Genomic DNA, 41,315 nt, shown 5'->3' with positions numbered 1-41,315 from the left:
GTGACTGCCCCCCACCCTGCGCTGCGCGCCTTTACGCCGCCGCGCTAGCCACGCCCTGCGCAAGCCCGTCATAAAGCTGCGTCACCTGCAGCGCTGCGTCCGCCACCTCGCGGCCCTTTTTCACGAAATGGTCGTGGAAAAACCCTTCATGCTCCGCCGAGGGCTGGAAATGATGCGGCGTCAGCGACACGGACAAAACCGGCACGCCGGTTTTCAGCCCTGCCTCCATCAGGCCCGAAACAACGGCCTGCGCCACAAAATCATGGCGGTAAATGCCGCCATCCACCACCAGCGCCGCCGCCACAATGGCGTCATACTGGCCCGTAGCCGCCAGACGCTGCGCCAGAAGCGGCATTTCAAACGCGCCGGGCACATCGAAACACCGGGTTTCAGCCTTCACACCCAGTTCTGACAGCCGCGCGCGGAACCCCACAAGCGCCTGATCCACAATACCAGCATGCCAACGCGCCTTGATAAAAGCAAATTCAGGGGATTTTGTCATAGCTCCAGATCCTTTCAACATGACAGAATCCCAGAGCGTCAGGGCCGGGCGGGCCTGCGCCCGACCGTCCCCCTTCTCTCCCATCCGGACTATGACCGTCGGCCCCGGAATTTCACCGGATCTGCTGACCCTTCCACAAACGAAAGGCGCTCGCGGGCTGTGACCGCCGGTGGGGAATTTCACCCCGCCCTGAGAATGCCCTGTAGCTAGGGTCTGGCGCAGCGCTTGTCAATCACGCCACGCCCGGTGCGCCTCATTGCGCGGGCGCATCGCCCAACCCCAGCGCGGCGCGCAAATCAGCGGCAGGTGATTTCGCCTCGTGCAATTGCAGCGCCGCTTCCAGATGGTGCAAATGATGCTCCATCATATCGGCCGCACGCGCAGTGTCGCGCGCCTCTATGGCATTGACGATGGCTTCATGTTCGTCCGGGCCACAGGTCTGGGTGGATTCGGTCTGATACATGGCGGTGATCAGCGATGTTCTGGTCGTCAGCGTGCGCAAAATCTCGCCCAGAAAGCGCGCCTCTGTCAGCCGCGCAATCAGCAGGTGAAACTCCCCCGACAGGCGGATCACCGCTTCACTGTCCTGCCCGGCATGGGCCGCGCGTTCCCGCGCAATATGGTCGCGCAACGCGGCAATATCAGCTTGCGTGGCCCGCGCGCATAACCGTTCCACCAGCCGTTTTTCAATAAAGCCGCGCGTGTAGAAGGCATCGCGCGCCTCGGCCACACCGGGTTCGGCAATGCAGGCCCCGCGATTGGGCACCAGCGACACCAACCCGTCCTTTTCCAGCAATGCCAGCGCCTGACGCACCCGCGCGCGGCTGACACCAAAGGCTTCGGCCAGATCTTCTTCCTTCAGCCGCGCGCCGGGGCGCAGGCTACGCTGCACCACAGCCAGCCAGACCCGATCACAAATCAAGGTCACTGCGTCATTCTTCGATGCATCCGTCAGCCAAGGCATCCCAACCCCCTATCCTGCGCCCTGCTTACCGCCATACCCGCGAAAAGCAAAGCCGCTTCAACAGGCTGCGGTGACAACTGCGCAATATTGTCGACAATAAAATTGACAAAATCCGCAGAAACCAACACACTTGCAACAGGCCCGCCCCGCGCGGGCATGCGCGCGCCCCAAAGCAGAAAGATGGCCCTTGCAAGTCTTCGTATACAACCCCAATTCCAGCGCCGCCATGACCGCCCTGATTGCCCGACAGGCACGCGCTGCCGCCAGTGCCGGTGTCACCATCATGGCAGGCGGCGCCAGCGCCCCCGTCCCCCCCAGCATCGAAGGGCACCATGACGAAGCCATGGCCGTTCCCGCCATGCTCGACGCACTGCGCCGCGCCGAAGCCGCAGGTGCCCAGGCCCATGTCATCGCCTGTTTCGACGATCCCGGCCTTGGCGCCGCACGCGAAGTGGTGCGCGGCCCGGTCATCGGTATCGCACAGGCCGCAATGCAGGTCGCCAGCGTTCTGGCCAGCCGGTTTTCAATCGTCACCACCCTGCCCCGCTCGGTCCCCATCATCGAGGATATGGCCCAGCGCTATGGCATGGGCCACAACATGCGGCGGGTGCGCGCAGTCGATCTGCCCGTGCTCTCGCTGGAAGCGGACGGACCACATGCACAGGCCCTTCTGGAACGCGAAATCCTGCAGGCGCGTGACCATGACGGCGCGGAAGCCGTCATTCTGGGCTGCGCGGGCATGTCTGACATGTGCGCCACCCTCAGCGCAAAAACCGGCCTCACTGTGATAGACGGGGTCCATGCCGCCGTGCGCCTTGCAGAAGCCCTGGCAGGCGGGGGGTATCAAACCGCCAAAACCGGCGCATATGGCTGGCCGCGCGACAAATCGCACGACCTCACCCCGCTGGCGGCGCTGCGCGAACCCGCACAATAACCCCCCCCCGCCCGCAGCCACCACGGCCCAGAACGGCCCGCCCTGCGGCGTGCCACATCTGTTGCCCCCCTGCCTGACGCCGCGCCCAAACCGCGCGCCGGTCTTTCATCTTGCGAAAAATACTCTCGGGGGGTGCGGGGGGCAGACAGCCCCCCGCTGGCCAGCGGCCTGCGCAAAAACCAGTGCCAGCGGCGCGCAAGTCCCGCCCCGAACACCTGCTGCCCTACCGCGCAACGTGCTATTGCGCCGCTTGCATATCGCGCGTCTGCGCCAGCTTGCGGCAGCGCGCCTGATGGGTTGTGCCAATCTGCTGCATCTCGATCTGCCCCGCATGACAGGCCGTTTCGGCCAGAAAGCAGCGCGGCGCAAAGGGGCAGCCATCGGGCAGGTGCGCCAGATCCGGGGGCGCGCCGGGAATGGCTTCCAGCCGCGCGCCCTTGACCATCGCCCCGTCCGCGCGGCTTTTCAGCAGGCCCAGCGTATAGGGGTGGCGGGGGGTGCGGATCAGTTCACGCGCGCTGCCCTGTTCCACAATCTGGCCTGCATACATCACTGCAATCCGGTCGGCCACTTCCACTGCCGCGCCAATGTCATGGGTGACGAAAATAATCGACAGGCCCAGATCGCGCTGCAATTCGCGCAGCAGCAACAACACCTGAATTTGCACTGTGGCGTCCAGTGCTGTGGTGGGTTCATCGGCCAGCAGCAGTTTGGGCCTGCATGACAGCGCCAGCGCAATCATCGCGCGCTGGCGCATGCCGCCCGACATTTCATGCGGGTAATTGTCCAGCCGCGATCTGGCCGAGGGAATACGCACCCGCTCAAACAACTCCAGCGCGCGGGCGCGCGCGGCGTCGCGGCTTATGGGTTCGTGGCGGCGGATGGTTTCAACAATCTGATCGCCCAGCGAATACACAGGGTCCAGCGCCAGCAGCGGTTCCTGAAAGATCATGGCCGCCTGCGCCCCGCGCAGCGCCTGCAATTCGCGCGGGGTCATTTTCAGAATGTCGCGCCCGTCCAGGTCAATACTGCCTTGCAGTTTCGTGCGCTTTTCGGGGTTCAGCCGCATGATGGCGCGCATGGTCACGGATTTGCCCGACCCCGATTCCCCGATCAGCGCGACCGCTTCGCCCTGCGCAACATCCAGCGACACATCATTGACCGCGCGCACAGGCCGCGTGCCGCCGGTAAACGCAACCCCAAGGTTGCGGATCGAAAGGAACGGGGCGCTCATTGTGCGGCCTCCTGTCGGGATGGGGCGACATAGCCCGATGCGGGGTCATGCGCATGGCACGCCACCAGATGGCGCGCCGCGCGCTGCGTCAGGCTGGGCACTTTGTGCGCGCAGACATCGCCCACCACCGGACAGCGCGTGTGAAACCGGCAGCCCTGTGGCGGGTCAATCGGGTTGGGCGGGTCACCCGTCAGCGCGGGTTCCTGTGTGCGGTTGTCGGGGTCCATGGACGGCATGGACGACAACAGCGCGCGCGAATAGGGGTGCAGCGGCGTGTCATACAGCGCGTCCGCCGTGCCAATTTCGGCCACCTGCCCCAGATACATGACCATCACGCGGTCGGACACAAAGCGCACCACATTCAGATCATGGCTGATGAACACATAGGTCAGGCCGAATTCCGCCTTCAGGTCGGCCAGCAGGTTCAGCACCTGCGCTTCCACCGATTTGTCCAGCGCGGACACCGCTTCGTCCAGAATGATGACTTTGGGCCGCAGCGCCAGCGCGCGTGCAATATTGACGCGCTGGCGCTGGCCGCCCGACAATTCATGCGGATAGCGCCCCGCAAAGCGCGCAGGGTCCAGCCCCACGCGCGCCAACAGGTCATGCGTGCGCGCCAGTGCCTCCTGTGCCCGCGTGCCATGAACACGCGCGCCGAAGGCAATGTTGTCCTCAATGGTCAGGCGCGGGTTCAGCGACGAATAGCTGTCCTGAAACACCATCTGCACCTGACGGCGATACGCCTTCAGCGGCAATTCAGGGCTGCCCACCAGCTTGCCCTCAAAATACAGCGCGCCCTGGTCAGGGGCGATCAGCTGCATCAGCAAGCGCGCCGTGGTGGATTTGCCGCAGCCCGATTCGCCCACCACGCCCAGCGTTTCGCCGGCAAACACTTCCAGATCCACGCCATCCACGGCATGAACATTCTTTACCGTGCGGCCCAGAATACCCCCCTTGATGGGAAAGTATTTCTGCAAGCCGCGCACGGTCAAAATAGCGCCTTGGGTGGTCATTGGCGCACCTCCATCGCAGTGCGCAGCCCGTCCGACAACATGTTGAACGAAATTGACACCATGAAAATCATGGCACCCGGCAGCGCCGCAACCCATGGCTGCACATAAATGGCCGTGCGCAGCGTGTTCAGCATCAGCCCCCATTCAGGGTTGGGCGGGCGCACCCCAAGGCCAAGGAAGGACAGCCCCGAGGCCAGAATCATGCTGACCGCAATCAGCGAGGTCGCATAAACAAAGATCGGCCCCAGCACATTGCCCAGCACATGCACCCGCACAATCGTCAGCGCATCTGCGCCCGATGCGCGCGCCGCTTCAATGAAATCCGAACTGCGCAGCCGCGTGGTGACCGATTCCGCCACCCGCGCAATGGGCGGAATGAACACCACTGTCAGCGACAACAGCGCATTGCCCAACCCCGCCCCCAGCGCACCCGACAGCGCAACTGCCAGCAACACCGACGGGAACGCATAGAACACATCAATCGTGCGCATGATCAGCGTATTGGTCCAGCCGCCCGCATAGCCCGCGATAATGCCCACTGCCGACCCGATGATGAACGCCAGCACCACCGGCGTGACCCCCATCAGCAACGACAACCGCCCGCCCCAGATCAGCCGCGACAGCATATCGCGGCCCAACTCATCTGTGCCCAGCCAATGCCCGTCGGTGCCGATGGGTTTCAGACGGTTGGACAACCGCCCGTCCAGCGGGTCCAGCGGCGCGACAAGTGGCGCGAAAATGGCCGCCAGCAGGAAAATCAGCAGCACCGCCGCCGCGGCCATGGCCGTCTTGTCGCGCACCAGCCGCGCGCCCACATTCTGCCAATAGCCTGCACTGCGCACAGCCACAGCGGGGGGGGCTTGGGTCAAGGTCATGTCTGCCATGTCACGTTACCTTTTGATACGGGGGTCAAGCGCGCTTTGCAGCACATCCACAGCCAGGTTCAGCACCACGAAAAACAGCGCCAGAACCAGAATCGTGCCCTGCAACAGCGGCAAATCGCGCTGGAAAATGGCCGAATTCAGCAACATGCCCGTGCCGGGCCAGCTGAACACTGTTTCAATCAGGATGGACCCGCCCAGCAAATAGCCCAGCTGCACCCCCATGACGGCCAGCGCCGTGGGGGCCGCGTTCTTGACCACATGCAGGAAAACGCCCAGTTCCGACAACCCGCGCGCGCGCAACCCGATGACAAATTCCTGCGCCAGAATCTCGGCCACCAGCGCGCGCACTGTGCGCGCGATAATGCCCATGGGAATGACACTCATGGTCAGGGCGGGCAGCACCATGTAGCTTAAATGCTCCATGTCGAATTTCCACCCGCTGGACCCGCCGGGGCCAGCACCCGCCGCAGGCAACCAGCCCAACTGCGCCGAGAAGATGATCACCAGCACCATGCCCAGCCAGTAATGCGGCACCGAGACCCCGAACACCGCCGCCGCCGATGCGGCCTTGTCCAGTGGCGAATTGCTGAAATAGCCCGCCACGAAGCCGAAAAAACACCCCAGCACAAACCCTATGACTGTGGCGACAGCCGCCAGCATCAGCGTATTGGACACGGCGCGCATCACTTCCGTGGTCACGGGCCGCCCCGACGCGATAGAGGTGCCAAGATCGCCTTGCAGCGCACGCCCCAGCCACAGGATGAACTGTTCGGGATAGCTGCGGTCGAACCCATACAGCACCCGCAGCCGGTCTTGCAATTCAACCGACGCATCCGCCGGCAGGATGGAAATCAGCGGGTCGCCGGGCGAAATATGCACCAGCGCGAAACACACCACCGCAACCCCCAAAAGCACGGGCGCTGTATAGATGATGCGTTGCAGGGTATAGCCAAACATGGGCTGTCCTTTCGGGTGGCAGACAGGAACGGCACAGGCCCCGGCGCGAAACTCCGGGGCCTGTGATATCGCTTAGTTCATATCCATCGGCGCAATGTCGATGAACCAGCTTTTGGGTTGCACAACCCCCGTCACGCGGGCCGACATGGCGCGCGGGCCAGCGTCATGGGCCACCCACACGAAGGGCGCTTCTTCCACCAGCCGTTTGTGCAGCCGCCCCAGGGCCGCATCGCGGGCGTCATCTTCGAATGTGGTGCGGGCATCGGCAATCAGGGCGTCGAATTCATCATTGCCGAAATACCCCCAGTTATTGGACACTGGCGGGAAAGTGCCCGTTGAACTGAAGCGCACCATCGCAAAGAACGGGTCCATCGTGGCGAAGGTCACGTTGATGGCATGCGCGCCATTGGCGCTTTCATCCGTGGCCCCGCGCCGCCAGTTGGTGAACAGGGTGTTCCATTCGATGACATCCAGTTCCACATCGAAATAGCAATCGCGCAGCGCCTGTTGCAGGTATTCGTTCATCGGGATGGGTTGCATCTGCCCCGACCCGGAAGCCGATGTCTGCACCTTTACGCGCAGCGGGTTTTCCGCCGAAAAGCCCGCTTCGCTCATCAGGCGCTGTGCCTCATCCAGGTCATAGCGAATGTCGAATTCCGGGTTGCCCCACCATGGATGCGTCGGGTCAACTGTGCCCTTGGGAATGCCCATATAGCCGCCCAGCAGGATTTGCAGGTCTTCGCGGTCAAAGCACAGATTGGCCGCATGGCGCACGCGAATGTCCAGCCATGGGCTGTCTTCCGCGAAGGACAATTGCCACGGCCATACATGCGGTTGCGGGTTGGCATAGATGGTGAAACCACGCGCTTCAATCTGCGGAATGGCATCGGGCGCGGGCGCTTCGATCCAGTCCACCTGCCCCGACAGCAACGCGGCTGTGCGCGCATTCGCTTCGGGCAGCGGCACCAGCACCACGCCATCCAGTTTGGGCGTGCGGTCGGGGTTCCAGTAGTCGGTATTGGCCGCCAGTTCCAGCCGTTCGCGCGGCACAAACCCGGTCACACGGAACGGGCCGGACCCCGACGGATCAGCAGCAAAGGCCGCCCAAGCCGATTCCGCATCGCCGGTTTCGTCAAATTTCGCCTGCCAATGGCTGGGCGACGCCATGAACAGGTTGGTCAGGTTGATGGGCAAAAAGCTGTCGGGTTCCGACGTGGTCAGTTCCACAGTAAATTCGTCAATTGCCCGCGCCGAACGCAAGGTCGGCATGCGCGATGCGGTCACACCGACCTGACTTGCATCAAAATGCGGCGCGCTTTCGTCCAGAACCTTCTGGACGTTCCAGACCACCGCTTCGGCATTGAACGGGCTGCCATCATGGAAGCTGACATCATCGCGCAGAACGAAGGTCCATTTGGTGGTGTCGTCAGGGTCCACCGACCATTGCGTGGCCAGCGACGGAATGACAACTGACGCTTCGTCTTCCTTGCTCAGGTCCCATGCGGTCAGGCTGTCATAGATTGTCATGCCCGTGAAGCGGTTCCCCTCAAACCCCTGATCGGGTTGGCCAAGGGTGCGCGGAATATCTGCTGCCGTCATGCCGATGCGCAAGATCTTGTCTTGCGCGACCGCCATAACCGGGACGGACAGAACAGTGCTGGCAAGCAGGGCGGCGGTTAGGGTGCGTTTGGCGTGCGCCATGATATGATCTCCTGTTGGGCCGTTTTATGTGTCGACGGCGAAGGCGTCGGTTTGACTACAAAATTGTCGACAATCTGGAGATTGGGACCCTTCTTTTTTTCAGTCAAGTTTTTTCACAAACCTGTCGGCGCACAACGCGGTCCCCGCAAATGCGCCTAAAATTAGAACACGCACACAGACATGCGCCCAATAAACAGGCAATCACGCAACGCCACAGGGCGCAATCGCGCGAAGCGGGAACCCACCGGCGCGCACGGCGTTGGGTATCGTGACTAAAATTCAAACCACACAGGAGGACGTGATGAATTGGGATATTGTCGAAGGGAAATGGAAGCAGTTGACCGGCTCGGCCAAGGAAAACTGGGGCAAGCTGACCGATGATGACCTTGATCAGGCCGCAGGCAAGCGCGACAAGCTGGTGGGCAAGGTTCAGGAAAAATACGGCATCGCCCGCGATGAAGCCGAAAAGCAGGTCGACGCGTGGTCGTCCAAACTGTGACATCTGCCAAATTTTGACACCTGAAAGGGGGGCCGCCGCGCCCGCGCCCCGAACGGATGACCGACACCATGGCGAAGATGCACTGGCGCCGCGCCACACACACACACGAAAAAGGGGGTTTAGAATGTCACGACAACCCGTGTCAAAACTGAAACAGGACGGCAAGGAAACGGCCGCAAACGTCAAGGCCCATGCCGGGGCCGCCGCCGATGAAATTTCCGATCTGGCGGACCTGACCTATGAAGAACTCAAGGAACAACTCGCGCTGGTCAAATCCGATCTGGCCGAGCTGACAGAAGCCACAAAAAAAGCAGGCTACGCAAAAGCCCGCCAAGCCCGGTCCCGCGCCCGCCACAGCGGCAGGCGGGCTGTCAAAATGGCCGAGGACGGCTATGATTACGCCACTGACCAGCTGGACGAGGCGCTGGAAACTGCCGAAACCTTCGCCCGCGAACGCCCGGCCATGGCCATGGGCCTTGCCGCGGGTGCGGGGTTCTTGCTGGCGCTGGCCCTGTCGCGCCGCTGATGCTGCACAGGCTGCACCATATCAAACGTCAGGCCGGCTGGCATGGCGGCAATATCGCGCTGGCGCTTTGCGCCGGCGCAATGCTGGTTGTGGGGCTTGGCTTCATGGTGGCCGCACTGTGGATGTTGCTGGCGGTGCAGTTTTCATCGCTGGTGGCCACCTATGTGATGGGGCTGTTCTTTCTTGGGCTGTCGGGGGTTTTGCTGCTGATCAAACGCCTAAGGCGCCCGCCCCCTGTCCCGTCGCTGGACGCGGATTTGCGCGCCACTGCCGCGCGCGGGCAGGCTTATCAGCCAAAGGGGGAATTTCCCGCCTTGCTGGAAGCGTTCCTGTTCGGGGTGAACACCTATGTTCAGGTCCGCAATCGTAACCGCCGCCGCCCGCCACCGCCGCCCGACCGGGACGCTTGACCGGGACGCTTGACACTGGCCCCCGGGCGGGCATGCCCCCCCCAACCGCTGCGCCACAGGCTGGTGGCGCGGCGCTTTTTCATACCCGCTGACGCGCGGGTGTCATACGCGCGGGTGTCATACGCGCGGGTGTCATACGCGCGGGTGTGTGTCATCCGACAACAGGTTTGCAACCTTGGCCGCCCCCGGTATCTGTTCCAGAATGACCCGCGCCATCACCAGCATGGGGACTGCAATCAGCATTCCCATGAACGACCACATCCACGCCCAGAACGCCACCGACAAGAACACGATCACCCGGTTCATCGCCAGCCGCCGCGCCAGCAGATGCGGGGTGATCAACTGCCCCTCCAATGTGGTCAGCGTGACATAGGCAAGGGTTACCATCAGCACGCTTTGCAAATCATCAAACCACAAAAGCGCAATCATGCCAGTCAGCACAACCCCCGCCAGCGCCCCCAGATAGGGAATGAAATTCAACGTGAAGGCCAGCGCCGCAAACAGCAACGGCACCGGCATTCCCAACGCCCACATGGCCCCACCCACACAGACGCCCAGCCCCGCATTGATCAGCGTCACTGTGCCCAGATACCCGCCCAGATCACGTTCAATCTTGTAAAGCGTGTTGATGGCCACCCGTTTATCGGAAAACGTGCTGACGCTTTGCACGATTTTCAGGTAAATCAACTCGCTCGACGATAGCAGGAAAAACAGCAAGATCAGCATGAACACCACCTGCCCCGCCTTCGCAGGCGCTTCGGCCAGATAGGTCAACGCGCCGCTTGCGGTGCTGAGCATCACATCTGCATTGCTGCTATCCTCTGCCGAGGCAAGCGCGCGGTTCGCACTCTGGCGCAGGTCGGGGACAAAGCCGCGGTCACTGTCGCCCACCCCGTCCAACACGCTCATCACGGCCGCTTGCAACGATTGCAGGCGCGCGCTGATGTCGTGCAGAATATCGGGCAGGTTATCGGCAAGCTGCATGACAGGGCCACTAAGCAGCACAAAAACCGCCGCAATCCCCGCCAGCAGGCCCAGAACCAGCGCTGCGGCAACTGGCGTGGCAGGCAGCCCCACGGCCAGCAACCGCCGCTGCAGGGGCATGAACACGAAAAACAGCAACACAGCCGTGAAAACCGGCAACAGGAAACTGCCCGCATATTGCACTGCCCCCAACAGCAGAATGCAGAAAATACCTGTCACCATAACCGATATGCGCTGCGGGATTGCCGCAGGGCTGGCCGGGGCAGTGGCCCGAACGGGGCCTTGGCCCGGCCGGTTGGGTGACAGGGGCATGGGGGGCGGCCTTTCGGTTGGGGGATTGCACAGACGGGGCACCTTGAAAGGTAACGCAGACCCAAGGATGCGGTTCCCTGGCACATGCCCGGCCAGCGGGGATGCCGCGCTTTCAGGAATGCCCGTCTTTAGGAAATGCCAGCCTTGCGGGAATAATCTTTAGGAAATGCCAGTCTTGCGGGAATAAACGGAACCACCCCCCACGGCCATGCGTTGATGACCAACACCCCCAAGCGGCCGCGCAGGACCACACGCGCCCGCCGCAGCCGGACCCAAGGCACCGCGCCAGCAGGTCCGCAGGCCCAGAAAGGACCATAGAACCATGAGTGCACCTGACACCAATCCGAAGAAACAGGCCCGCCGCCATCGCGGCCCCTTGGTGGGCATGGCGATCGGGGTTATTCTTGCTGTGGCGTTTCTGGGGTGGTTGCTGGTCCGGACGCTGGTTGTCGAACCCGACCCCGCCGACCCCCCCGCGCAGGCCCCCGCAGGACAAACACAGTCCGAAACCGGCCTGCCCGCCGAGGGGGTTATAACAGGCCCCGCAAACCAGCCCGAAGACACCCCCCAGATTATTGACGAACCTGCCCCGCCGGCAGATTAACACCCCCGAACTGGCCCGGTGCCAAGTCCAATCCCAGGCAAGGCCCCTGTTGCGCGACAGGGGCCTTTGCGTCTGCGCCAGCGGCTGCAGTCGCTGCCTTCCAACAGCGCATTCCACGAACCAGCGCGACACACCGCGCCCGCGCCGCGTCCATGTCGCGCAAATCTTGCGCATAGGTCAGGAACCAACGGGCGCGCGGTGCGTTTTATCTATGTCCCTGTTGGGGTGTCAGGCCGTTATCATTGCCTGGTGCCCTCCAGTCCTGACTTGCCCATCTTGCGGCCATTGGCCTGCAGGATGGGTTTTTTTCCTTGGTAAGCCCCCCCCGCCTGAAGCAGATTGCGCAAAAGTGGAAACCGGTTTTGAACGTCTCGAAGCTGCTCTAGCAACTGCTGACCACCAACAGCGGGAAAAGCGTGAAGGCCGTTGCCACCAGCCCGATCCACGCCCCCGCATGTGGAATGAAAACCGCGCGCGCAGGGCCTGCGGGCAAGGCGCGCAACACCGCCACATGCGCAGCCATCCCCCCCGCCCAAACCGCGATCATGGCCGCGCGCGCGCCCATGCCCGGCACCCCATGCCCCGCGCAGGCCACACCATGCAGCCCATAGACCGCCACAAACACCACCGCCCACAATGTCGGGCCAGCAAGGGTCAGGGCCAGCCATTTCATGACGCAGCACCTGCCTGCACCACAAACACCACCGCTGTGACAAGCGCAGTCAGGGCTGTGAAGCCCTGCCAGCTGTTCCATGCCCGCGCAGCCCCCGCCCCCATGCCCGCCGCGGCAGGTGGCGCAATTTCACCGCGCCGGACCTGATCCGCGGTGAATGCAGCCATCGCGCCCGCAACCAGCACATGCAGCGCGACATAGCCCAGCATGGCCGCGCGCAACGCATCGCGGGCATGGGCGCGCGGGTCATCCAGTTGGGTGGCCAGCGCGACCAACGCGCCCAGCGCGACAAGGTTGCACAGCCCCCCCGCCAGCGCCGCCCACCGCGCGCGCCCCCGCCCCGCCGCTGCGGCGCGCGCGCATCCCGCCCCAAGCGCCAGCGCACCCACAGCCCCGCCCAGCACCAGCGCCACAGTCAGGTTTTCCACCCGCGCAGGCAGGGGCGCAGGCCCTTGGGTGACCACCGACAAAAACGCCACCCCGAACAACAAGGATGCAAACAGCGCCCCATCCGCCACCAACAACGCATGAAGCCCGCTTTGCGCCAGTGTCGGGCGGGGGGTGCAATGGTGCACAGGCACAACCACAGCGGGGGCAATTTCCACAGGGCGCATATCGCCAGACGGGGCCATCGCGCGCACCCACACCCAGACCAGAACCGCCACGGCCCACAGCGCCGCCCCCGCCAACGCATACTGGCTGGCCAGCATCAGCAGCACAAACACCGCGATACAGGCCGCCAGCCCCAGCGGCAGGCCCGTATTGCCCGGCAAAACCGCCACATGACAGGGCCGCGCATCGCCCGCTGTGGTGACCAGCACCTCGCGCCGGGCGCGCGGGGCGCCCGCCAGCACCCCCTGCCCGCGCGCCAGCGCAGGCGCCACATCGCGCGCCCACCCCCCCAGATGGCGCCCCACCGGCAGCGAAGCGAAATTGTAGCAGGGCGCAGGCACCAGCATGGCCCAATCCAGCGTCGGCGCGCGCCACGGGTCGCGCCGCGCGCGCGCGCCCAGCGTGGCTTGCAAAATCAGGTCCAGCGCGAAAATCGCAAAACCGATGGTCAGCACAAACCCGAACAGCGATGATGTCAGGTTCAGCCATTCCCATTCCGCGTTGTCGGGATAGGCATCAATCCGGCGCGGCATGCCCAACAAGCCCGTCAGATGCATGATGAAAAACGTGCCGTGAAACCCCGGCAGGATGACCCAGAAGGCGGCCTCTCCCACGCCCCTGACGCGCGCCTTGCCCGTGATCAGCGGCATCCAGTAGGTGACCGCCGCCATCATCGGGAACACGAACCCGCCAATCAGCACATAATGCAGATGCGCCGTCACAAAGGCCGTGTCATGGGCCTGCCAGTTGAAAGGCACAATCGCCAGCATCACCCCCGTCAACCCGCCCATCACGAAAGTCAGGAAAAACCCCAATATATGCAGCATCGGCAAATGCAGTTCCGGCCTGCCCTTCCACATGGTGCCGATCCACGCGAACACCTGCACCGCCGTTGGCACAGCCACCAGCACAGATGCAGCCGAAAAGAACGCCAGCGCCAGATGTGGAATGCCCACAGTGAACATATGATGCACCCACAAGCCAAAGGACAAAAACACCAACCCCAGAATGGCCGCCACAATCGCGCCATAGCCCAGAATGGGCGTGCGGCACATCACCGGAATGATGGTGGATAAGGCCCCCGCCGCTGGCAGGAAAATGATATACACTTCCGGGTGGCCAAACAGCCAGAACAGGTGTTGCCACAGCAGCGGATCACCCCCGCGCGTGGGGTCGAAAAACGGCCAGCCGAAGGCGCGCTCCACCTCCAGCAACACCGACCCCGCAATCAGCGGCGGAAAGCCCACCAGCATCATCGCGCTTGTGCCCAGCATATACCATGCAAATAGCGGCATTTCAGTCAGCTTCATGCCCGGTGCGCGCTGGCGCAGAATGGTGACAGTAATTTCCACCGCCGCCGCTATGGCCGAGATTTCCACAAACGTGACCCCCAGCAACCACACATCGGCATTTATGCCGGGGCTGTAGGTGGCGCCGGACAGGGGCGTATACATGAACCAGCCATCGCGCGGGGCCACACCGAACAAAAGCGCTGTCAGCATGATCAGCCCGCCAAACAAGTAGCACCAATACCCCAGCGCCGTCAGGCGCGGGAAGGCCATGTCCCGTGTGCCCAGCAATTTGGGCAACAGCCATATGGCCACCCCCTCCAACAGGGGAATGGCGAACAGGAACATCATGATACTGCCATGCATGGTGAAAATCTGGTTATACAGGTCCGTATCCAGAAACGCGCCCTGACGGGTGGCCAGTTGCGCGCGGATCAGCATCGACAAAACCCCCCCAATGGCGAAGAATACAAATGCCGTCGCCATGAACCGCAGCCCCAGCGTTGTGTGGCTTACCGCTGTGACCTGCCCCCACACCCCGCGACCATTCGCCCAGACCCGCGCCAGGTCGCGGTGCAGCCGCAAGGCCGATTGCGGCGGGTTGGCGGGCATGTCTGCCGGTGCCTGCCCTTCGGACAGCGCCGACAGGGTTGGGGGGGCAATATCCGTCATGGGCTGTCCTGTGTCGGTTCGGGGGCGGCGGGGGGCCAGTCCTCATGCGCGATCACCTCAAAGCGCATCGCCGCATGCCCCGCCCCGCAAAATTCCGCACACAGCCCGTCAAAGCGGCCCGCACGCGCGGCCTGCACCCGCAAGCGGTTCTCGCGTCCGGGGATTGCATCCAGCTTGCCGCCAAGGCGCGGCACCCAGAAGGAATGAATCACATCCTGTGACGTGATCAGAATATCCACGGGCTGGCCTGCGGGAATGTGCAGCCTGCGCGTGTCCGTCACGGGCTGGCCATCCGCGCCGTCATGGGTGAAGCGCCAGCCCCATTGCACCGCATGCGCGCGCACCCTCACTGCGCCGTCATCGCGCGGCACATTGCGTTCGCCCACCCACAGCCCCGCGCCCAGAACCCCCACCAGCACCGCCATCGAAAACCACAGGCCCAGCCCGTAAATCCAGTGCCGGTGCAATGCCGCGCGTGGCCGCCCGAAGCCCAGCGCCAGCAACACCAGCACAAGTGCTGTGATCAACACTGCCCCCGCCAGCATGCCCCACCACAGCCGCGCAATATCGCGCGCCACATCGCCGCCGGGGTCCAGCGTGGATAACGGCCCCGAACAGGCCGCCAGCACCGCAGGCGCAGCAGCTATGGCCCAACGCCTGGTCATAGCGGGTCAAACCTTGCGGGGATGGCCTGCCCGCGCGGTTCGCGCAGCATGTCAGGCAACAGCGCGAAAACCTCCTCCAATGGGGGTTTGGCCAGCACCAGCCACAACACCGCCCCCATCAGCGGCACCAATGCCCCCAGCGCCAGCCCCGCTGGCGGCAGGCGACGGGGGGTGCGGTGCTGTCCGGCCTGTCCGATGATATGGCCCAGCCATGCATGCACCATCACCATGCCACTGACCGCCACCAGCTTGACCAGCAACCACGCCTCCAGCACCTCCAGCGCGAAAATCAGCACTGTGCCTGCAGTCACCGCGACCACCGCAGCGGGTGTCACAACAAGGCGATAGGCATGATGTGTCACCCAGCGAAATTCCGCAAACGCCGCCTGATTGCGCGCCGCATCGTCACGCCGGTGGCGGTGAATGACAACCGCCAGCACAATCAGCCCCGCACACCAGACCGAAAGCGCCGCGATATGAAGCGCCTTGAGCAGGGCAATCATGCGCGCCGCCCCCCCTGCCCCAACGGCTGTTGTGGTGCCTGCACCAGGGCGGTCCAGGCCATAAGCGCCGCCAGCACCGCCAGCGGCACCATGCCCGGCACCCACATGATCAGGCCCGCCAGTTGCTGGTCTTGCAGCGCATTCAGGCCAAAGCGCGGCGCATGGGCCAGATGTTGCACATAAAAGGCGCGCGGCGCGAAGGTCAGCAGCGCGCCCAGCATCCCCATTTGCCCCACCAGCGCCCCCAGCGCCACAGCGCCCGCGCCCCGGCCAGAAACACCGCCCGAAACACCGCCCGAAACACCGCCCGAAACACCGCCCGCGCCCTGCCCCAGAACGCTGGACCAGAACGCCCAACCCGGCACAATCAACGCCAGTTGCAGCGCCCAGTAAACTGCGGCACTGTCCCATGCGGCGGCATAGACAACCGGCAGGTGCCATGCCCACAACGCCGCCGACACGGCCAGGACGGCCAGAACCTGCGGGCTGCGCCGCAGTGGAAATGCCAGCGCAAGCGCGGGCGCCAGAACCGCAATGACCACCAGATGATGCAACGTGCGCGCCGAAAACAGCGCCACGCTCAGCGCGCAAAGCGGGGACACGAACGCCAGCACCGCCGCAACCATCGCCCCCCCGAAGGCATGACGGCGCGCCGCAGGCTGGCCGCGCAACTGCCACAGGCCGCCCAGCGCCACCACGCCAAGGCAGCCAATCAAGACAGGATCAAGGTTCCATGCCATGATCCATGCCTGCGGGTCGGGGGCGGGTCCACAATAAGGCAAATCAGGGTCCATCACAGGTTGAACATTCCGCGGATATGGGAGTCAACGCGCGCCATGCATGCGGGTTCCAAGCGCTGCGCAAATCCTTGGCCACAGGCTGCACAACAACAAGCCCCGCCAGAAACCGGCGGGGCCAATCGCGTCTTGCGCATAAAAACACGCTGTCACCAAGGGGTCAGGGCGGGGCGCGCGCGCGCAACAAGCAGCACACGCCCCCCTTGAACAGCTCCGCTTCGGTCACATGCCCGACAGGCGGCGGCGTCCCCTTGGTGTCAGCTTACCCCTCATATTCGGGCACGCTTTCCAGCTGCGCCTGTGTCATGGGAACGGAAACACGCACATCGCCGTCCTGATCGTTCCACATGATGTCCACATCGCCAAGCTCAAGCGCGATGGTGTGGCTTGCAACGCCAAGAAACCCGCCCACATCCATGACCAGATGGGTCATCGTGCCATCATCACCCATCACCACATCATCGACCGTGGCAATGTTTTCACCTTGGGTGCCGTAAACATCGGCGCCCAGCAGGGTGTCGGCCGTGCGGTCGTGTTCCGCCATTTCAGTGTATCCGTCCATGGCGGCCTGATCCGCCGCCGGTGTCGCGGGTTCGCTGGGCATAGCGGTGTCACTGCGCGCCATGTCATCATTGCCATCCGACAGGCCCATATCCTGACCATAGCCCCGCGCCTCGAAGCCTGCGGTCAGGTGCTCGTCATCCCATTCTGGCAAGGCTTCCAACTGCTCCTGCCCCATCGAGGCCACGACGAAGAAATCAGACAGGTCCTCGGGGGCGGTTTCATCGGCCACGAAATACAGCTCGCTGATGTCAACCATCACTGTGCGCGCCCCAAGGCCCAGAAAACCGCCGACATCAACCAAAATGCCGCGCAATTCGCCGTCCTGGGTCATCACAATGTCATCGATATTGCCAATATTGTTCCATGCATCGCGCTCAGGTATGAAGCTGTCGCTGCTTTCCCAGCGCATGCTGATGCGATCCCAGACACTGCGGTCTTCGGATGCGCGGTCTTGTTGCAGGCTGCGGGTTTCGTCATTGTCCAGCGTATACAGGCTTTTGCCCGTAAAATCCGAGGACAGGAACGCAGGCACGATCCCACCTTGGGCAGCAGCATCGCCCCCCATGGGTGTGTCAGCGGTTTGCGCAACGGCCCCCATAGTGGTCAGCGAAACAATCGCGGTCGTCAGCATAAGGTTTTTCATGATCTTACTCTCCTGTGGTGTGTCTGGCCTTGTGCAAGGCTCTGCAAACACAACGGCGGGGGGCGCTTCATGGTTCCTGAAAATTACAAAAAAGTATTTTTTTTGAATGACTTAACGTAAGGCACACAAGGCGCACCCGCCTGCTGCCGGACGGGTGCCAAACGCCGCACCCCGGTGCGTGCCCGCGTTCATTCGCAGTCACGCGACCCACTCTAACCTTAAGGTGTCGCATGTCCTTTGGCACAAAACCGGTTCCCAGTTTTGCGCGACATGCTCTATGCGGCATTCCCCAAAAAAACGCAGCAACCGCCACAAGCGTTCCCCGGTTCCCGCCGCCCCTGATGCCCCTGCGCGGCAAACCGCTGATGCGCGGGCCTGCGGGCCAAAAAAAACGCTGGCACCAAGGCCAGCGTGAAGTGTGCCGAAGGGTCATGCCCCTCGACCAGAGGGAAAGCTTCAGCCCTTTTTCGGGCCAGCAAGGAACCAGATGATCAGCCCGACAACCGGGAACACCAGAACCAGCAATATCCAAAAAACCTTTTGTCCCTGACTGGCGCGCGCGCCCAGAATGGACACTGCCGCCCAGACAACAAGCGCCAGATGCAAAACGCCCAAAAACCCCGTGAAATTCGCATTCATGCCGCTGTCGCCCCCGCCATAAGACCATCTGCAACCCAACCCCCTGCCGCGCCAAAGGTTCCCGGAAAACTGCGGGCCAGGCATGTCGCGCAAAAGTGGGAACCGGTTTTGCGCAAAAAGACATGCAACAAATTAAGCGCATGTCGCGCAAAAGTGGGAACCGGTTTTGCGAAAAAAGACATGCAACAAAATAAGCGCATGTCGCGCAAAAGTGGGAACCGGTTTTGCGCAAAAAGACATGCAACAAATTAAGCGCATGTCGCGCAAAAGTGGGAACCGGTTTTGCGCAAAAAGGCATGCAACAAAATAAGCCTATAGTGCGGCCTGTGCCAGCCACGCCGCCAGCGCTATGGCCAGCGCGATCATCATCACAGCAAAGGCAAGGGCAAGTTTCGGGCGCATGTTCCTAAACCAGTTCGAAAATTTCGTAATCCATATGACGATCGCGCACGCCAAGGCGCTGCAGATCAGCGCGCAAGGATGCAATCATCGGGCCGGGACCACACAGCAAATGCGGCCAGTCGCGCGTATCGGCGGCCAGATGGCGTGTCAGAATGTCGAAATCAATCTGTCCGCGTTCACCGTCCCACCCTTCGGGCGGGTCATCGAGCACATGCACCAGCGTCATGTTCAGGCATTTGCGCAAGCGCTCCAGGTCATCGCGGAAGGCCACTTTGTCCCAGGACGGGTTGGCATACAGGACAATGACAGGACGCCTGTCCCTGCGCGCCGCCAGCGCATGCAAATTGGCCATGACAGGCGTAATCCCCACCCCGCCCGCGATCATCACAAACCCCGTGGCGCGTGTCATGCGGTCCACCGAAAACGCCCCATAGGGCCCATCCACATAGGCCCGCGCCCCGATCTGGGTTTGCGCGAAGGCGCGGCTGTGGTCGCCCAGCGCCTTGATGGCAAAGGACAGGTTCGGCCCGTGTTCGGGCGCGGTGGAAATGGTGAAGGGGTGCTGGACCATCCCAAAGGGCGAATGGCCCACTGTCAGCCACGCAAACTGCCCCGGCTTCCAGCGCGTCAGCGCGCGGCCTTCGGGGGCCAGCTCCAGACGGCGCACGCCGCCCCCTTCGTCATGGGTGCCGACAACCCGCCACGGGTTGCGCGTTTGCAGCCAGGGGCGGATGATGCGCGTGAACACCAACAGGCCCAGCCAGCCCAGCGTTACGCCCAGCCACAAAACCCGCTTTTGCGGCGTGCCCGTCAGGGTGCCCACCCCCAGAACATGGGCAATCGCGGCCATAAACCCCGTAATCGCCAACACCAGATGCAGGCCGCGCCACCACTCATAGCGCAGGCCCAGCGCGCGGCGCCATTGCGATGTGACCACAAGCGCCGCAAAGCACAACAGCGCCACCCGCCCCGCTGTCAGTTCCCAGCGGGCCTGAAACGGGTTCAGCACCCCCAATGCAGGTTGATGAAACACATACAGCAGGGCGAAATGCGCGCCCATCAGCAGTAGCGCCCCCCAACTCAGGTAGCGATGCGCCAGATAGACGATATCGGCCCCGAACGGGTGCGTGACCCAGCGCAGGCGGCCTGTCAGCGCGAATTGCAACGTCACCATGGCCAGCGCGCCAAAGCCCAGCCCCATGCTGAAATCCCATATCAGCCCGCCTGACGGGGCGGCAGGGGCCGTGAAAACAACCACCGCAAAGGGCAGCCCCAACGCCAGAACCCCCAGCGCCAGAACCCCCAGCGCATGGCCAATGACAACCGCGCGCCGGTCATGACGGGGCTGGAACTGGCGGGCTTTTCGGGTATGCGCCGCAGCGCTTGCGCAGGAAGGATCAGTCATCCCCCTTCAACGTGGCACGCGCGCACCGGTTCCCCGCATGCCCCCATGACCAGCACTTGCCCGCAACCCCAACACCCGACATCCGACACCCCGCGCGCCTCGCACACATGCGACATGCTGCAATTTCAGCGCCGGGCGCGTGACTTCGGGGCGTGCGGGGGCCGCGCGTCAGGCGCTTTTGTGCCGATGCGGTAATCAAAAACCAGCTTGCCACCATGCCAGCCGGTCACTGCCGTTACCCCGACCGCAACGAAGGACAGCATCATCCCCAGCGGCAGAACCGCCGCCTGTGGTTGGCCAATGCGCAACGCCCAGTTTGCCCCGATCAGCGACAACAGCATGACCGCCAGAATAAAATGCGTCCAACTGGCCGAACGGTTGCGGATGCCACGCACCACCAGCAATTCCACTGTGCCGGTGATGCCCGCAATCACCCCCATCACAAACGCCCCGAACGCGGCCCACCCCGCCACCTGCGCCCAGAAACTGTCTGCGGTCCACCAATACAGCAAATCCGCCCCCAGAACCGACACAGTCAGCGCAATGGGGAATGCAACCAGCATCGCATGCAGGGGATGGCCCGCAATCGCAATGCGCGATTCGGTGTCCAGCAAGGCGCGGTCTTCTGCGACCGGGTCGGTGAAACGGATGTCCTTGCCTGCCATGCGCGTGCTCTCCCCTGTGGCGTGAGATGTGGTGCACTGCCTTCGCGGTCAGCCCGCCCCTGCCGTGCCAGTTCCCGCGCGCGCCAGCCCCGCGGCGGCGGCTGGCTGCGCGGCTTGGGGCGCCTGTTCGGCCATGCGCAAACACACCTGCCACCCGTCGCGCCCGTTGCGCTGATGGGGGCCTATGTCAATTTCGCCATGGATTTGCAGCGCAAAGGCCGTCATCAATTCGCGCCCCAGCCCGTCGCCGGGCACCTTGTCGGGCGTGCCGGACACCGAATTCCACACCCGCAACTGGGCAATACCGTCCTGCCGCGTCAGGCTGATATCCAGCAGGTTTTCCCCACCCTGCGCATCGGGGGCGTATTTCACCGCATTGGTCAGCGCTTCGGCAAATAACAGCGATGCCGGGATGATCTTGTCATGGGCCATATTCACGCCCTCGAATTGCGTTGTGACCTTCAGATCGGGCGCACCGTCGCTGGCCAGCGACAATGTTTCTTGCAAGATGCGCTCAAAGAAGCTGGCGGCATGGCGTTCTGAAATCCGGTCTTGTTCATATAGCGTGCGATGGATTGTCGCCAGCGACCGCACCCGCGCCTGAACCCCTTGCAAGATCAGCCGCGCATCAGGGTCGCGCAACCGGCGCATCTGCAAATTCAGGATCGAGGCGATAAGCTGCAGGTTGTTTTTCACACGGTGATGCACTTCTTTCAGCAAAATGGTTTTCTCTGCCAGCGCGTGCTCGCGCTCGCGCTCATCCCGGCGGATCAGAAGCGCCATTTTCGAAAAGGTGGAATCAATCTCATGCAATTCGGCGGGGGCTTCGGGGGGCAGGCGCTGGAATTCCTCGCGGTTGCCAAGTGCGAAACGGCGCAACTGCGAATTCAACCGCTTCAGGTGGCGCACAACCATGTAATCCACCGCGAACATGACCACCGCAAGGGATGCAAACCACATCAGCACCGGAAACCCAAGCCGCCAGTAACTTTGCGCCGCAGCGAAGGGCAACTGATCACTGGACCAGCTTCCCAGCGCATAAAGCTGGCCGGGGATCACCTCGGCAATGGTGAACATGCGGTCATCGCCGCTTTCGCTTGGCCCGCGGAAAACCCCGTTGCGCGCCTGCAAAAACCGCGCCAATGTGGCCCCCTCGGGCAGCCGGTCGGCGGCATCGGCAGTATCTTCATGGGTCAGCGTGTCGCCTGCGGGGTTGACCAGATAGGTCATGCGCAGACCGCTGCTTTCCTCAGGTTCCGTGGAAATCAGGCTGAAGGTCTGGCGCGATATGGAAATGCTGATATAGCCCATGAAATCGCCATCCGAATAAACCGGCCTGTTGGCCAGCACCACAGGCCGCCCCGTTATGGCGCCTGACGGCTGGAAGCTGAAAAAACTACGCGGGTCGGCCATGGTTTCCTGCAAGCGTTCGGACGCGCCAAAATCCACCGGCGCGCCTTGGGACTGGCAGCGCATCACCCCGTCGCGCGCAATGAAGCCCGCAAAGGAAAACAGCCCCGTCGCCTCAATGAAGTCACGCAAAAACGCCGAACAGGCGGCGGTATCGTCCAGCCGTTCCAGCACCAGCGGCGTCAGCCGGTGCGCGGACAACATGGCGCTTTCCAACAACCCCCGCTGCCCCGCCACCGCATCCAGCGTGCGCGATACCAGCATGGCATCATTGGCGCGCGCCTGTTCGCGCAGCGCCTGATATTCCGAATAGATGGAAATCGCCCCCAAAGGGGCAAGCGCCAGCGTCATCAAAATCGCCAGTCGTGTTGCCAATCGATCGCTGATCTCGAACACTGCCACTGCCCGCCTTAACCCATGTTCCGTTATCACAACCCGTTCGGCGCACCAGCCATAACCATGGCCACAGATTTATCTGTCGCCTCCGGGTTCTCGCCTTTCTCAAGATACAGAATTTCCGCCAATGCCTTGCGCGCGCGGTTGGCGCGGCTTTTGATGGTGCCGGGGGCGCAATTGCAGGTTTGGGCGGCTTCTTCGATGGAAAACCCCATAGCGCCCACCAAAATCAGCGCCTCGCGCTGTTCAAGGGGCAGCAATGTCATGGCGGCGGCCAGTTCCTGCAGCGCAAGACGGCCGTCATGGTCGGGCTTGGACGCCATGCGCGCGGCAAAAATCCCGTCCCCGTCCGACACTTCGCGCGACTGCTTGCGGCGCTTGGACAGATAGGTGTTGCGCAAAATGGTGAACAACCACGCCCGCAGATTGGTCCCTGCATTATACTGGTCGAACTTGGTCCATGCCTTCAGGACAGTTTCCTGCACCAGATCATCGGCGCCAGCCATGTCCCCTGACAGCCCCCGCGCAAAGGCGCGCAGGGCGGGCAGATGGGTTACAATTTCGTCGCGCGGGTCGGGGGTTGTGTCAGGCGGGAATGTGCCGGTCATTGGTCCCCCGCCTTCTTCTGTGCATCCTGCTGTCGCAGCGCTTCCAGAAGATCGGTCAGGGATTTGGGCAATTCCTCGGACGTGGTGTCAGTATAGAGCCGCTTTAGGTTTTCATCAATCTGTCTGGAAACAGCCGGCGCGATGTCCTTCTTGCTTCTGTTCCGGTTTCCGCTCATTATCGACATACAGCCTTTCGCTCCACAAATCACAATCTGGCATTTTACGGTGCAGCGCGCAAGCATGGTATAGAATGCAACACCCTTTGGAACCGAACGCCGCGCGCTGCGTTTGGTTCCAAAGGATTATGTGTTTTTTACAATCTGCCCGGGGATGGGCCGTAAGATCAGAAGGTTCAGATGATGCCGGAAGCCCAAGGAGAGAAGATGTCCATATCCATGCGTATTGCCCAAGAACTGCCCTATCTGCGCCGCTATGCGCGCGCACTGACCGGCAGCCAGCATACTGGCGACAAATACGCGGCCGCCACGCTGGAAGCGATCCTTGAAGACCGGTCCTTGCTGAACAGCGACATGTCCCCGAAACTGGGGCTGTTTCGCGCGTTTCACACAGTCTGGCAAACCACGGGCGCCCCCATCAACGAAGACCCCGCCACCGGCACCGAAGCGCGCGCGCAATCGCTGCTGGCGGCGCTGACCACCAACACCCGCGAAGCGCTGTTGCTGCGGTCCCTGGAAGAATTCAGTTACGCCGACATTGCGCAAATCATCCAGATTTCCGAATCCGAGGCCCGCGAGCTGGTCTCTATCGCCTATGGGGAAATGTCGCGCTCGGTGCAGGGGCGCATCCAGATCATCGAGGATGAACCACTGATTGCGCTGGACATCAAAAGCATTGTCACCGAAATGGGCCACGAGGTGACGGGCATTGCGCGCACCCATAGCGAGGCAGTCGCGCTGGGCACGCGCACGCGCCCCGACCTTATTCTGGCCGATATCCATCTTGCGGATGACTCCTCGGGGGTGGAAGCGGTTGCCGAATTGCTGCGCGACAACGCGGATATTCCGGTCATTTTCATCACCGCCTATCCCGAACGCTTGCTGACCGGCGAAAAGCCCGAACCCGCCTTCCTGATCACCAAACCATTCGAGGAAGAACAGGTCCGTTCTGCCGTGTCGCAAGCCATGTTCTTTGCATCCACCAAAACACTGAACGCCTGAGTGGTGCCACCCCTGTTGAAAAGCCGGCAGAATTGCCGGCTTTTTCTATTTAATCAGGGTATTTTCAGAATAGTTTTTGTTCAACTCCACCCTTCGGCAGAATAATAAATTTGAAACCTCAAAAATAACCCAAATAAAACCAGGACGTTTCAAAAAACCTGTGCGCCTTTTGGCATGTCCCAAAACACTGATACCGGGAACCAATCGCGCTTTTATCCGTTTTCTTTACTGATGCCGCAATAGCGGCGCTTATGAAGGAAAGGATATATAATGTTAGGCTGGGCCCTTACTTTTCTGATCGTCGCACTTATCGCAGCGGCGCTGGGATTTTCCGGAATCGCCGGTGCCGCATCATCCATCGCGCAAATCCTTTTCGTGATCTTCCTGATCCTGTTTCTTGTCGCCATGATCGCACGCGCCGTTCGCGGACGCCCGCCAATGTGACCCATGCCCCCAACACATGCGCGATGTCTCTCAAGGCCGAACTGCGCCGCACCCCGGTGCAAACCCGCCTGACATAAACAAGGACGAGTTCCATGAAAGCGCCAGAAATCAAACAGATGAACCCCGAACTTGACGAAGCCGCACCCATGCCCGCCCCCGATGGCGAAGCACTGCGCCTGATTGCGGAGGTCCACACGCGGGTTCTGGACACAATTGCAGGTTTTGAAAAAATTGTCGAAAAGGCAGAACCCGATTTCACACAGGTTGCAGAAACCTTTTTGTATCTGCACCGAAAACATGAACGCGACCTGGCGGCCTATCTGGCAAAATGCGGCTATGCGCCAGATAATGACGGGTCGTTTTTCGGCACAGTCAACAAGGCCCTTGTTGAAATGCGTTCCTGGTTTGAAGATGTGTCCGACAATATTATGGACCGCATCATTCATGGCGAAAAACATGTGATTGACGCTTATGAAAATGCGCGGTCAGTGGGGCAGACTTTAGACGCAAACGCCATGCTGACACGCCATATCGAAGATATTGACGCGCTTATGCACAAACACACATCGCCATAAACCAAACCGACAGGCCGCCGGAAACAGGCGGCCTGTTGCACCCGGCGCGCCCGCAAGGGCCGGATGGTCAGCTTTCGGCCTTCTCGGCCAATGCCAGCCAGTCTTCTTCGGCAGCGCTCAGTTTTTCCTGACGCGCGCTTAGCGCTTCGGTGGCTTTGCGGAATTTTACGGGTTCGCGCGAAAACAGGTCAGGATCAGACAAAAGTTCGCCCAGTTTCGCAATCTCGGCTTCCAGACGGGCAATTTCCACAGGCAGTTTTTCCAGACGGTGGGCCTCGGCAAAACTCAGGCCCGGTTTGCGCTGCTCGGGCTTGGCGCGGGGCTTGCCCTTGTCGGGCGTGCGCGCGCTGCCCGCAGGGGCTGCAGGGCCAGCGCCTGTCGCGCTTTGGGCCATGTAGTCGGACCACCCTCCCGCATAGGCCGTCACCCGCCCGTCCCCGTCAAACACCAGCGTGGTGCTGGCCACGCGGTCAATGAAATCGCGGTCATGGCTGACCAACAGCACAGTGCCGTCAAAATCGCCCAGCAGGTCTTGCAACAGATCCAGCGTTTCCACATCCAGATCATTGGTCGGTTCATCCAGCACCAGCAGATTGGCCGGTTGCGCCATGATCCGCGCCAGCAACAGCCGCGCCTTCTCGCCCCCCGAAAGCGAGCGCACCGGCGCGCGCGCCTGCGCCTCGTCGAACAGAAATTCCTTCAGATAGCCCACAACATGCTTGGGCGTGCCGCGCACCATCACCTGATCGGCCTGACCGGACACGCGCATCAGCGGATCGCCCGTCAGGTTTTCCCACAGACTGGCATTGGGGTCCAGCTGCGCACGGCTTTGGTCGAATATGGCTGTTTCCAGATTGGTGCCGCGCCGGATGGTGCCGCTATCGGCATCTTCCGCGCCGGTGATCAGGCGCAAAAGCGTGGTTTTGCCCACCCCATTGGGGCCGACAAAGGCCACCCGTTCCCCGCGCATCACCCGCAATGAAAAATCGCGCAAAATCACCCGCCCGTCATAGGCCTTGTTCACATGGTCCAGTTCCGCGACCAGCTTGCCCGACGGGGGCGCCGCTTCCAGCGCCATGGCGGCAACGCCCTGACGCTTGATCTGGCCTGCGCGTTCATCGCGCAGCGCCGCCAGCGCGCGCACCCGCCCCTGATTGCGCTTGCGCCGCGCGCTGATCCCTTCCACTGCCCAACGCGCTTCGGCCTTGATCTTGCGGTTCAGCTTGTGGCGGGCGTCATCCTCATCAGCCCAGATTTTATCGCGCCAGTCTTCAAATCCCTCGAACCCCGCTTCGCGCCGGCGCACCTGCCCGCGATCCACCCATAGCGTGGCGCGCGTCAGCGCCCGCAAGAAGGCGCGGTCATGGCTGATCAGCACAAAAGCCGCGCGCGTGTCGCGCAGCCGCGCTTCCAGCCAGGTGATGGCGGCAATATCCAGATGGTTGGTCGGCTCATCCAGCAGCATCAGCTCCGGCGCTTCGGCCAGCAGTTTTGCCAGTGCCGCGCGGCGGCGTTCGCCCCCCGATGCGCTGGAAGGGTCCAGCGCGGGGTCGAAATCCAGCCCTTCTGCGGCCATTTCAACCTTGTAATGTTCAGCCGGGTCCAGCGACTGGCAGGCATACTCGCCCAATGTTGCAAAGCCCGCAAAATCGGGGTCCTGTTCCATATACCCCACCGACACACCGGGAGACAGGGTGCGCGTGCCGCGATCGGCCTCGGCCAGACCGGCCATGACTTTCAACAGGGTGGATTTGCCCGACCCGTTGCGCCCGACCAGCGCCACGCGGTCCCCGGGCTGAACCACAAGATCAAGCCCGTCAAAAACGGGGTCGCCCCCGAATGTCAGGGAAATGCCGGAAAGCTGAAGAAGGGGTGCCTGTGCCATGGGCGCGGTATAAGGGCGCGCGCAGGCGGGGAAAAGCGAAATCTTGCAAGGCTGCGCGCGCATGCCCCCCCCCGCCCGCACAGGACCCGCCCACCCACCCCGCTGCGCTGCGGGGCGCAGCGCAGCTTGTCCTGCGCGGGCGGGGGGGGACTCCCCTTTAGCGCCGCCGCGCCGCACGCCAGCGCGCAACCGCAGCAATGACGCAGGCCAGCGCATCCAGATAGCGCGGATCAGACGGGCGCATGTCCCCCGCAGGCGCGCGCGCCAGCGCTGCGGCCATCAATGTGCCATTGCCAAACTGTGGATGCACCCGCCCCAGCCGTTTGCGGATGCAATCCCCGTGATGGGCTGTTTCCAGCATTGCGGCCATAAGCTGCGGCCACTGGCCGCGCGCATGGCCCGTCAGAACGCGCGCAGCGGCGCAAAGATCGCCATGGGTCACCTCGCGCATGGCAACAGCACCTCACGCGTGGCAGGTCCGGCCCGCGCGCGGATGGCAAGCTGTGGCACGCAAGTGCCACAGCGGGGCGGGCGGGTGGGCCATCTGCGCGCGGGCCGGGCCTTTTCGCGGCTCATACCACCAGTTCCAGCCGCGCGAAGGGCCCTGGCCCCACCACATCCGACACTTGCGCCACCTCGACCCCGAAAGCAGCCCCTGCCCCGTCCGCCAGCCGGTCTGCCAGCGCATAGGTCCAGCCCGGTGCCTCCAGCACCACCTCGCGCAGCACCTGCCCCCCGACGCGCACGCGCAGCACATAGCGTTCCGCGCTTTCCGACAGCGGAACATCGCCCGCCCCCCAGCCATCGCCGCCGCGCCGTGTGCGCCGCACCCAAGTGACGGCCACATCCCCGCCGCCCAGCACCGACGCGCGCAGATGCGCTGGCCGGTAGGGCCGCAGCCCCACGCCGGAAAACACCACGCTATGGTCGCGGTGGCTGGAATCGGTCACGGGGCGGCTGGCCGGGCCTATGCGGTAGGCGCGTTCCAGCCCCAGCGCATCCAGCGGCAGGCCCAGTTGCGCAAGGCGGGCATCCACCATCAGCACCACTGCCCCTTGCGGCCAGACCTGCGGCATCACCCCGTCTGTGCCCCGCTGCCCCCGCAGGCGCAGGCGCAGATCATAAGTATCAGGCGCCACCAACTCGGCTTCGGAAAACTGCAACAGCTCCCAATCCCCGCCTGTGCCAATGGCCATCAGGTTTGCCCCCGCCAGCACATCCGCTGGCCCAACCGAGGATAATTCCCCCGACACCATCTGCACCCGCAGCGCGGGCCCGCGGTCCCACAGTCCTGCAGGCGCAGCAAATAGCGGGGTTTGCGTCACCCCCACCCGTGCGGGTGCAGCAATCATCGCATCCAGTTCGAACGCCCCGCCAGTGCTGGCGCGGTGCACAGCCACCGCGCCCCCCCAGGGCCGCGCGGTCACCGCCAGCCAGGGCGCTTGGGGCACTTCCTCGCCCGTGATCAGCGGCAGGTCCGCAAACACCGCCTGCACTGGCGCGGGCGCTTCATAGCCTGTCAGCGCAGTGCCATCGCGCGCCGTGTCGCCCCCGCCATACAGGCCCGGCTCCACGCGCGTGGCTTCCACCTCTCGTGCGTCGGACAGGGTGGCGCGGTCGATGCGCCACAGCCCTGCCAGCGCATCTTCCATGTCCAACGCAACCACATCGCCCGCCCCCAGATTGCTGGACGGGGGCAGCGCAAACCGCGCCGTGTCGCGCGCCACGCGCGATTGCGCCAACCAGCGTTGCGCGATCAACTGCGCCTCACCTGCGGTCATGACAAGCGGCAGGTCCGACCCTGCCGCGCGCAGCGCACTGTCATCAGGAAAGGCCGCTTCGGCCAGCCGCAAGTCGAAATCCGCGCCTTCCTCGACATAGCCCAGCCGGATGCGCCCGGTCAGATCGGCCTGCGGCGCGCGCATCAGTGTCAGGTCGCCCGCCTGCCCCTGCACCAGATCATCGCGCGTCACAACGGCTTGCGCGCGCGCATGGCGCATGGTGAAGACCAGCCTGCCGTCGCGTTCCGCCGCCTCCACCCCATAGGCCAGCATCAGCGATTGCAGCATCGCGCGCGCGCTGTCGGTTGACGGGGCCGCAAACCCACGCACCACCCCATGCACGCGCGACACATCCACGTCCCGCACCCCCGCCTGCGCGCAAATCGCGGCAATCACCGCATCCAGCGGCTGGCCCGTTGCGCGGCCCGTCAGCCAATGGCCGCGCGCCCAGTTCGCCCCGTCCGACCACAGGTCGCGGTTGCCCGGAAACCACGGATAGGGCCGCGCATCCCACGCCCAGGCATGGGCGCGCGACATATCGACCATTGGCCCGTTATACAGTTCGGACACAGGGTTATGCGCGGGATCGGCCCAGTATTCGCCCATCGCGCGGTAATACTGCATCTGAATCGCATCATCGCGCCAGCCGCGCGAAAAATGCGGCAAGGCGCTTTCGCTGGATTTGGGGTCGACAAAGACATTGGGCTGGTTGGTGCCCCGGTCAATGGCCGCGCAGCCATATTCGGTAAACCAGAACGGTTTGGAGCGCGGCACCCATGCAGTGGGTTGGGCGCTGCGCACGCCCCCCACGCGGTCGTGATGGTCATTGCCCCACCAGCCCGCCAGGTCCTTGTAGCGCCAGATCCAGTCCTCCCCCCAGTCGGAGGCATCGACAATGGGCGTGCGGGCTTGCGCGGCGCGGTCGGTGTCGCTGGCATAAAACCAGTCATACCCTTCGCCACCTGCCACATTGGCCTTCAGATAGGCCAGATCATGCACATCCCCCCAATGCGCATCCAGATGATCGGTGCCATCGCGCCAGTCCGACAGCGGCATGTAATTGTCGATGCCGATAAAGTTGATGTTGTCATCAGCCCAAAGCGGGTCCAGATGGAAAAACCGGTCGCCCTGCGCGGTGATATAGCCGAAATATTCCGACCAGTCGGCAGCATAGCTCAGCTTCACATCCGGCCCAAGGATGGCGCGCACTTCCGCGGCAAGGGCGATCAGCGCGGCCACAGCGGGAAAGCTGTTATCCGCGCCGCGAATCTGCGTCAGGCTGCGCATTTCCGAGCCGATGCAAAACGCGTCTACCCCGCCCGCCGCCGCACACAGCGCCGCCTGATGCAGGATGAACCGCCGGTAGCGCCACTCTGGCGGGCCGGAATAGCTGACACTGCCCCCTGTTATGGAAAAATCGCTGGCCGCAGCAGTGCCGAAAAACGCAGCCACTTCTGCCGCTGCCGCTGCGGTGCCGTCGGTGCTGCCGCTTTGGCCGGGGGCCTTGGTGGTGGTGATACGCCCGCGCCACGGCAAATGCGGCTGGGCGGGCGCGTCCGACCATGGGTCAGGCAAACTGTTATCTTGCAAGATATCCATCAGGATGAACGGATAATAGACCACCTTTTGCCCGCGCGCCTTCAGCGCCGCAATGGCCTGCAAAACTGACAGGTCGGACGGGGTACCCCCGTAAACGGGGCGGCCATCGATGCGCGGCACTTGCGGGGTTTGCGCGGCCGTGCGCCCGGCCACCCCCCAGGGCGCGGCAGGGGCCAGGCGGTTGGCATATTCAACCTTGGGTTCAATGCGGCATGCGCCCGCGCGCAGATCATCGCCAAACCACGACACAATCAGCAACGCCGACGCGCAGCCGGGCAATTCGCGCACCAACCCGTCAAGTGCTGCATCCAGATCAACGCGGCCTGTGGGGGAATTGCGGTTTTGCGCGACTTCTGCCCCGGCCAGAAACCCGGTATCCATGTCGCTTGTGGTATAGACCGGCTGGGTGGACAGCGCGAAATCCCCGCTGCCGGGCATCAGCGCCACCGCGCGCAGATGATCGGCCAATGTCTGCGGCTGGGACTGGTGCTGCGGCGCAGGCGTTGCGCGGATCACCTCGAAACTGAATTGCGGCACGCGGTTTCCATAGGCCCCAAGGGCCAGATCCTCAATCACGACATAGGCAATCCCGCGATAAGCGGGCGCGCGCCCTGCGCCTTGAACTGCGTCAATCAGCGGGTCGGGCAACTGGTCCTCAGTGCCTGTATAGATGCGCAGGTTCAAATCCGCAGGGGCTATTTCCTGCCCGTCCGCCCAGATGCGCCCGACGCCCAGAATGGGGCCTTCGCACAGCGCCACCGCCACGGACACCGAATAGCTGTAATCGCGTATCGTCGGTTGCTGGGGCTTCTTGCCGCCCCCGCCCCCGCCGGAAATGCGCATGTCTTCCACAAAATCGCTGGCCCAGATGACCTGCCCGCCCAGCCGCACCCGCCCCCAGACCTGCGCGACAGGCGTGCCGTCCGAGGCCCCCGTCAGGCGCAGGCGTTCAATGCGCCCGCCTTCAATGATCTGCGAACCGCCGCCCATCAGGCGCTGGTCAATCAAGCGCCCCACGGTTGCGCCCACCGCACGCCCGATCACCATGCCCGACAGGCCCAGAACCGCCCCGCCAAACCCTGATCCGATGGCCGCTCCGGCCGCTGCAAGCACTATGGTTGCCATTCTATGCTACTCCGTTGTCACCCTGTTGGCAGGGCGGGAAAATCAAACCGCGCCACGATGCGCCGCGCCCATGGCGCCGAAAGCGGCGCTTCAACCACGCCAGCGCGGGGGCAGGCATGGATAAACGCCCCCCCCCCACGCGATTGCACGCCCAGATGTTTGGCCATCGCATTGGGCCCAAGGCGAAACAGCAGCACCTGCCCGTCACCGGCCCGCGCGGTTTCCACCAGATGGGTGCGCAGCGCCGCCCATAGCGGCTCGCGCCCCGCCGCTTCGGACCAGTCGGGCGCATAGGGGGGCACATCCGGCCCCGCGCCGCCATACAGCGCGCACCACACCCCGCGCACAAGGCCCAGACAATCCGCCCCCACCCCCCTGCGCGCCGCGCGGTGCCGGTAGGGCGTGCCGATCCAGCCGCGCGCAATCTGCAGCGCGCGCGCATTCAGGGGGGACAGGTCCGCCATGCGCCCTACCCCCGGATCCTGCCGCCACGATTGGGCTGGCCCTGACGGGGATAAGCGGTCATCCAGTCTTCGCCCGGAATATGGGGAAAACCGCGAAAGTTCAGGAAATTGTCGAATTTCAGGCGGCAGGTGCCGGGCTGTTTGTCACAACCCGCGTCCAGCCGCAGCATATCGCCCGGCACAAGCGGCGCACGGATGCTGTCCCACAGGGTGATCACGCGCGCACCATCCGTGCCCGCGCGGTCGTGGCGCACCAGCCCCACCAGCCCTGCCGCCTGCCCGGTCTGAACCGTGACGCGGCCATGGTCAAACCAGCCCGCACTGACTGATGGCGCGGGCGCAAAACGCAATTGCGCCCCGTCGACCGCCAGCAGCGGCACAGTTGCGGAATATCCCGCGCGCGTCAGGTCAAACCGGCACGCCCCATCGCCCAGCACCGCCGCGCAGGCCCCGTGATAAACGCGCCCCCCTTGGGTGTTCAGCGCTTCGGACAGGCCGCGCAATTCGGCGCGAAACGCCCCGCCCGCGCGGGTGATTTCGCCCAATGTGCCGCGAAACAGGATCTGGCGTTGCGCGACATCGGCCCAGTTCACCTGCCAGATGACCAGCCCTGCCCCGTCATAGCGCCCCGCGATGATATCAGACTCGTTCAAACCCGCATCCATCAGCGCGCCCGCCGCTTCGGAATTGTCGACGGCCAGCCCTGTGACCTGTTCCAGCGCGCGCGCCGACAGGCCCGAATGGGCGGCAAATGTCACACCGTCAAAGGCCAGATCGGCGTCATGGTCGGTGAAACCCAGCACCACACCATCAGTGCGCGTCACCGCCCATGCGCGCGCAATCGTGGTCGCGCCGCTGTCCAGATGGGCTTGCAGGGCGGTCATAGCCGCACCTCGATCACCGGGACTTTGGGCACTTCGCCCGCGCGGAAACTGGCCACAGAGATTTGCAACATATCCGTGTCAAACCGCACGGGCACATCGAATTCGAACCCTGCGCGGATTTCCGCGCCATTCTCGGGGGGGCGCTGGAAGCGGATGATCCCGCGCGCAGTGTCCACGCTGAAATCATTGCCCTGCAGCAGCGCATCCTGCCCCACAGCGGCCAGAACACTGCCCGCCACAGGTTTGTTGACCGCGCGCCAATAGGTCTGCGCGCCCGACGCATAGCCCTTGCGCAGCGCGAAATCGCGCGTCTGCCCGTCGCCATGGCCCAGCAACTGGTCAAAGGGGGTCATATCCGCCGATGCGGGCGCAGACCTGTAATCACCCCAATCCTTCCAGCGGAACGCATGCAGCATGCCCTGACGCGCTTCAAAAAACGCGATCAGCGTTTCCAGATCATCCAGCGCGCGCAGCCCGGTTCCCGCATCATAGCGCCTGCGCGATGTGGACCAAGGCGTGTTGCGTTCTTCAAACCCGTTGGCAAGGCGCACGATTTCGGTGCGCCGTTCCGGCCCGCCCAACGCGCCAAAACTTAGCGCAGGCGGGAATCTGATGTCGTGAAATGCCATGATGCGGCGTCCTTTTGTCTGGTGTCAGCGGTTGCGCTGGCCCTGGGCCAGCAGGCGCTGCATTTGCGCGGCAATCTGGGTCTGGCTGCGGTCAAACCCTGCCACATCGGGGGTGGAGACATTGATGGTCACATTCATTGCGCCCCCGCCGCCCCCTGCCGCACGCACACCCAAACGCCCGTCAGGGCCACGCGACAGCGGCATGATGGCTTCTGGTCCGGCCTCGCCCATCAGCCCTGTGGCCCCCCCGCGCATGGGAAAGGCCGTAGCCTGAGAGACCACACCCCCCTTGGCGAAGGGCATGACGCGGCCCGCACTGAACGCGCCCCCTGCCGCAAAGGGCATGACCGACCCCATCATCCCCGCCACCCCTTGGGCCAGCGCGGACCCGAAGGCGTTTTGCACCGGGCGCATGGCGGTATTATAGACCGATTGCGACATGCTTTGCGCCACACCGCGCAGCGCGTCCTGCAAGCGCATCCCGTCAAACACCACCCCGTCAAAGGCCCGGCGCAGACCAGACCCGAAATTGCGCGACAGGCTGTCCACTTCGCGCCCTGTAAATGTCAGGCTGCGGCCCAGCTGCGCCAGTTCGGCGTCAAAATCCGCGACCAGCCCGGCAGATTGCCCAAGGCGGGATTCAAGCGCGTCAATCTGGGTTTCAAATTCGGACATGCGGTTCATGATTGCGGCCCTTTCACCTGGTCAGGATAGCGCGCGGCCAGATCTTCCAGCCGGGCGCGCGTCAGTGGCGCAGGGGCGCTGTCCAGCCCCAGCATGATCATCAATTCCACCGGGGTCAGCGCCCAGAAATCGCGCGGGTGCAGGCGCAACCGGTGCAGGCCAAGGCGCATCAGCGCGGGCCAGTCAAAGGGGGGCGGGGGGCTGTTCATGGGGGCGGGGGCGTGAAAGCATGGGCCAGCAGGCTGGCGGCCACGCGCGCAGCCCCCTGCAAGCCGCCGTCAATATCAGCGCTGACCAGATCAGCGGCGCTGCCTTGCCAGCCGCCCCCGCGCAGCCCCGCCACCACCAGCGCCAGAACATCGCGGCTGGAAAACTGCCCGCCTTCGAACCGTTCGACCAGCGCCAGAATGCTGTCAGTGCCCATGGCGGTTTCCAGTTCCGCCAGCGCGCCAAGCGTCAGGCGCAGCACATGCGCGCGCCCGTCAATGGTCAGTGTGACCTCGCCTGCAAAGGGATTGGCCATGATCACGCCGCCACAAACACAAGCCGCCCCGCCGAGGACAGCGACACTTCAAATGTGGCCTCGCCGTTATGGCTGCCGGCGTAATCAAGGCCGGTAATCATGAACGGCCCTTCAATGACCCCGAAATCAGGGATGATGACCTGAAAATCAGGCGTTTCGCCATTGAAGAAGATGGCGCGCGCGCGCTCATCCGTGCCCGCATCGCGGAACACCCCCGCCCCCGAAATGCTGGCCGATTTCGCGCCAGCGCCCCCCAGCAATTCGCGCCACCCCCCTTGCGATGACAGCGATGTGACATCAATTGTTTCGGCATTGAAGGACACGCGCGTGGCGCGCAGCCCTGCCATTGTTTCAAACTGGCCATCACCAGTCATGTCGACCTTGATCAACAGGTCCTTGCCGTTTTGTGCGCCCATGGCGATACCTCCGGGGAATTGGAAAATCAGGTGTTGTCTTCGACCCGCGCGCGAAAGCGCAGGTCGATGCGGCGGGTCTGGTTGCCTTCCAGCTTGCGGGCCTGCGCGCGGTCAAACCACAGCCCCACCAGCCGCCCGCGCGCCAGCGCAGGCAGGGGGGGCGTGTCCAGCACATCGCAAATGCGCGCGGCAATATCCTTCGCGGCCAGAAACCCGGTGGCGTTGGTCACCACGGCAATGGTCAGGCGGTGTTCTGCCGCCGCGCCCGTTTTGTCGGACCGGTCCACCGCATCTTCGGTGCCGATCAGCGCATAGGTTGCAGGCGGTGTGGCAGGCGGGATGGCGTCATAGATTGCGCCCTGCAACGCCGCCTGCAGGGGCGCGTCATTGGCCAGATGCTGGAAAATCGCGGCTTGCAGCGCGGGTGCCATGGCATAGCTCATGCGGGGGCCTCCTCCAGGGCGGTGCAGATCAGGTAGCGGCCTTGCGCGTCCGCTTCCGCCACGGCCAGAATGCGGAAGATGCGCGCGCCGTCGCGCAGGCGCTGGTCGGGGCGGGGGCGGCGGTCGGACCCCTGGGGGGCCGCGCGCAGCGTGATGCGCAAGCGCACTTCGCCCAACGGGCCAAGCGTGGCCAGACGTTCACGCCCGTTACCTGCACGGATTTCGGCCCATAGCGTGCCAAGCGCCTGCCATGTGGTGGAAAACCCGCCCGCGCCATCAGGCACGGTCACAGGCGATTCCAGCACCAGCGCGCGGGTCAGTTGGGGGATGCGCGCCCTCATGCCCGCCCCCCCATGCGTATGTCGCGCCAGCGTTCCAGCAGGGCCGCAACGCCAAAATCCATATCCGGCGCGCCGCCACTGTCGCGGTGTTCATAATATTGCGCGGCCAGCAACAGCACCGCCTGGCGCAGATCAGCGGGAATATCATCCCATGCCGCGCCAAACCCCGCCGTAAACGCAATTTCCACCGTTCCGCGCAACGGAATCGCAGGCAAGGCGGCCCCAGCGGCAACAATGCGCGGGCGTGCCCCGTCGGCTTGCAGAATGTAGCGGTCCGCAGGCACAAGGGTTTGCGCGCCCAGACGGTCGCGCAAACTCAGCGCAGTCACCTGCACCACTGGGGCGCGCGGCAGGGTTTGCGCATAGTCATCGCGCCAGCATGTCAGGCGCAGCATGTAGCTGCGCAAGAACAGCGCGCGCGACACGCGCCTTTCGATACTGTCCAGCGCGGCGCGCAGATACTGTTCCAGAAGCGCATCTTCGGTCACACCATCGGCAAATCCCGAAGACAGGCGCAGATGATCCCGAAACGCCGCCACAGGCAGCACAGAAGGGGGGATGGGGCTTGTTGCTTGCAGGTCCATGACAGCAGCCTTTGCGCAGGGGTCAAAAAGGGGAAACGGGGGCACGCGGTGCGGCCTGCCTGCACATGCAGGGGCGCAAGATGGGACACCGGACAGGCAAGGCCCGCCACCGCGCACCCCCTGCCCGCCTATGCGCCAATATGGCGCGGCGGGATGGGGGCAGGACTGCGCGATCAGGGCCGCGCAGCCCGCAACGAACTTAGCTCAGGGCGAATTTCAGCAACTTGATGGCCTTGAAATCGGACACATCGCCGCCCACGCGCTTGGTGGCATAGAACAGCACATGCGGTTTCGCGCTGAACGGGTCGCGCAACACGCGCATGTCGGGGCGTTCGGCAATGGTATAGCCGGCCTCGAAATCGCCAAAGGCAATCGCACAGGCGTTGTTGGCAATGTCGGGCATGTCCTCGGCCACCAGCACCGGATAGCCCATCAGGCGCGCCGGTTCCCCCGCCGCCAGCCCGTCCGACCACAAGAAACGCCCGTCGGCATCTTTCATCTTGCGCACGGCGCCTGCGGTTTTGGAATTCATCACAAACACGGCATTCGCGCGGTAGCTGGCGCCCAGCGCATAGACCAGATCGACAATCGCATCAGCGGCATTGGTGCTGGCAAAATCGCCCGCCGCGCCCGTCGCAATATAGCCCAGATTGCCCCATTCCCAGATTTCATCAGGAATGTCGGTATGCGTCAGGAACCCGCGCGGCTTGTCCACGCCGTCCCCGCTGATGAAGGCCGCCGCTTCCGCACGCGCGAATTTCGATGCAATGCGCGCGGCCAGCCACCCTTCAATGTCAAAGGCGCTGTCATCGAGCAGGCGCTGGCTGGCCTTGGGCATGGCCGACAATTCATGCAGGCGAATGGGGATGCGGTCAATTTTCGGGGTGTCGGATTCAGCAGTGGCCAGGGCCTCGGTCGCCCAGCCGGTGGACACATCCGTGTGGTCCACCAGCACATCAAAGGATGTCGATTCCACTGTCACCACAGATGCAATCGCGCGGATGGACGCCGTCGCATGCAGCACGCCACGAATGGCCTGCGCGGTTTCAGGGTCCACCAGATAGCCGCCATCTGCGGCGATCTGCGTGTTCAGGCCCTTGGTGTCCAGCTCCAGCCCGCGCATGGGGCTGTCATCGCCCGAACGCAAATAGGCGTCAAACGCCTTGTGGTGCAGCGTTGCGCCTGCATCAGCGCCGCTAAGGGCGGGGCGGGCGGGGGAAAGGGCAGTTTTGCGGTCCAGCATGGTCAGTCGCTCTTCATGTTGTTGGAACTTACGGATGATTTCGGCCTGAAAACCGCCGAATTCGGTGGTGAAATCGTGCAAGGCGGTTTTCAGTTCGGGGGCGTCCGGCACGGGTGTGGCGGTCCGGCCCGCAGCCGGTGGCGCGGGGTTGGTCATGTCGCTCTCCTGCAAAAAAATGGAACGATGTTGCGATCAGGGGCTTTTGTAGCGCACCAAGCCCAAGATCCGGTGAAGCGTGCGTGCGCAGCCCCTACAGGCGCGCAACAGCGGCGCGCGCCTCGCGCAGGCGGGCTGTGGCCATGGCCAGATCGGCCATCAGACCGGATTTCGCGCTGATGCGTGCCTGTGTCTGCATGGGAAAGGTCACAAGGCTGACTTCCCACAATTCCAGTTCAATCAAACTGCGCCCGCCCGTGGCCAGCGCCTGCGCGCGCACCGTGCGGTAGCCAATGGACAACCCGTCCAGCGCGCCGGCCTGCACCAGCGCCAGCGCTTCGCGCGCGCGCGCCACATCGGGCAGCAGACGGCCCTTGACGAACAGGCCACGGGCATCTTCAACCACCTCCTCCCAAATACCGATGGGCTGGGCGGGGTCATGTTGCCACAACATGCGCACCTTGTCGCCGCGTGCCGCCAGCCGTTGCAGGGATGCGCCATATGCCCCGGGCTGGACAGTATCCCCGCCCGTGTCACGCAGGCCAAACACACTGGCATAGCCCGAAATGCAGTGCCCCTCACTCAGGACCAGACCGGCATCGGGTTTGCAGAACTTGTATTCCATATTGTCCCCTTTCATTGGGTGGCGGCCAGCAGCGCCAGCGCGCCATGCAGCAACACCCCTGCAGCCACAGCATAGACCGCCAGCCACAAGCGCCGCTCCAGCCGCTCGACCGCGCTTTCCAGCCGCGTCATGCGAAATTCCAGCGCTTCCTTGCGCACCTCGAACACGCGCTCCTGTGCGTCAATGCGCGCCTGCGCCGCTTCAAAACTGTCATACAGGTAGCGCGACCCGCTTGTTTGACGGCGCGCACTCATGCCCCCTCGACACGGGCAGGCAGGCCCAGAAGGGCGCGTTTTTCAGCATCATCCAGAAAGCTGGCCTGCCCGATGCGGCGCCATTGCTGTTCGCGCTCTTCCGCCAATGCGGGCACCTGGTCCAGATCGGGCTTCAGCACCACCGCACCGGGCACAAAGCCCGACAACCAATGCGCCACCGATGCCGCCACACGCTGCGCCATGGGCAGGACGGTCAGGCGGTAAAAGGCGCGGTTGGCCTCCTGATAATTGGCATAGGTCGCATCGCCCGGAATACCCAGCAACATGGGCGGCACCCCGAAGGCAATGGCAATTTCACGCGCCGCCGCTTCCTTGGTGCGGTGAAATTCCATGTCGGACGGCGAAAAGCCCATGGGCTTCCAGTCCAGCCCCCCTTCCAGCAACATGGGCCGGCCAGCATTGCGCGCGCCCTGATGGTTGGTTTCAATCTCCGATTGCAGGCGGTCGAACTGCTCGGCACTCATGCTGCCCTGCCCGTCCGGCCCACGATAGATGATCGCCCCGGACGGGCGCGCCGCATTGTCCAACAGCGCCTTGGACCAGTTCGACGCGGCATTATGCACCTCAACCGCGCGCGCCGCAGCCGTCAGGGGCGACAGGCCGTAATGGTCATCATGCGGATGAAAAGACCGGATATGGCAAATGGGCGCCAGCCCGTCGCGCATATTAAAGCGGTGCTTTTTCGCGCCCACAGTATACTCCCACGCAATGGGCCAGCCATCGGCACCGGGCACAACGCTGATGCGGTCCGATCGCAGGACATGCAATTCCTGCACCCCGCCCTCAGCGCCGGTCACCGCCTCGACATAGGCATTGCCCGACAGCAGCAGCTGCGCATAAAGCGCCTCAAAAAACTCGGCGCGCCCCTGCACGGGGTTGGGGCGGGTGATCAGGTCCAGCAGCGGATGCACATCATAGCGCCGCGCACTGTCCTGCACCACCAGCGGCAACGCGCTGGCCGCTTCCGAAATCAGGCGCACAGCCCGAAACCCGATCGGGTTGCCCACAAACCCCGCCCGCGCCAGCGACACACCATCGCGCAGGCCAATGGGCGCAGCCCCGCTGCCTGTCCCCCCAAGACTGGCCGTTCGCGCCCCGATGCGCCCTGCCGTCAGCGGCCCCACAGCAGATGCCTTGCTCTGCGCCAGATCGCCCGCGCCACTCTCGGGTGGTTGTGTTTTACGAAAGATATCAAACATCTCGGATATGCTCCATTCCTTGGCCCCTTCATCTTGCCCAAAATACTCAAATGCGGCGGCGGCGGGCGGGCACCACGTCAGACCGCTGGCCCGCCCCTGCCCCGTTTCGGACTGTCTGCAACCACCCTAGCGCAACGGAATGAACCCCCGCTTATCACAGCGTGCGCACCTTTGGCCGCGACCAGCGCGCGGCAGGGGCCAGCACCAGATCATGCAGCGCCCAGACCAGCGCATCCACGCGGTCGGGGCTGCCGGTGCCTGCAAAGCCCTGCGCGGTCATCTGCGCCATCTGGTCCTCCAGCGGGCCAAGGGGGGCTGTGTGAAACACCCGCCCCTGTTCATAAAGCGCCGCCACAGGTTCTGCGCGCAGCACCTTTCCACGGCTGGCATGCACCGCGCGAAACGGCACCAGCGGGTCAATCTGGCGCAGCACTTCGGCCACCAGATTGCCGCCCTGGTTGACCTCGGCCACGATGCGGTCGCCACCATGGCGGTGCAGCGCGTCAATGGCCGCGCGCGCCCATTGGCTGGGCGATGTGGCGCGCAGGCTGGCATCTTCCAGCACATAGGCGCGCCAGTCTGCGGGCGGCCCTTCGGTCACAGCCCCCACAACCACGATCCCGCACAGGTCAGACCCCGCATGCGCGCTGACCGCGGGGTCGACGGCAACCACCACGCGCGAAAGCTGGGGCACCTGCCCCACCCGCGCCCCTTCCAGCAGCGCTTGGGGCCATAGCGTGCCTGCCGCATCTTCCAGCAACTGCCCGTCCAGTTCCTGCCGTTCCAGCCGCGTGC

The 41,315-nt window shown here is 63.7% G+C and carries 46 protein-coding genes and 1 riboswitch (1 of these 47 cut by a window edge); of the genes, 8 read left to right on the top strand and 38 right to left on the bottom strand.

Annotated elements, in window-relative coordinates:
* Positions 1 to 31: 31 nt before the first annotated feature.
* Together ACTZWY_RS09245 and ACTZWY_RS09240 are read right to left on the bottom strand one after the other, a co-directional pair.
* A complete protein-coding gene (locus ACTZWY_RS09245) occupies positions 32 to 502 on the bottom strand; it encodes a 6,7-dimethyl-8-ribityllumazine synthase (protein ID WP_444790407.1) in 471 nt (156 codons plus the stop codon).
* A 68-nt stretch (positions 503 to 570) separates the two neighbouring features.
* Positions 571 to 703: riboswitch (FMN riboswitch) on the bottom strand.
* Positions 704 to 755: 52 nt separating this feature from the next.
* Entirely contained in the window at positions 756 to 1,466 is a 711-nt protein-coding gene (locus tag ACTZWY_RS09240; RefSeq protein ID WP_444790406.1) for a GntR family transcriptional regulator, read from the bottom strand.
* A gap of 187 nt (positions 1,467 to 1,653) precedes the next feature.
* On the opposite strand from ACTZWY_RS09240, the gene ACTZWY_RS09235 reads away from it, so the two are divergent.
* A complete protein-coding gene (locus ACTZWY_RS09235) occupies positions 1,654 to 2,400 on the top strand; it encodes an aspartate/glutamate racemase family protein (RefSeq protein ID WP_444790405.1) in 747 nt (248 codons plus the stop codon).
* 238 nt (positions 2,401 to 2,638) lie between these two features.
* On the opposite strand, the gene ACTZWY_RS09230 is transcribed toward ACTZWY_RS09235, so the two are convergent.
* From ACTZWY_RS09230 to ACTZWY_RS09210, 5 genes are all read right to left on the bottom strand, one after another.
* Positions 2,639 to 3,634 (bottom strand): ABC transporter ATP-binding protein, encoded by a 996-nt coding sequence (locus tag ACTZWY_RS09230; RefSeq protein WP_444790404.1) that lies wholly within the window; start codon positions 3,632 to 3,634, stop codon positions 2,639 to 2,641.
* Positions 3,631 to 4,647 (bottom strand): ABC transporter ATP-binding protein, encoded by a 1,017-nt coding sequence (locus ACTZWY_RS09225; protein ID WP_444790403.1) that lies wholly within the window; start codon positions 4,645 to 4,647, stop codon positions 3,631 to 3,633. The genes ACTZWY_RS09230 and ACTZWY_RS09225 overlap by 4 nt, the downstream gene beginning before the upstream one ends.
* Positions 4,644 to 5,531 carry an ABC transporter permease gene (locus ACTZWY_RS09220; protein ID WP_444790402.1) on the bottom strand — a complete coding sequence of 296 codons (888 nt, stop codon included), beginning with the start codon at positions 5,529 to 5,531 and terminating at the stop codon, positions 4,644 to 4,646. Before ACTZWY_RS09220 ends, ACTZWY_RS09225 begins: the two co-directional genes overlap by 4 nt.
* Before the next feature lie 6 nt (positions 5,532 to 5,537).
* Positions 5,538 to 6,488, bottom strand: coding sequence for an ABC transporter permease (locus ACTZWY_RS09215; RefSeq protein ID WP_444790401.1), 951 nt, complete (start codon positions 6,486 to 6,488; stop codon positions 5,538 to 5,540).
* Positions 6,489 to 6,560: 72 nt separating this feature from the next.
* Complete coding sequence (locus ACTZWY_RS09210) at positions 6,561 to 8,189, bottom strand: ABC transporter substrate-binding protein (RefSeq protein WP_444790400.1); 1,629 nt, start codon at positions 8,187 to 8,189, stop codon at positions 6,561 to 6,563.
* 301 nt (positions 8,190 to 8,490) lie between these two features.
* Here ACTZWY_RS09210 and ACTZWY_RS09205 point away from each other — a divergent pair, with 301 nt between their 5' ends.
* The 3 genes from ACTZWY_RS09205 to ACTZWY_RS09195 all read left to right on the top strand — a co-directional run bounded on the left by ACTZWY_RS09205 (position 8,491) and on the right by ACTZWY_RS09195 (position 9,624).
* A complete protein-coding gene (locus tag ACTZWY_RS09205; protein WP_444790399.1) occupies positions 8,491 to 8,688 on the top strand; it encodes a CsbD family protein in 198 nt (65 codons plus the stop codon).
* A gap of 124 nt (positions 8,689 to 8,812) precedes the next feature.
* Positions 8,813 to 9,214 carry a hypothetical protein gene (locus ACTZWY_RS09200; protein WP_444790398.1) on the top strand — a complete coding sequence of 134 codons (402 nt, stop codon included), beginning with the start codon at positions 8,813 to 8,815 and terminating at the stop codon, positions 9,212 to 9,214.
* Positions 9,214 to 9,624, top strand: coding sequence for a phage holin family protein (locus ACTZWY_RS09195; RefSeq protein ID WP_444790397.1), 411 nt, complete (start codon positions 9,214 to 9,216; stop codon positions 9,622 to 9,624). Before ACTZWY_RS09200 ends, ACTZWY_RS09195 begins: the two co-directional genes overlap by 1 nt.
* A gap of 132 nt (positions 9,625 to 9,756) precedes the next feature.
* Here the strand turns inward: ACTZWY_RS09195 and ACTZWY_RS09190 are convergent, their stop codons facing one another.
* Positions 9,757 to 10,920, bottom strand: a complete 1,164-nt coding sequence (locus ACTZWY_RS09190) for an AI-2E family transporter (RefSeq protein ID WP_444790396.1) — start codon at positions 10,918 to 10,920, stop codon at positions 9,757 to 9,759.
* A 322-nt stretch (positions 10,921 to 11,242) separates the two neighbouring features.
* Here ACTZWY_RS09190 and ACTZWY_RS09185 point away from each other — a divergent pair, with 322 nt between their 5' ends.
* A complete protein-coding gene (locus ACTZWY_RS09185) occupies positions 11,243 to 11,524 on the top strand; it encodes a hypothetical protein (RefSeq protein ID WP_444790395.1) in 282 nt (93 codons plus the stop codon).
* Positions 11,525 to 11,906: 382 nt separating this feature from the next.
* Here ACTZWY_RS09185 and ACTZWY_RS09180 read toward each other — a convergent pair whose 3' ends face one another.
* The 12 genes from ACTZWY_RS09180 to ACTZWY_RS09125 form a co-directional block, all read right to left on the bottom strand.
* Positions 11,907 to 12,197 (bottom strand): hypothetical protein, encoded by a 291-nt coding sequence (locus ACTZWY_RS09180; RefSeq protein ID WP_444790394.1) that lies wholly within the window; start codon positions 12,195 to 12,197, stop codon positions 11,907 to 11,909.
* Entirely contained in the window at positions 12,194 to 14,710 is a 2,517-nt protein-coding gene (ctaD, locus tag ACTZWY_RS09175) for a cytochrome c oxidase subunit I (protein ID WP_444790413.1), read from the bottom strand. The genes ACTZWY_RS09180 and ctaD overlap by 4 nt, the downstream gene beginning before the upstream one ends.
* Before the next feature lie 56 nt (positions 14,711 to 14,766).
* Positions 14,767 to 15,435 carry a cytochrome c oxidase subunit II gene (locus ACTZWY_RS09170; RefSeq protein ID WP_444790393.1) on the bottom strand — a complete coding sequence of 223 codons (669 nt, stop codon included), beginning with the start codon at positions 15,433 to 15,435 and terminating at the stop codon, positions 14,767 to 14,769.
* A complete protein-coding gene (locus ACTZWY_RS09165) occupies positions 15,432 to 15,938 on the bottom strand; it encodes a CopD family protein (RefSeq protein ID WP_444790392.1) in 507 nt (168 codons plus the stop codon). The genes ACTZWY_RS09170 and ACTZWY_RS09165 overlap by 4 nt, the downstream gene beginning before the upstream one ends.
* On the bottom strand, positions 15,935 to 16,732 hold the full coding sequence (locus ACTZWY_RS09160) for a cytochrome c oxidase assembly protein (protein ID WP_444790412.1): 798 nt from the start codon (positions 16,730 to 16,732) through the stop codon (positions 15,935 to 15,937). The genes ACTZWY_RS09165 and ACTZWY_RS09160 overlap by 4 nt, the downstream gene beginning before the upstream one ends.
* Before the next feature lie 265 nt (positions 16,733 to 16,997).
* Positions 16,998 to 17,942, bottom strand: a complete 945-nt coding sequence (locus tag ACTZWY_RS09155; protein ID WP_444790391.1) for a PRC-barrel domain-containing protein — start codon at positions 17,940 to 17,942, stop codon at positions 16,998 to 17,000.
* A 456-nt stretch (positions 17,943 to 18,398) separates the two neighbouring features.
* Positions 18,399 to 18,581: a PLD nuclease N-terminal domain-containing protein gene (locus ACTZWY_RS09150; protein WP_444790390.1), complete on the bottom strand. Its 183-nt coding sequence runs from the start codon at positions 18,579 to 18,581 to the stop codon at positions 18,399 to 18,401.
* A 406-nt stretch (positions 18,582 to 18,987) separates the two neighbouring features.
* A complete protein-coding gene (locus ACTZWY_RS09145; RefSeq protein ID WP_444790389.1) occupies positions 18,988 to 20,388 on the bottom strand; it encodes a ferredoxin reductase family protein in 1,401 nt (466 codons plus the stop codon).
* A gap of 125 nt (positions 20,389 to 20,513) precedes the next feature.
* Positions 20,514 to 21,053 carry a DUF2231 domain-containing protein gene (locus tag ACTZWY_RS09140; protein WP_444790388.1) on the bottom strand — a complete coding sequence of 180 codons (540 nt, stop codon included), beginning with the start codon at positions 21,051 to 21,053 and terminating at the stop codon, positions 20,514 to 20,516.
* Between the two features lie 48 nt (positions 21,054 to 21,101).
* Positions 21,102 to 22,859, bottom strand: a complete 1,758-nt coding sequence (locus ACTZWY_RS09135) for a sensor histidine kinase (RefSeq protein ID WP_444790387.1) — start codon at positions 22,857 to 22,859, stop codon at positions 21,102 to 21,104.
* A gap of 32 nt (positions 22,860 to 22,891) precedes the next feature.
* Complete coding sequence (locus ACTZWY_RS09130; RefSeq protein ID WP_444790386.1) at positions 22,892 to 23,467, bottom strand: sigma-70 family RNA polymerase sigma factor; 576 nt, start codon at positions 23,465 to 23,467, stop codon at positions 22,892 to 22,894.
* Positions 23,464 to 23,643: a NepR family anti-sigma factor gene (locus ACTZWY_RS09125; RefSeq protein WP_444790385.1), complete on the bottom strand. Its 180-nt coding sequence runs from the start codon at positions 23,641 to 23,643 to the stop codon at positions 23,464 to 23,466. The genes ACTZWY_RS09130 and ACTZWY_RS09125 overlap by 4 nt, the downstream gene beginning before the upstream one ends.
* Positions 23,644 to 23,850: 207 nt before the next feature.
* On the opposite strand from ACTZWY_RS09125, the gene ACTZWY_RS09120 reads away from it, so the two are divergent.
* The 3 genes from ACTZWY_RS09120 (at position 23,851) to ACTZWY_RS09110 (ending at position 25,664) form a co-directional block, all read left to right on the top strand.
* Entirely contained in the window at positions 23,851 to 24,645 is a 795-nt protein-coding gene (locus tag ACTZWY_RS09120; protein WP_444790384.1) for a response regulator, read from the top strand.
* Positions 24,646 to 24,915: 270 nt separating this feature from the next.
* Complete coding sequence (locus ACTZWY_RS09115) at positions 24,916 to 25,089, top strand: DUF1328 domain-containing protein (protein ID WP_444790383.1); 174 nt, start codon at positions 24,916 to 24,918, stop codon at positions 25,087 to 25,089.
* Between the two features lie 92 nt (positions 25,090 to 25,181).
* Positions 25,182 to 25,664, top strand: a complete 483-nt coding sequence (locus ACTZWY_RS09110; protein ID WP_444790382.1) for a DUF2383 domain-containing protein — start codon at positions 25,182 to 25,184, stop codon at positions 25,662 to 25,664.
* A gap of 67 nt (positions 25,665 to 25,731) precedes the next feature.
* Here ACTZWY_RS09110 and ACTZWY_RS09105 read toward each other — a convergent pair whose 3' ends face one another.
* The 18 genes from ACTZWY_RS09105 to ACTZWY_RS09020 all read right to left on the bottom strand — a co-directional run.
* Entirely contained in the window at positions 25,732 to 27,549 is a 1,818-nt protein-coding gene (locus ACTZWY_RS09105) for an ABC-F family ATP-binding cassette domain-containing protein (RefSeq protein ID WP_444790411.1), read from the bottom strand.
* A 157-nt stretch (positions 27,550 to 27,706) separates the two neighbouring features.
* Complete coding sequence (locus tag ACTZWY_RS09100) at positions 27,707 to 28,000, bottom strand: DUF7742 family protein (RefSeq protein ID WP_444790381.1); 294 nt, start codon at positions 27,998 to 28,000, stop codon at positions 27,707 to 27,709.
* 121 nt (positions 28,001 to 28,121) lie between these two features.
* Positions 28,122 to 32,054, bottom strand: coding sequence for a baseplate multidomain protein megatron (locus ACTZWY_RS09095; protein ID WP_444790380.1), 3,933 nt, complete (start codon positions 32,052 to 32,054; stop codon positions 28,122 to 28,124).
* Between the two features lie 17 nt (positions 32,055 to 32,071).
* The gene (locus ACTZWY_RS09090; protein ID WP_444790379.1) at positions 32,072 to 32,518 is read right to left on the bottom strand and encodes a peptidase; all 447 of its coding nucleotides are present in this window, start codon (positions 32,516 to 32,518) and stop codon (positions 32,072 to 32,074) included.
* Between the two features lie 5 nt (positions 32,519 to 32,523).
* Positions 32,524 to 33,402, bottom strand: a complete 879-nt coding sequence (locus ACTZWY_RS09085; protein WP_444790378.1) for a DUF2163 domain-containing protein — start codon at positions 33,400 to 33,402, stop codon at positions 32,524 to 32,526.
* Entirely contained in the window at positions 33,399 to 34,031 is a 633-nt protein-coding gene (locus tag ACTZWY_RS09080; RefSeq protein WP_444790377.1) for a phage distal tail protein, Rcc01695 family, read from the bottom strand. The genes ACTZWY_RS09085 and ACTZWY_RS09080 overlap by 4 nt, the downstream gene beginning before the upstream one ends.
* Before the next feature lie 24 nt (positions 34,032 to 34,055).
* Positions 34,056 to 34,715 (bottom strand): phage tail tape measure protein, encoded by a 660-nt coding sequence (locus ACTZWY_RS09075; protein WP_444790376.1) that lies wholly within the window; start codon positions 34,713 to 34,715, stop codon positions 34,056 to 34,058.
* Positions 34,712 to 34,924, bottom strand: a complete 213-nt coding sequence (locus ACTZWY_RS09070; RefSeq protein ID WP_444790375.1) for a rcc01693 family protein — start codon at positions 34,922 to 34,924, stop codon at positions 34,712 to 34,714. Before ACTZWY_RS09070 ends, ACTZWY_RS09075 begins: the two co-directional genes overlap by 4 nt.
* The gene (locus ACTZWY_RS09065) at positions 34,921 to 35,238 is read right to left on the bottom strand and encodes a gene transfer agent family protein (RefSeq protein WP_444790374.1); all 318 of its coding nucleotides are present in this window, start codon (positions 35,236 to 35,238) and stop codon (positions 34,921 to 34,923) included. The genes ACTZWY_RS09070 and ACTZWY_RS09065 overlap by 4 nt, the downstream gene beginning before the upstream one ends.
* A gap of 2 nt (positions 35,239 to 35,240) precedes the next feature.
* The gene (locus ACTZWY_RS09060; RefSeq protein WP_444790373.1) at positions 35,241 to 35,654 is read right to left on the bottom strand and encodes a phage major tail protein, TP901-1 family; all 414 of its coding nucleotides are present in this window, start codon (positions 35,652 to 35,654) and stop codon (positions 35,241 to 35,243) included.
* A 26-nt stretch (positions 35,655 to 35,680) separates the two neighbouring features.
* Complete coding sequence (locus ACTZWY_RS09055) at positions 35,681 to 36,097, bottom strand: DUF3168 domain-containing protein (RefSeq protein ID WP_444790372.1); 417 nt, start codon at positions 36,095 to 36,097, stop codon at positions 35,681 to 35,683.
* Complete coding sequence (locus ACTZWY_RS09050) at positions 36,094 to 36,438, bottom strand: head-tail adaptor protein (protein ID WP_444790371.1); 345 nt, start codon at positions 36,436 to 36,438, stop codon at positions 36,094 to 36,096. The genes ACTZWY_RS09055 and ACTZWY_RS09050 overlap by 4 nt, the downstream gene beginning before the upstream one ends.
* Positions 36,435 to 37,022 carry a head-tail connector protein gene (locus ACTZWY_RS09045; RefSeq protein WP_444790370.1) on the bottom strand — a complete coding sequence of 196 codons (588 nt, stop codon included), beginning with the start codon at positions 37,020 to 37,022 and terminating at the stop codon, positions 36,435 to 36,437. Before ACTZWY_RS09045 ends, ACTZWY_RS09050 begins: the two co-directional genes overlap by 4 nt.
* 199 nt (positions 37,023 to 37,221) lie before the next feature.
* On the bottom strand, positions 37,222 to 38,421 hold the full coding sequence (locus ACTZWY_RS09040; protein ID WP_444790369.1) for a phage major capsid protein: 1,200 nt from the start codon (positions 38,419 to 38,421) through the stop codon (positions 37,222 to 37,224).
* A 94-nt stretch (positions 38,422 to 38,515) separates the two neighbouring features.
* Positions 38,516 to 39,046, bottom strand: a complete 531-nt coding sequence (locus ACTZWY_RS09035; RefSeq protein ID WP_444790368.1) for an HK97 family phage prohead protease — start codon at positions 39,044 to 39,046, stop codon at positions 38,516 to 38,518.
* Between the two features lie 11 nt (positions 39,047 to 39,057).
* Positions 39,058 to 39,300 carry a GTA head formation protein, RCAP_rcc01685 family gene (locus ACTZWY_RS09030; protein WP_444790367.1) on the bottom strand — a complete coding sequence of 81 codons (243 nt, stop codon included), beginning with the start codon at positions 39,298 to 39,300 and terminating at the stop codon, positions 39,058 to 39,060.
* Positions 39,297 to 40,520: a phage portal protein gene (locus ACTZWY_RS09025; protein WP_444790366.1), complete on the bottom strand. Its 1,224-nt coding sequence runs from the start codon at positions 40,518 to 40,520 to the stop codon at positions 39,297 to 39,299. The genes ACTZWY_RS09030 and ACTZWY_RS09025 overlap by 4 nt, the downstream gene beginning before the upstream one ends.
* A 154-nt stretch (positions 40,521 to 40,674) precedes the next feature.
* Positions 40,675 to 41,315 carry the 3' portion of a DNA-packaging protein gene (locus tag ACTZWY_RS09020; protein WP_444790365.1) on the bottom strand. The gene runs 703 nt beyond the window's last position, so 641 of the gene's 1,344 nt are visible here — the last part of the coding sequence; the start codon falls outside the window, past its right edge; the stop codon is at positions 40,675 to 40,677.

Origin of the sequence: Roseinatronobacter sp. NSM, assembly GCF_052379845.1 — a bacterium.
Taxonomy (GTDB): domain Bacteria; phylum Pseudomonadota; class Alphaproteobacteria; order Rhodobacterales; family Rhodobacteraceae; genus Roseinatronobacter.
This window is presented reverse-complemented; position numbering and strand designations above follow the sequence as displayed.

Bases quoted from the DNA above. Each gene is read 5' to 3' on its own strand.
- ACTZWY_RS09105 (WP_444790411.1), bottom strand. From the start codon at position 27,549: ATGGCACAGGCACCCCTTCTTCAGCTTTCCGGCATTTCCCTGACATTC.
- ACTZWY_RS09215 (WP_444790401.1), bottom strand. From the start codon at position 6,488: ATGTTTGGCTATACCCTGCAACGCATCATCTATACAGCGCCCGTGCTT.
- ACTZWY_RS09110 (WP_444790382.1), top strand. From the start codon at position 25,182: ATGAAAGCGCCAGAAATCAAACAGATGAACCCCGAACTTGACGAAGCC.
- ACTZWY_RS09225 (WP_444790403.1), bottom strand. From the start codon at position 4,647: ATGACCACCCAAGGCGCTATTTTGACCGTGCGCGGCTTGCAGAAATAC.
- ACTZWY_RS09145 (WP_444790389.1), bottom strand. From the start codon at position 20,388: ATGACTGATCCTTCCTGCGCAAGCGCTGCGGCGCATACCCGAAAAGCC.
- ACTZWY_RS09050 (WP_444790371.1), bottom strand. From the start codon at position 36,438: ATGAGGGCGCGCATCCCCCAACTGACCCGCGCGCTGGTGCTGGAATCG.
- ACTZWY_RS09185 (WP_444790395.1), top strand. From the start codon at position 11,243: ATGAGTGCACCTGACACCAATCCGAAGAAACAGGCCCGCCGCCATCGC.
- ACTZWY_RS09085 (WP_444790378.1), bottom strand. From the start codon at position 33,402: ATGACCGCCCTGCAAGCCCATCTGGACAGCGGCGCGACCACGATTGCG.
- ACTZWY_RS09045 (WP_444790370.1), bottom strand. From the start codon at position 37,022: ATGGACCTGCAAGCAACAAGCCCCATCCCCCCTTCTGTGCTGCCTGTG.
- ACTZWY_RS09180 (WP_444790394.1), bottom strand. From the start codon at position 12,197: ATGAAATGGCTGGCCCTGACCCTTGCTGGCCCGACATTGTGGGCGGTG.
- ACTZWY_RS09090 (WP_444790379.1), bottom strand. From the start codon at position 32,518: ATGGCGGACCTGTCCCCCCTGAATGCGCGCGCGCTGCAGATTGCGCGC.
- ACTZWY_RS09170 (WP_444790393.1), bottom strand. From the start codon at position 15,435: ATGACCAGGCGTTGGGCCATAGCTGCTGCGCCTGCGGTGCTGGCGGCC.
- ACTZWY_RS09190 (WP_444790396.1), bottom strand. From the start codon at position 10,920: ATGCCCCTGTCACCCAACCGGCCGGGCCAAGGCCCCGTTCGGGCCACT.
- ACTZWY_RS09125 (WP_444790385.1), bottom strand. From the start codon at position 23,643: ATGAGCGGAAACCGGAACAGAAGCAAGAAGGACATCGCGCCGGCTGTT.
- ACTZWY_RS09115 (WP_444790383.1), top strand. From the start codon at position 24,916: ATGTTAGGCTGGGCCCTTACTTTTCTGATCGTCGCACTTATCGCAGCG.
- ACTZWY_RS09030 (WP_444790367.1), bottom strand. From the start codon at position 39,300: ATGAGTGCGCGCCGTCAAACAAGCGGGTCGCGCTACCTGTATGACAGT.
- ACTZWY_RS09055 (WP_444790372.1), bottom strand. From the start codon at position 36,097: ATGAGCTATGCCATGGCACCCGCGCTGCAAGCCGCGATTTTCCAGCAT.
- ACTZWY_RS09080 (WP_444790377.1), bottom strand. From the start codon at position 34,031: ATGGCATTTCACGACATCAGATTCCCGCCTGCGCTAAGTTTTGGCGCG.
- ACTZWY_RS09150 (WP_444790390.1), bottom strand. From the start codon at position 18,581: ATGAATGCGAATTTCACGGGGTTTTTGGGCGTTTTGCATCTGGCGCTT.
- ACTZWY_RS09160 (WP_444790412.1), bottom strand. From the start codon at position 16,732: ATGGACCCTGATTTGCCTTATTGTGGACCCGCCCCCGACCCGCAGGCA.
- ACTZWY_RS09165 (WP_444790392.1), bottom strand. From the start codon at position 15,938: ATGATTGCCCTGCTCAAGGCGCTTCATATCGCGGCGCTTTCGGTCTGG.
- ACTZWY_RS09060 (WP_444790373.1), bottom strand. From the start codon at position 35,654: ATGGGCGCACAAAACGGCAAGGACCTGTTGATCAAGGTCGACATGACT.
- ACTZWY_RS09040 (WP_444790369.1), bottom strand. From the start codon at position 38,421: ATGACCAACCCCGCGCCACCGGCTGCGGGCCGGACCGCCACACCCGTG.
- ACTZWY_RS09065 (WP_444790374.1), bottom strand. From the start codon at position 35,238: ATGGCCAATCCCTTTGCAGGCGAGGTCACACTGACCATTGACGGGCGC.
- ACTZWY_RS09205 (WP_444790399.1), top strand. From the start codon at position 8,491: ATGAATTGGGATATTGTCGAAGGGAAATGGAAGCAGTTGACCGGCTCG.
- ACTZWY_RS09035 (WP_444790368.1), bottom strand. From the start codon at position 39,046: ATGGAATACAAGTTCTGCAAACCCGATGCCGGTCTGGTCCTGAGTGAG.
- ACTZWY_RS09140 (WP_444790388.1), bottom strand. From the start codon at position 21,053: ATGGCAGGCAAGGACATCCGTTTCACCGACCCGGTCGCAGAAGACCGC.
- ACTZWY_RS09155 (WP_444790391.1), bottom strand. From the start codon at position 17,942: ATGAAAAACCTTATGCTGACGACCGCGATTGTTTCGCTGACCACTATG.
- ACTZWY_RS09195 (WP_444790397.1), top strand. From the start codon at position 9,214: ATGCTGCACAGGCTGCACCATATCAAACGTCAGGCCGGCTGGCATGGC.
- ACTZWY_RS09075 (WP_444790376.1), bottom strand. From the start codon at position 34,715: ATGAACCGCATGTCCGAATTTGAAACCCAGATTGACGCGCTTGAATCC.
- ACTZWY_RS09200 (WP_444790398.1), top strand. From the start codon at position 8,813: ATGTCACGACAACCCGTGTCAAAACTGAAACAGGACGGCAAGGAAACG.
- ACTZWY_RS09025 (WP_444790366.1), bottom strand. From the start codon at position 40,520: ATGTTTGATATCTTTCGTAAAACACAACCACCCGAGAGTGGCGCGGGC.
- ACTZWY_RS09245 (WP_444790407.1), bottom strand. From the start codon at position 502: ATGACAAAATCCCCTGAATTTGCTTTTATCAAGGCGCGTTGGCATGCT.
- ACTZWY_RS09070 (WP_444790375.1), bottom strand. From the start codon at position 34,924: ATGAACAGCCCCCCGCCCCCCTTTGACTGGCCCGCGCTGATGCGCCTT.
- ACTZWY_RS09130 (WP_444790386.1), bottom strand. From the start codon at position 23,467: ATGACCGGCACATTCCCGCCTGACACAACCCCCGACCCGCGCGACGAA.
- ACTZWY_RS09095 (WP_444790380.1), bottom strand. From the start codon at position 32,054: ATGGCAACCATAGTGCTTGCAGCGGCCGGAGCGGCCATCGGATCAGGG.
- ACTZWY_RS09210 (WP_444790400.1), bottom strand. From the start codon at position 8,189: ATGGCGCACGCCAAACGCACCCTAACCGCCGCCCTGCTTGCCAGCACT.
- ACTZWY_RS09230 (WP_444790404.1), bottom strand. From the start codon at position 3,634: ATGAGCGCCCCGTTCCTTTCGATCCGCAACCTTGGGGTTGCGTTTACC.
- ACTZWY_RS09240 (WP_444790406.1), bottom strand. From the start codon at position 1,466: ATGCCTTGGCTGACGGATGCATCGAAGAATGACGCAGTGACCTTGATT.
- ACTZWY_RS09100 (WP_444790381.1), bottom strand. From the start codon at position 28,000: ATGCGCGAGGTGACCCATGGCGATCTTTGCGCCGCTGCGCGCGTTCTG.
- ctaD (WP_444790413.1), bottom strand. From the start codon at position 14,710: ATGCCCGCCAACCCGCCGCAATCGGCCTTGCGGCTGCACCGCGACCTG.
- ACTZWY_RS09220 (WP_444790402.1), bottom strand. From the start codon at position 5,531: ATGGCAGACATGACCTTGACCCAAGCCCCCCCCGCTGTGGCTGTGCGC.
- ACTZWY_RS09120 (WP_444790384.1), top strand. From the start codon at position 23,851: ATGTCCATATCCATGCGTATTGCCCAAGAACTGCCCTATCTGCGCCGC.